General features: G+C 40.7%; 54 protein-coding genes and 1 other RNA gene (2 of these 55 cut by a window edge). 45 read left to right on the top strand and 10 right to left on the bottom strand.

Going from position 1 to position 57,671, the window contains the following annotated elements:
• The 3 genes in view from BUA02_RS12330 to BUA02_RS12320 are tightly spaced (at most 39 nt apart) and all read left to right on the top strand, a layout consistent with a single transcriptional unit that may run on beyond the window.
• On the top strand, nucleotides 1-231 hold the 3' portion of the coding sequence (locus tag BUA02_RS12330; RefSeq protein ID WP_083572760.1) for an AIR synthase-related protein. The gene continues 744 nt to the left of window position 1, outside the view; 231 of the gene's 975 nt are visible here — the last part of the coding sequence; the start codon falls outside the window, past its left edge; the stop codon is at nucleotides 229-231.
• Nucleotides 232-270: 39 nt separating this feature from the next.
• Nucleotides 271-759 carry an Lrp/AsnC family transcriptional regulator gene (locus BUA02_RS12325; protein WP_072704604.1) on the top strand — a complete coding sequence of 163 codons (489 nt, stop codon included), beginning with the start codon at nucleotides 271-273 and terminating at the stop codon, nucleotides 757-759.
• Complete coding sequence (locus tag BUA02_RS12320; RefSeq protein ID WP_072704601.1) at nucleotides 756-1,913, top strand: pyridoxal phosphate-dependent aminotransferase; 1,158 nt, start codon at nucleotides 756-758, stop codon at nucleotides 1,911-1,913. The genes BUA02_RS12325 and BUA02_RS12320 overlap by 4 nt, the downstream gene beginning before the upstream one ends.
• Before the next feature lie 52 nt (nucleotides 1,914-1,965).
• Here BUA02_RS12320 and BUA02_RS12315 read toward each other — a convergent pair whose 3' ends face one another.
• Together BUA02_RS12315 and BUA02_RS12310 are read right to left on the bottom strand one after the other, a co-directional pair.
• Complete coding sequence (locus BUA02_RS12315) at nucleotides 1,966-2,910, bottom strand: 3'-5' exoribonuclease YhaM family protein (RefSeq protein WP_071177270.1); 945 nt, start codon at nucleotides 2,908-2,910, stop codon at nucleotides 1,966-1,968.
• Nucleotides 2,911-2,938: 28 nt separating this feature from the next.
• Nucleotides 2,939-4,291 carry a S1C family serine protease gene (locus BUA02_RS12310; RefSeq protein WP_072704598.1) on the bottom strand — a complete coding sequence of 451 codons (1,353 nt, stop codon included), beginning with the start codon at nucleotides 4,289-4,291 and terminating at the stop codon, nucleotides 2,939-2,941.
• A 171-nt stretch (nucleotides 4,292-4,462) separates the two neighbouring features.
• Between BUA02_RS12310 and BUA02_RS12305 the strand changes: the two genes are divergently transcribed.
• The 10 genes from BUA02_RS12305 (at nucleotide 4,463) to BUA02_RS12260 (ending at nucleotide 15,374) form a co-directional block, all read left to right on the top strand.
• On the top strand, nucleotides 4,463-6,862 hold the full coding sequence (locus BUA02_RS12305; RefSeq protein WP_072704595.1) for an endonuclease MutS2: 2,400 nt from the start codon (nucleotides 4,463-4,465) through the stop codon (nucleotides 6,860-6,862).
• A gap of 16 nt (nucleotides 6,863-6,878) precedes the next feature.
• Nucleotides 6,879-7,580, top strand: coding sequence for a response regulator transcription factor (locus tag BUA02_RS12300; protein ID WP_072704592.1), 702 nt, complete (start codon nucleotides 6,879-6,881; stop codon nucleotides 7,578-7,580).
• Nucleotides 7,581-9,017 carry a HAMP domain-containing sensor histidine kinase gene (locus tag BUA02_RS12295; protein WP_072704589.1) on the top strand — a complete coding sequence of 479 codons (1,437 nt, stop codon included), beginning with the start codon at nucleotides 7,581-7,583 and terminating at the stop codon, nucleotides 9,015-9,017.
• Between the two features lie 26 nt (nucleotides 9,018-9,043).
• Entirely contained in the window at nucleotides 9,044-9,538 is a 495-nt protein-coding gene (trmL, locus tag BUA02_RS12290; RefSeq protein WP_072704586.1) for a tRNA (uridine(34)/cytosine(34)/5-carboxymethylaminomethyluridine(34)-2'-O)-methyltransferase TrmL, read from the top strand.
• 15 nt (nucleotides 9,539-9,553) lie between these two features.
• The gene (gene rlmD, locus BUA02_RS12285; protein ID WP_072704583.1) at nucleotides 9,554-11,005 is read left to right on the top strand and encodes a 23S rRNA (uracil(1939)-C(5))-methyltransferase RlmD; all 1,452 of its coding nucleotides are present in this window, start codon (nucleotides 9,554-9,556) and stop codon (nucleotides 11,003-11,005) included.
• Between the two features lie 235 nt (nucleotides 11,006-11,240).
• The gene (locus BUA02_RS12280) at nucleotides 11,241-12,317 is read left to right on the top strand and encodes an acyltransferase family protein (RefSeq protein WP_072704637.1); all 1,077 of its coding nucleotides are present in this window, start codon (nucleotides 11,241-11,243) and stop codon (nucleotides 12,315-12,317) included.
• Nucleotides 12,314-12,748: a helix-turn-helix domain-containing protein gene (locus tag BUA02_RS12275; protein ID WP_022774247.1), complete on the top strand. Its 435-nt coding sequence runs from the start codon at nucleotides 12,314-12,316 to the stop codon at nucleotides 12,746-12,748. Before BUA02_RS12280 ends, BUA02_RS12275 begins: the two co-directional genes overlap by 4 nt.
• A 35-nt stretch (nucleotides 12,749-12,783) precedes the next feature.
• The gene (locus BUA02_RS12270) at nucleotides 12,784-14,022 is read left to right on the top strand and encodes a condensation domain-containing protein (protein ID WP_143147428.1); all 1,239 of its coding nucleotides are present in this window, start codon (nucleotides 12,784-12,786) and stop codon (nucleotides 14,020-14,022) included.
• Between the two features lie 47 nt (nucleotides 14,023-14,069).
• Entirely contained in the window at nucleotides 14,070-14,792 is a 723-nt protein-coding gene (locus BUA02_RS12265; RefSeq protein WP_072704578.1) for a DNA alkylation repair protein, read from the top strand.
• A 33-nt stretch (nucleotides 14,793-14,825) separates the two neighbouring features.
• A complete protein-coding gene (locus BUA02_RS12260) occupies nucleotides 14,826-15,374 on the top strand; it encodes a hypothetical protein (RefSeq protein ID WP_072704575.1) in 549 nt (182 codons plus the stop codon).
• 35 nt (nucleotides 15,375-15,409) lie between these two features.
• On the opposite strand, the gene BUA02_RS12255 is transcribed toward BUA02_RS12260, so the two are convergent.
• A complete protein-coding gene (locus BUA02_RS12255) occupies nucleotides 15,410-17,512 on the bottom strand; it encodes a glycoside hydrolase domain-containing protein (protein WP_072704572.1) in 2,103 nt (700 codons plus the stop codon).
• 140 nt (nucleotides 17,513-17,652) lie between these two features.
• Here BUA02_RS12255 and BUA02_RS12250 point away from each other — a divergent pair, with 140 nt between their 5' ends.
• Both BUA02_RS12250 and BUA02_RS12245 read left to right on the top strand, forming a co-directional pair.
• Entirely contained in the window at nucleotides 17,653-19,497 is a 1,845-nt protein-coding gene (locus tag BUA02_RS12250) for an ImmA/IrrE family metallo-endopeptidase (protein WP_072704569.1), read from the top strand.
• 60 nt (nucleotides 19,498-19,557) lie between these two features.
• On the top strand, nucleotides 19,558-20,019 hold the full coding sequence (locus BUA02_RS12245) for a hypothetical protein (protein WP_072704566.1): 462 nt from the start codon (nucleotides 19,558-19,560) through the stop codon (nucleotides 20,017-20,019).
• A 58-nt stretch (nucleotides 20,020-20,077) separates the two neighbouring features.
• On the opposite strand, the gene BUA02_RS12240 is transcribed toward BUA02_RS12245, so the two are convergent.
• From BUA02_RS12240 to BUA02_RS12225, 4 genes are all read right to left on the bottom strand, one after another.
• The gene (locus BUA02_RS12240; protein WP_072704563.1) at nucleotides 20,078-20,605 is read right to left on the bottom strand and encodes a hypothetical protein; all 528 of its coding nucleotides are present in this window, start codon (nucleotides 20,603-20,605) and stop codon (nucleotides 20,078-20,080) included.
• Nucleotides 20,606-20,691: 86 nt separating this feature from the next.
• Nucleotides 20,692-21,162: a phage holin family protein gene (locus BUA02_RS12235; RefSeq protein ID WP_072704560.1), complete on the bottom strand. Its 471-nt coding sequence runs from the start codon at nucleotides 21,160-21,162 to the stop codon at nucleotides 20,692-20,694.
• Nucleotide 21,163: 1 nt separating this feature from the next.
• Nucleotides 21,164-21,703: an RNA polymerase sigma factor gene (locus BUA02_RS12230; RefSeq protein ID WP_072704557.1), complete on the bottom strand. Its 540-nt coding sequence runs from the start codon at nucleotides 21,701-21,703 to the stop codon at nucleotides 21,164-21,166.
• 300 nt (nucleotides 21,704-22,003) lie between these two features.
• Nucleotides 22,004-23,092 (bottom strand): PTS sugar transporter subunit IIC, encoded by a 1,089-nt coding sequence (locus BUA02_RS12225; protein WP_071177255.1) that lies wholly within the window; start codon nucleotides 23,090-23,092, stop codon nucleotides 22,004-22,006.
• A 123-nt stretch (nucleotides 23,093-23,215) separates the two neighbouring features.
• Here BUA02_RS12225 and BUA02_RS12220 point away from each other — a divergent pair, with 123 nt between their 5' ends.
• From BUA02_RS12220 to BUA02_RS12125, 20 genes are all read left to right on the top strand, one after another.
• A complete protein-coding gene (locus BUA02_RS12220; RefSeq protein WP_072704554.1) occupies nucleotides 23,216-23,674 on the top strand; it encodes a restriction endonuclease in 459 nt (152 codons plus the stop codon).
• Nucleotides 23,671-24,510: a DNA-3-methyladenine glycosylase family protein gene (locus BUA02_RS12215; RefSeq protein ID WP_072704551.1), complete on the top strand. Its 840-nt coding sequence runs from the start codon at nucleotides 23,671-23,673 to the stop codon at nucleotides 24,508-24,510. The genes BUA02_RS12220 and BUA02_RS12215 overlap by 4 nt, the downstream gene beginning before the upstream one ends.
• Before the next feature lie 147 nt (nucleotides 24,511-24,657).
• Nucleotides 24,658-25,734, top strand: coding sequence for a GntR family transcriptional regulator (locus tag BUA02_RS12210; RefSeq protein WP_083572757.1), 1,077 nt, complete (start codon nucleotides 24,658-24,660; stop codon nucleotides 25,732-25,734).
• A 23-nt stretch (nucleotides 25,735-25,757) separates the two neighbouring features.
• Entirely contained in the window at nucleotides 25,758-27,350 is a 1,593-nt protein-coding gene (locus BUA02_RS12205; RefSeq protein ID WP_330393342.1) for a xylulokinase, read from the top strand.
• 49 nt (nucleotides 27,351-27,399) lie between these two features.
• The gene (locus BUA02_RS12200) at nucleotides 27,400-28,095 is read left to right on the top strand and encodes an L-ribulose-5-phosphate 4-epimerase (RefSeq protein ID WP_072704542.1); all 696 of its coding nucleotides are present in this window, start codon (nucleotides 27,400-27,402) and stop codon (nucleotides 28,093-28,095) included.
• Between the two features lie 137 nt (nucleotides 28,096-28,232).
• Complete coding sequence (locus tag BUA02_RS12195; protein WP_072704539.1) at nucleotides 28,233-29,063, top strand: transketolase; 831 nt, start codon at nucleotides 28,233-28,235, stop codon at nucleotides 29,061-29,063.
• Nucleotides 29,064-29,083: 20 nt separating this feature from the next.
• The gene (locus tag BUA02_RS12190; RefSeq protein ID WP_071177248.1) at nucleotides 29,084-30,025 is read left to right on the top strand and encodes a transketolase family protein; all 942 of its coding nucleotides are present in this window, start codon (nucleotides 29,084-29,086) and stop codon (nucleotides 30,023-30,025) included.
• Nucleotides 30,025-30,681 (top strand): ribulose-phosphate 3-epimerase, encoded by a 657-nt coding sequence (rpe, locus tag BUA02_RS12185; RefSeq protein WP_072704536.1) that lies wholly within the window; start codon nucleotides 30,025-30,027, stop codon nucleotides 30,679-30,681. The genes BUA02_RS12190 and rpe overlap by 1 nt, the downstream gene beginning before the upstream one ends.
• Before the next feature lie 194 nt (nucleotides 30,682-30,875).
• A complete protein-coding gene (locus BUA02_RS12180) occupies nucleotides 30,876-31,985 on the top strand; it encodes a phosphate/phosphite/phosphonate ABC transporter substrate-binding protein (RefSeq protein WP_071177246.1) in 1,110 nt (369 codons plus the stop codon).
• Nucleotides 31,986-32,134: 149 nt separating this feature from the next.
• Nucleotides 32,135-32,908: a phosphonate ABC transporter ATP-binding protein gene (gene phnC / locus BUA02_RS12175; RefSeq protein WP_071177245.1), complete on the top strand. Its 774-nt coding sequence runs from the start codon at nucleotides 32,135-32,137 to the stop codon at nucleotides 32,906-32,908.
• A 5-nt stretch (nucleotides 32,909-32,913) separates the two neighbouring features.
• Entirely contained in the window at nucleotides 32,914-33,735 is an 822-nt protein-coding gene (phnE, locus tag BUA02_RS12170; RefSeq protein WP_072704533.1) for a phosphonate ABC transporter, permease protein PhnE, read from the top strand.
• A gap of 14 nt (nucleotides 33,736-33,749) precedes the next feature.
• Complete coding sequence (phnE, locus tag BUA02_RS12165; protein ID WP_072704530.1) at nucleotides 33,750-34,562, top strand: phosphonate ABC transporter, permease protein PhnE; 813 nt, start codon at nucleotides 33,750-33,752, stop codon at nucleotides 34,560-34,562.
• Between the two features lie 4 nt (nucleotides 34,563-34,566).
• A complete protein-coding gene (locus BUA02_RS12160) occupies nucleotides 34,567-36,099 on the top strand; it encodes a bifunctional metallophosphatase/5'-nucleotidase (protein ID WP_072704527.1) in 1,533 nt (510 codons plus the stop codon).
• 49 nt (nucleotides 36,100-36,148) lie between these two features.
• Nucleotides 36,149-37,024, top strand: a complete 876-nt coding sequence (locus BUA02_RS12155) for a methionyl aminopeptidase (RefSeq protein ID WP_072704524.1) — start codon at nucleotides 36,149-36,151, stop codon at nucleotides 37,022-37,024.
• Nucleotides 37,025-37,050: 26 nt separating this feature from the next.
• Nucleotides 37,051-39,087, top strand: a complete 2,037-nt coding sequence (metG, locus tag BUA02_RS12150) for a methionine--tRNA ligase (RefSeq protein ID WP_072704521.1) — start codon at nucleotides 37,051-37,053, stop codon at nucleotides 39,085-39,087.
• A gap of 87 nt (nucleotides 39,088-39,174) precedes the next feature.
• Nucleotides 39,175-40,128 carry an alpha/beta fold hydrolase gene (locus tag BUA02_RS12145; RefSeq protein WP_072704518.1) on the top strand — a complete coding sequence of 318 codons (954 nt, stop codon included), beginning with the start codon at nucleotides 39,175-39,177 and terminating at the stop codon, nucleotides 40,126-40,128.
• On the top strand, nucleotides 40,109-40,609 hold the full coding sequence (locus tag BUA02_RS12140; protein WP_242946509.1) for a GNAT family N-acetyltransferase: 501 nt from the start codon (nucleotides 40,109-40,111) through the stop codon (nucleotides 40,607-40,609). The genes BUA02_RS12145 and BUA02_RS12140 overlap by 20 nt, the downstream gene beginning before the upstream one ends.
• Nucleotides 40,610-40,633: 24 nt before the next feature.
• Entirely contained in the window at nucleotides 40,634-41,425 is a 792-nt protein-coding gene (locus BUA02_RS12135) for a YesL family protein (protein ID WP_072704515.1), read from the top strand.
• A 198-nt stretch (nucleotides 41,426-41,623) separates the two neighbouring features.
• Nucleotides 41,624-42,733, top strand: coding sequence for an ABC transporter ATP-binding protein (locus tag BUA02_RS12130; RefSeq protein ID WP_071177237.1), 1,110 nt, complete (start codon nucleotides 41,624-41,626; stop codon nucleotides 42,731-42,733).
• An 86-nt stretch (nucleotides 42,734-42,819) separates the two neighbouring features.
• Entirely contained in the window at nucleotides 42,820-43,911 is a 1,092-nt protein-coding gene (locus BUA02_RS12125; protein ID WP_071177236.1) for a PucR family transcriptional regulator, read from the top strand.
• 41 nt (nucleotides 43,912-43,952) lie between these two features.
• On the opposite strand, the gene ffs is transcribed toward BUA02_RS12125, so the two are convergent.
• Nucleotides 43,953-44,052: signal recognition particle sRNA small type (gene ffs / locus BUA02_RS12120), an RNA gene on the bottom strand.
• 91 nt (nucleotides 44,053-44,143) lie between these two features.
• Nucleotides 44,144-44,554, bottom strand: a complete 411-nt coding sequence (locus BUA02_RS12115; RefSeq protein WP_072704512.1) for an RrF2 family transcriptional regulator — start codon at nucleotides 44,552-44,554, stop codon at nucleotides 44,144-44,146.
• Nucleotides 44,555-44,647: 93 nt separating this feature from the next.
• On the opposite strand from BUA02_RS12115, the gene tadA reads away from it, so the two are divergent.
• The 7 genes from tadA to BUA02_RS12080 all read left to right on the top strand — a co-directional run bounded on the left by tadA (nucleotide 44,648) and on the right by BUA02_RS12080 (nucleotide 54,389).
• Nucleotides 44,648-45,169: a tRNA adenosine(34) deaminase TadA gene (tadA, locus tag BUA02_RS12110; RefSeq protein WP_071177234.1), complete on the top strand. Its 522-nt coding sequence runs from the start codon at nucleotides 44,648-44,650 to the stop codon at nucleotides 45,167-45,169.
• A gap of 2 nt (nucleotides 45,170-45,171) precedes the next feature.
• Nucleotides 45,172-46,686, top strand: a complete 1,515-nt coding sequence (locus BUA02_RS12105; protein ID WP_072704509.1) for an extracellular solute-binding protein — start codon at nucleotides 45,172-45,174, stop codon at nucleotides 46,684-46,686.
• Between the two features lie 84 nt (nucleotides 46,687-46,770).
• Complete coding sequence (locus BUA02_RS12100) at nucleotides 46,771-49,062, top strand: hydratase (RefSeq protein ID WP_072704506.1); 2,292 nt, start codon at nucleotides 46,771-46,773, stop codon at nucleotides 49,060-49,062.
• A gap of 40 nt (nucleotides 49,063-49,102) precedes the next feature.
• A complete protein-coding gene (locus tag BUA02_RS12095) occupies nucleotides 49,103-50,677 on the top strand; it encodes a glycoside hydrolase family 9 protein (RefSeq protein ID WP_072704503.1) in 1,575 nt (524 codons plus the stop codon).
• Between the two features lie 77 nt (nucleotides 50,678-50,754).
• Nucleotides 50,755-51,549, top strand: a complete 795-nt coding sequence (locus BUA02_RS12090; protein ID WP_071177230.1) for an alpha/beta fold hydrolase — start codon at nucleotides 50,755-50,757, stop codon at nucleotides 51,547-51,549.
• 12 nt (nucleotides 51,550-51,561) lie between these two features.
• Entirely contained in the window at nucleotides 51,562-53,142 is a 1,581-nt protein-coding gene (locus BUA02_RS12085; RefSeq protein ID WP_072704500.1) for a Mur ligase family protein, read from the top strand.
• A 38-nt stretch (nucleotides 53,143-53,180) separates the two neighbouring features.
• The gene (locus tag BUA02_RS12080; protein ID WP_072704497.1) at nucleotides 53,181-54,389 is read left to right on the top strand and encodes a D-alanine--D-alanine ligase family protein; all 1,209 of its coding nucleotides are present in this window, start codon (nucleotides 53,181-53,183) and stop codon (nucleotides 54,387-54,389) included.
• Between the two features lie 47 nt (nucleotides 54,390-54,436).
• On the opposite strand, the gene BUA02_RS12075 is transcribed toward BUA02_RS12080, so the two are convergent.
• Complete coding sequence (locus BUA02_RS12075; protein WP_071177227.1) at nucleotides 54,437-55,180, bottom strand: lysophospholipid acyltransferase family protein; 744 nt, start codon at nucleotides 55,178-55,180, stop codon at nucleotides 54,437-54,439.
• A 156-nt stretch (nucleotides 55,181-55,336) separates the two neighbouring features.
• Here BUA02_RS12075 and BUA02_RS12070 point away from each other — a divergent pair, with 156 nt between their 5' ends.
• The 3 genes in view from BUA02_RS12070 to BUA02_RS12060 are tightly spaced (at most 19 nt apart) and all read left to right on the top strand, a layout consistent with a single transcriptional unit that may run on beyond the window.
• Complete coding sequence (locus BUA02_RS12070) at nucleotides 55,337-56,626, top strand: dihydroorotase (RefSeq protein WP_072704494.1); 1,290 nt, start codon at nucleotides 55,337-55,339, stop codon at nucleotides 56,624-56,626.
• Nucleotides 56,627-56,645: 19 nt separating this feature from the next.
• Nucleotides 56,646-57,446, top strand: coding sequence for a dihydroorotate dehydrogenase electron transfer subunit (locus BUA02_RS12065; RefSeq protein WP_072704491.1), 801 nt, complete (start codon nucleotides 56,646-56,648; stop codon nucleotides 57,444-57,446).
• A gap of 15 nt (nucleotides 57,447-57,461) precedes the next feature.
• Nucleotides 57,462-57,671, top strand: partial view of a dihydroorotate dehydrogenase gene (locus BUA02_RS12060; protein WP_072704488.1) — the beginning only. It continues 696 nt past the right edge of the window; only the first 210 of its 906 coding nucleotides appear in the window; the start codon lies at nucleotides 57,462-57,464; its stop codon lies beyond the right edge, outside the window.

The following is a 57,671-nucleotide window of genomic DNA, read 5'->3' as shown; positions in this document are numbered from 1 at the left end:
GAAGTATGTGAGTTCTTTGAGATAAACCCATACGTCCTGACTTCAGGAGGAGCACTTTTATTTGCGACTGAGGACGGCGAGGCACTTGTAAGAGATTTAGAAGAGGCTGGAATTCCAGCAGCCATTGTTGGCTATCTTGAAAAGGGCAAAGACAAGATCATTACAAATCTTGATGAGGCCAGATTTTTGGAGATGCCACAGGCAGATGAGATACATAAGGTGCTTGGCTAATAGTTTTATCACAACATATTTAAAGGAGCGGTTATACACATGAGTACAAGAGAAGAAATTTTAAAGACAATTGAGAAAAACAGCCGTATCGATGTACATGAACTTAGCGTACTCCTTGGTGCGGAAGAGATAGAAGTAGCGAACGAGCTTAAAGCACTTGAAGAAGAAGGTGTGATCTGCGGATATCACACAATGATAGACTGGTCCAAGACTTCAATCGAGAAGGTAAATGCCCTCATCGAAGTTAAGGTTACTCCAACAAGAGGACTTGGATTTGACAGCATTGCTGAGAGAATCTACAAATATCCAGAGGTTACCAGCGTATATCTTATGAGCGGCGGATTTGACCTTATGGTAATCCTTGAAGGTAAGTCACTTCAGGAAGTTGCCGGATTTGTAAACAATAAACTTGCGACACTTGATACTGTTCTTAGTACAGCCACACATTTTATCCTTAAGAAATATAAGGACCACGGAACAATTCTTACTAAGAAGTATGAAGACACAAGGGAGATAATAACACCATGAGAAATCCAATAGGAAAGAAAGTAGTTGATATAAAGCCTTCTGGAATTCGAAAGTTTTTTGATATCGTTCAGGAAACCGAGGGTGCAATTTCACTTGGTGTAGGTGAGCCTGACTTTGATACACCTTGGCACATCAGAGACGAGGGTATCTATTCACTTGAGAAGGGCAGAACCTTCTATACTTCCAATTCCGGATTAAAAGAGCTGAGACAGGAAATTTCAAATTACATTAAGAGAACTCAGAACGTAGAATATGATCCATTAAAAGAGATATTCGTAACAGTAGGTGGATCTGAAGCTATTGACCTTGCACTTAGAGCAATGGTTGATGCAGGGGACGAAGTATTGATCCCTCAGCCAAGTTATGTATCCTATGAGCCATGTGCAATATTGGCAGATGCTGTCCCGGTTACAATTGAGCTTAAGGAAGAGAATCAGTTCAGACTTACAGCTGAAGAGGTTCTTGAGAAAGTAACGGATAAGACTAAGATATTAGTTCTTCCGTTCCCAAATAACCCAACTGGCGCTGTAATGACAAAAGAGGATCTGGAGGCAATTGCCAAAGTTGTCATTGAGAAAGATCTATTTGTAATATCTGATGAAATATATGGAGAGCTTACATATAGCGGCGAGCACGTATCAATCGTTTCTATTCCAGGAATGAAAGAAAGAACTATTCTGATCAACGGTTTCTCCAAGGCCTATGCCATGACAGGTTGGAGACTTGGTTATGCTTGTGGACCTGAGATCATCATGAAGCAGATGATCAAGATCCATCAATTTGCTATCATGTGTGCTCCTACAACTAGCCAGTATGCGGCAGTAGAAGCTCTTAGAAATGGTGATGATGATGTTAAGATGATGCGTGAGCAGTACAATCAACGCAGAAGATATCTCTTAAATGAATTCGAAAGAATAGGTCTTACCTGTTTTGAACCATTTGGAGCATTTTACGTATTTCCTTCAATCAAGAAGTTTGGAATGAGTAGTGATGAGTTCTGTACAAGACTTTTAAAGGAAGAAAAGCTTGCGGTAGTACCTGGTACAGCATTTGGAGACTGTGGTGAGGGATACATCAGAATATCCTACGCGTATTCACTTGATAATCTGAAGGCTGCTATGGAGAGACTTGAGAGGTTTATATCTAAGCTATAATGACACTAAAAAAGGAATGTCGTTTTCGACATTCCTTTTTGAATTCAAATAATTAATCCATACGTGAATCGTAGATATTACTCTCAAAGAACTTATTATATCCCTGCCAGCCTGGAGCTGTGATGTTTGCAAGAAGCTCTGTGAAGGTCTCCATCTTGGCGTCTGTGTTGTCTGCAAGGTTGAGAGCAACAGCTTCGATGATAGATGGCTTCTTTGGTGAACCATATTCATATTCGCCATGGTGAGCCAGAATACAGTGCTGGAGCTCCTGTTTGAGAATCTCTGGGAAACCGTCGATCTGGCGGGCTTTTTCACCTACCATTTCAGCACCCATAACAATGTGGCCAAGGAACTGACCTTCATCTGTGTAGTCATTTACTGGGAAGAGGCTAAGCTCTTTGGTCTTACCGATATCGTGGCAGATAGCTGCTGTAAGGAGAAGGTCTCTCTTAAGAACTGGGTAAGACTTGCAATAGTAATCACAGAGCTTAGTTACGCTAAGAGTGTGCTCTAAAAGTCCTCCGATAAAGCCGTGGTGTACAGTCTTGGCTGCGCTTGACTTACGGAATACATCAATAAATTTTTCATCGTGGATGAAGAACTCTTCAAGGAGCTTTTTGAGATATGGGTTCTCGATGGAACCAATTATTCCAAGGAGTTCTTTGTACATGTCATCGATGTTCTTGCTTGAAACAGGAAGGTAAAGGGATGGATCATACTCTCCTTCGTGACATTTTCTAGCGCGCTTAACGTTAACCTGGATCATGCCGTTGAAGCTTGTAACTTCACCAAAAACATCAATGTAATCTGTATCATCAAACTCGTCGATACCATCACTGTTAGGTTCCCAAACCTTTGCATCAACTGTGCCTGTCTTGTCCTGAAGAGTAACAGAGTAGTACTCTTTACCATTCTTGGTAGTGGCGCTGAGCTTGTGCTTGCACATGTAGATGTCAGCAATGCGATCGCCAGGTTTTAAATCTTTAATGAACTTCATTTAAAAAATCCTCGTTTCTAATACTTCTTTACTTGTCTGTTGTGGAGGCTGAGAGAGTAACTTCAATCTCAATATCGATGTACTCGTTTGGAGCCTGTCTCATAACAGTAATTGTAATTATATCATTAGGTTCGCAACCTGCAAGCTTGCTAACCAAATGTTCATAGGTATCAATAGGAGATCCGCCAAAAGATGTGATGATATCTCCGCTCTGTATGCCAGCGCGCATAGCTGGTGAACTCATTTCTGTCTGAGTCACATAAGCGCCGGCTGGAATTCCAAGGCTTTCCTGAATGTCACTAGGAACTGTGGCACCGTGGATACCAAGGAATGCTCTGTCTTTTTGATTTGAAAGATCTTCGATAAGGCCTTTTAATTCAGTAATACCGATAGCACTGATCTGGTTGGACATGTCTGTTTGATTGTGTGACATATCAATGATTCCAATAACCTGTCCGTGAAGATTTATAAGTATTCCTGTAGCAGATGAGCTTCCGTAGATGTCTGTTGTAAGGAGTTTGTAGTTTGTATCTACAAGGTTTATGGAGCTCTTTTCAGAAGTGATGATGCCGTAGGAAACTGAGTCCTGAACGCCTACAGGGCTACCAAGTGCAATAACAGGAGAGCCTGTAAGGTTACCACCTGCTGAGCTTCCAAGATCAGCTGGCCCAATAGTATTTCGTGTGTCCTGGGAAAGAGCAGCTCTTTTGACACAGATGACACCGAGCTTGGTGATGCTATCCATAAGACAGAGGTCAGCATTGGCAGTTGCTCCGTTGCAGAAAGTTACGCGGATTGTCTCTGCACCTGAAACGGCAGTTGATGGAACAAGGATAAAGAGATTTGTTCCATTGTCAGCTACGATGAGGCCTGATGTAGAACCGCTTGATTCATAGGAATCGCTAAACCAGTTAGTGTCATTTGAAAGAGCTGTGACACTTACAAGGCTAGGCTTAACGGCATCTGTTACGGACTTAAGTGACCTTACCATCTTGTTATAATCTGATGAATCAAAGGAATAAGAAGCGATAGCCTGATCGATCTGATCCTTCTGACTTTCTTCAAAGCTCTGAGCTTCGCTTGCAGCAATCTGATCATCATCAGCAAACATCTCTTCAGGAGTTAGCTCATCGCTGGCTGATTCCTGTGGAAGTGTGACTGGATCAGGCTCTTTTTCTGGATAGAGCTTGTCACTAAAAAGTGGCTGCAATAAAAGGAAAGTAAGGCAGGCAACAAAACCAAATAGTACTGCCAAAGTGACAGTAATGATGGTGCGCCTTAAGAGCTTTTTCCTGTTAATTGGTCTTTGCTTTATCTTCTCACTAATAAAATCCGTATTAGCTAAATTTTCGTTTTTGTTTTCTTCTTGATTAGTTGGCATAGAATACCCCATCCCCATAAAACTACTTGATACATTTCAATATTATACCATAGTTCCCTAAATGACCCTATCTTTTAAATGGTAACTACGCATAAGAAGTAGCAAAGAAACTCTTATGATGGTAAACTGTAATTTGGATGATTATGTAACTTTAGACACAGGAAAATAATTATGAATCAGAAAGCTTTACACGTACTTGAATACGACAAGATTATTGAAAAACTTACAGAACATGCGACTTCAGAGCCTGGTAAGAAACTCTGCAGAGAGCTTGTTCCTTCATCTGATATAAAAGAGATCAGAAAGAATCAGGAAAAAACAAAGGATGCTATTTCAAGGATCTTTAAAAAGGGTAGCACAAACTTTGGTGACAATAAGGATTTTCAGGGAATATTAAAGGCACTCAAGATTGGAAGTGCGCTGGATATGGCAGCTCTTTTGAAGCTTGCAGCATTTCTTGATAACGTCAACAGAGTTAAGACTTACGGCAGACCTCAAAGGGATGATGAGGAGAGAGATTCTTTATCTGAATCTTTTGAGATGCTTGAGCCACTTACCTTTGTATCAGCTGAGATCAGAAGATGTATCATCTCAGAGGATGAGATGAGCTCTGATGCAAGCCCAGCCCTCAAACATATCAGACGCGGAATGATGCTGACCAATGACAGGATCCACGAGCAGCTAGGCAAGATCATCAACGGATCAATGAGAACTTACCTTCAGGATACTGTAGTAACCATGCGTGGTGACAGATATTGTATCCCTGTAAGAGCTGAGTATAAATCTCAGATAAATGGTATTGTTCATGACCAGTCATCATCAGGATCTACGCTTTTCATTGAGCCTCAGGCAATTGTTGAGCTCAACAATAAGTTAAGAGAAATGATCTTACAGGAAACAGCAGAGATCGAAAAGATCCTTGCTGAGCTCAGCCTTAAGGTTGCAGAGCACGTAGACTCTATCAAGTACAACGCAGATATCATGACTGACCTTGACTTTGTATTTGCCAAGGCATCATATGCCCTTGAGATAAATGCCATCACACCAGTATTTAACGAGCAGCATGCTTTTGATATCAAGAAGGGAAGACATCCTCTTATTGATAAAGACAAGGTTGTTCCTATCGATGTATACGCAGGTCGCGACTTTGACATGCTGATCATCACAGGACCTAACACAGGTGGTAAGACAGTTACACTTAAGACAGTAGGTCTTTTGACCCTGATGGGACAGGCTGGTCTTGCAATCCCTGCAGGTGACAGGTCAGAACTTTCAGTGTTCACAGAAGTTTATGCAGATATTGGAGATGAGCAGAGTATTGAGCAGTCTCTTTCTACTTTCTCATCACATATGACTAATTGCGTCAGCATCCTTGAGAAGGCTGATGAGAATTCACTTTGCCTTTTCGATGAGCTTGGCGCAGGAACTGATCCTACAGAGGGCGCAGCTCTTGCTATATCTATCCTTAACGACCTCCATGAGAGAAAGATAAGGACAATGGCTACAACTCACTACAGCGAGCTTAAGGTATATGCCCTCAACACACCTGGCATCAAGAATGCCAGCTGCGAGTTTGACGTTGAATCGCTTAAGCCGACCTATAAGCTCCTTATTGGAATCCCTGGAAAGAGTAATGCTTTTGCAATCTCTTCCAAGCTTGGGCTTCCAGACAGGATCATTGAAGCTGCCAAGGAGCAAATCGGTACTGAGGACAAAAAGTTTGAGGATCTTCTTGCAGACCTTGAGAAGAGCCGTAAGACAATTGAGAGCGAGAGTCTTGAGATTGCTCAGTACAAAAAGGAAGTTGAAGAGCTTAAGACTCAGCTTGAGGAAAAGACCTACAAGCTTGATAAACAAAGGGATGAGATCATCAGAAAGGCCAATGAAGAGGCGAGAGATATCCTTCAGGAAGCTAAGGATGTTGCTGATGAGACTATCAGAACCTTTAGAAAAGCGGGACCTGATGCTACAATGCAGGATCTGGAGAGAGCAAGGACCAGCGTTGGACAGAAGATCTCTGACAAGAATAAATCTATTTCCAAGAAGGTTGAAAAGCCAAAGGAGACACATCCAATTCTTAAAGAGTCTCAGCTTAAACTTGGAGAAACAGTCAAGATCGTGTCTATGGGGCTTAAGGGAACTATCAGTTCCAAGCCAGACAAGGATGGTTATCTCTTTGTACAGTGCGGTATCATGAGGACCAAGGCCAATATTAGAGATCTTGTGCTGGTGCAGGATGAAGATGGCAAGGCTGCCATGAAGAAGTTCTATGGTAGAAACACCAGTAGTAGCGGCGGCAAGATGGATCTTTCAAGGTCAGCTAATATCAGGACTGAGATCAATCTTATTGGCAAGAATTCAGATGATGCGCTTGCAGCACTTGATAAATACCTTGATGATGCCTATATGTCACACCTTAACAATGTAAGAGTTGTACATGGTAAGGGCGCAGGCATACTCAGACAGGCAGTTCATCAGTATCTTAAGGGTGTTCCTTATGTTAAATCCTTCAAGCTTGGAGAATTTGGTGAAGGCGATGCAGGCGTGACAATAGTAACGTTTATAAAATAATATTTTGGGGGAAATTATGGCAACTAAGCAGAAGATCTTAATTGTAGATGATGACAACAATATCGCAGAGCTCATATCTCTTTATCTGGTAAAAGAGTGCTTTGAGACCAAGATCTGCAACGATGGTGAGACTGCCATCAATACTTTCGATACATTTAAGCCAAATCTTGTACTCCTTGATCTGATGCTTCCTGGCATTGATGGATATCAGGTCTGCAGAGAGTTAAGAACAAGATCACAGGTACCTATCATCATGCTCTCAGCTAAGGGAGAAGTGTTTGATAAGGTTCTTGGCCTTGAGATGGGTGCTGATGACTACATGGAGAAGCCTTTTGATTCAAAAGAGCTGGTGGCTAGAGTAAAGGCAGTTCTTAGAAGATATAAGCCTCAGGCTCAGGAAGCACCTGAATCTAACGATAAGGTTGTAAGATATCCAGATCTTGAGATCAACATGACAAACTACTCTGTTACATACATGGGTGAGAGAGTTGATATGCCACCAAAGGAACTGGAGCTTTTGTATTTCCTTGCGGCATCACCAAACCATGTTTTCACAAGAGAGCAGCTCCTTGATCAGATCTGGGGCTACGAATACATTGGAGATACTAGAACAGTCGACGTTCATATCAAGAGACTTCGTGAGAAGTTAAATGACCATGCAAGTTGGAGACTGGCTACAATCTGGGGAATCGGATACAAATTCGAGGTAATGGAGTAAATGAAGAGAACTCTCTATCTGAAGTTTCTCTTGGCGTACCTTTTGTTTGCCGTCTTTGGCTTTATAGTGGTTGCGACTTTCGTATATAGCATGACCTATGAGCGCATACGAAGAGACAAGACAGACAGCATGTATCAGGTTGCCACGCAGATTGCCAACACCTATGCGGCAGATCTGTACAACAGTGAAACTTCACTTGAAACAGTACACACTCAAATGGTTACATTGTCCAAGTATATGGATAATGAGCCCATATGGATAATAAACCCATCAGGAAGACTTGTTCTTGATTCATCAAGAAATCTTGGGCCTGGGGATGAGATAGTTATCAAAGGCTTTGATCCTTCAGTTCTTGGAGGTTCATATTACACGACCGGCAATTTCTGGGACTCTTTTGACTCAGATGTGGTAAGTGTATTTGCACCTATAACGGCCAATTACAAGGTTCAAGCTTATGTAGTTATTCACGAACCTGTTTCTGATATTCAGGAGCAGGCCAATGAATTCCTTAACATATCCTACCTGATGCTGATAGTTCTTTTCCTACTGTCTCTTATCATCCTGATCTTCTTCACAGAGCTGGTATATATACCACTTCGCAAGATCACCAAGGCTACAGAGCAGTATGCAGCCGGCAATATGTCCTATGAGTTCTCTGTGGAGTCAGAAGATGAGATGGGATACCTTGCGGCGTCTCTGGCATATATGGCAGGCGAAATTGCAAGGCAGGAGGACGATCAAAAGAAGTTCATTGCCAATGTATCTCACGACTTCAGGTCGCCCCTTACATCTATCCGCGGCTATCTTGTGGCAATGCAGGATGGAACAATTCCTCAGGAGATGCATGAGAGGTATCTTGGAATTGTCATTAATGAGACCGACAGACTTACCAAGCTCACCAACGAGCTTTTGACGCTTAACAACCTCAACACTAAGGGAATGCTCCTTGATAAATCTGATTTTGATATTAATCAGGTCATCAGGAAAGTTGCAGAGTCTTTTGAGGGCACCTGCAGGAACAAGAAGATTGCAATCGAGCTGGTCCTTACTGATGACAAGATGCTGGTAAATGCTGACGTAGACAAGATTCAGCAGGTTCTTTATAACCTTGTTGATAATGCTATCAAGTTCAGCCATCACGATTCTTCAATCAAGATCGAGACTACAGAGAAGCACAGCAAGGTGTTTGTGTCTGTTAAGGACAGCGGAATCGGAATTCCCAAAGAAGACCAGAAGCTTATCTTTGACAGATTCTACAAGTCGGATCTTTCAAGAGGTAAGGACAAGAAGGGTACAGGCCTTGGCCTTTCAATTGTAAAAGAGATCATAAAGGCCCACGAAGAGAACATCAACGTTATCAGCACAGCAGGTGTTGGTACCGAGTTTATCTTTTCTCTTCCAAAGTCAGCAGTTATGGATGCTGATGATGAGGAATAATAGTAATAAAGGAAGTTAGTTTAAGAATGCATATAGTTTTACATCAGCCTGAGATTCCACAGAATACTGGAAATATCGGAAGAACCTGTGTGGCAACAGGAACAAGTTTACATCTTATCGAGCCTTTGGGATTCAGACTCAATGAAAAAGAAATAAAGAGAGCCGGAATGGATTACTGGGAAAAGCTCGATGTCACAAGATATATAGACTACGAGGATTTCAAGGAAAATCACCCAGGAGCCAAGATCTGGTACGCTACAACCAAGGCAAAGCGTTCATATACAGATGTTAGCTTTGGAATGGATGACTACATCATGTTTGGCAAGGAGAGTGCAGGAATTCCAGAGGAAATTCTGGTGGACAATGAAGAAAGTTGTATCAGGATTCCTATGGGACATGATATCAGGTCTTTAAACCTTTCTAATTCAGTTGCCATAGTTCTCTACGAAGCCCTTAGACAGAATGAATTCAAGGGACTTGAGACAGAGGGTGAGCTCCACAGACTTCATTGGAAAGAGTAATGCAGGTAGGAATAAATGGGAATTAAGAAAAAAGAAGATGTCAGGTACAGCAAAGATGAGCTTCTGACAGTAACCATCACAGATATAGGAAATGACGGAGAGGGCATAGGCAAGATTGACGGCTATACCCTCTTTATTAAGGATGCGGTAATTGGAGATACAGTAAGTGCCAAGATCATGAAGGCCAAGAAAAACTATGCTTACGCCCATCTTGAAAAGGTTATTGAACCTTCGAAGTTTAGACAGGAAGCAAAGTGTCCTATAGCAAGACAGTGCGGCGGATGCCAGCTTCAGAACATGACCTATGAGAGACAGCTTCAGTTCAAGCAGAATAAAGTAAGGAACAATATCGTAAGACTTGGGGGCTTTGATGGAGATTTCATCGATAGCATAACTGAGCCTATTATCGGCATGGATGAGCCATGGAGATATAGGAACAAAGCCCAGTACCCGATCGGAACTGACAAAAGTGGCAAACTTGTTGCCGGATACTATGCAGGCAGAACCCACAGTATCATATCTGTGGATGATTGCTATATTGGTATAAAAGAAAATAAGGCTATCCTTGATATTATATTAAAGCACATGGAAGAAAATGGGATCAAGGCTTATGATGAAGCTTCTGGAAAAGGTCTTGTAAGGCACGTACTCATTAGAAAAGGTTTTACCAGCGGTCAGATTATGGTATGCCTAGTTATCAACTACAGAGATGGTAAAAAAGATAAAAATGTGGATTACATTCCAAATCAGAAAAAAATTGTGGATTCTCTCAGTAAAATTCCGGGCATGACAAGTATCTCTGTCAGCATCAATACCGAGAAGACAAATGTCATCATGGGCTACGAGATTCATACAATCTGGGGAAGAGACACAATATCAGACACTCTTTGCGGCCTTGATTTTGAGATATCACCTCTTTCCTTTTATCAAGTCAACCCTGTTCAGGCCCAGAAGCTCTATGAACAGGCAATCACTTATGCTGGTCTGTCAGGAAAAGAGACTGTTTGGGACCTCTACTGTGGAATTGGAACCATCACCTTATCAATGGCCAAGACAGCAGGCCATGTCTTTGGTGTAGAGATAATTCCTGATGCTATAGAAGATGCAAAGAGAAATGCCAAGAGAAACGGACTTTCAAATGCAGATTTCTTCTGCGGTAAGGCAGAAGAGGTGCTTCCTGAGTTTTATAAAAATGGTGGCTACGATGGAGTATCAAGTAATGAAGCACTTCACCCAGATGTCATCGTAGTTGATCCTCCTAGAAAGGGCTGCGATGAGAAGTGCCTTGAAACAATGCTCAAGATGCAGCCAGACAGGATCGTATATGTAAGCTGCGACTCCGCAACTCTAGCGCGAGACTTAAGGATACTAGCTGACGGCGGCTATGAGCTTAAGGCTGTCAGAGCCTGCGATATGTTTAGTTGGAGCGGGCATGTTGAGACCGTTGTTCTTCTCACAAAGTGCTAAAGCGCTTTGTGAGAAGATTACAACGGTCCATGCGATAGATGTCCAAGAATCGGAGCCGAAGGCGAACGATGATTGGAAACATCGAACCGCTGAAACAGTCGTTCTTCTGTCCCAACAACGCAACCAAATTTAACAAAAAATAGCAAAACATGTAAGCTTCGCTTGGTAGACAGGTGGAGCTTACTTTTTTATGATTGAGAAAAATGTTAAAATATTTGGCAAAGGTGGTAGAAATATGAGAAAGACATACTTAGATAATATTCGCTGGATAACAGTAGTGCTGGTTGTCATTTATCATGTAATCTACATATTCAACGGTGTAACACAACATGGCATCATCGGACCTTTCAGTAAACATCAGCCCCAGGATACATATCAGTACATTGTATATCCTTGGTTCATGTTACTTCTGTTTGTGGTATCCGGCATGTCAGCCCGTTATGAACTAATTAAACGAACAGAAAAGGAATTTATCAGCGTAAGGACGAGAAAGTATCTTGTACCATCAACAATCGGCCTTCTGGTTTTCGGCTGGATTCTTGGCTATTACAACATGCTGATGTCTGGTGCATTTAATTCCATGAACAACGTACCGGGGCCAATCCTTTTCCTGATAATGGCAGTCAGCGGCTCAGGCCCTCTGTGGTACATTCAGATGCTTTGGATCTTCAGCCTGATACTGGTACTGATCAGAAGGATTGAAAAAGACAGATTCTATAATATCTGTGGTAAAGCAAATCTTTTGACACTTATACTTCTTGTTATACCCGTATATGGAGCGGCGCAGATACTTAACACGCCGATAATTGTGGTATACAGATTCGGTATCTACGGACTGGGCTTTATGATCGGCTACTTTGTATTGTCCCATGAGGTCGTGATGGATCGACTTGGCAAAAACTGGCTGTTATTAAGCATCCTTGCCATCGCATCCTGCATAGCCTTTGTTATTTTATATAAAGGTCAGCCTTATCCGGAGCACGTAGTTCTGGACACAATCATGTGCAATGTATACGCATGGTTTGGAACTCTCGGTATACTTGCCTTCATGAAAAAATGGGGAAATTTCTCGAATGCTTTCTCAAAGTGGATGTGCCGAAAATCATGGGGCCTCTACGTATTCCATTATCTGATGATAGCGGTCAGCGGATGGTATCTGCATACATTATGTCCGTTCCTTGCTCCTGTCATCGTATATCTGTTGGTTGCAATAGCAGCATTCGCAGGCTCCTACATTCTGTATGAAATCATGAGCCGCATACCTTTCATAAGGTGGTGTGTTCTGGGAATAAAAAAGGAGAAGAAAGAATGAGTTTTGCAGACAATCTTATGGAATTAAGAAAGCTTAATAACCTGTCACAGGAGGAAATTGCAGAGAAGATAGGCGTATCCAGACAGACGCTTTCAAAATATGAGACCGGAGAGTCGCTGCCGGACATAAAGAGATGTAAGATGCTGGCTGACCTCTTTGGCGTATCCATGGACGACCTTATCTCATATGAAAAGAATGATTCGGACAACCTGGGATATGCTATACCGCCGAAAGGAAAACATATCTTTGGAATGGTCAAAGTGGGAGATAAGGGTCAGATTGTCATTCCTGCCAAAGCAAGAAAGATCTTTGATATTAAAACAGGCGACAATCTGATTGTCCTCGGAGATGAATTCCAGGGGATAGCTCTTATTAAGGAGACGGGCCTTCTCGGTCTTATCAACAGTGCGAAAGAAAGTATAACTGACTAAAAGAATGTTCAAGGAAATTACCTGGAAACAGTTTTTTGCCAGATTATAAGGAGAAAGAGAGATTTATGCCAGGTAGGAAATACTTATATACGGAAAGGGCGCACTATATGTCCCCGAACATGCACTTCGGTATCATGGCGGAAATCGGATCGGAGTTCGATGCGGATGGTATCATCGAGAGCATTGGTGTTCTTAGATCGGCTCATCCGCTTATGAGAAGTCTGATAGCCGAGGAAGAGGGAAGCTCAATGATATATTATGAGGAGCATCCTGAACTTGAGATTCCGATAACGATAAAAGAGGCAGACGATAACTGGCAGACTGATTATGAGGCGGTATCTTCAGATGGATGGAATGTTCAGAAGGAAGCGCTGCTCAAGGTCTATGCTTATCCATCCGAGAGCGGAACGAGAGTTCTTTTTATAACGCATCATCTTCTTTGCGACGGGAGAGGGCTTCTACAGTTGGTGCAGGAGTTTGCAGATCATTATACTAGCGGTGCCAGGCCACACCTGGTTGATGAGAAGCTGATGGAAAGCCTTGATGATCTTCCAAATGGCAGCGACCTTAGGTTCATCAGCAGGGCGCTGATCAGAGATGCCAATAAGAAGTGGCGTAAAGAAGGGCATAGGGTCAGCTACGACGAGTATCTTGAGTTTGAACGTGATCATGATCGCAAACAGGATATAAAGCGTGAGATAAAGAGAGTTGACGGAGAAGAGCTTGATACGCTCCTGGGTTTGTGCAGAGAAAACGGGGTATCGCTCAATGACTATCTTGTTGCTAAGATGATGATCGATGAGAAAACAAATAAGGTGGTCATAGCTTCTGACATAAGGAATAAGATTAAAAACTATAAGGAAGGCTCGCTTGGAAACTATGCTACAGCATTCAGTGTGGTGGTTAAGAAGAAAACCTCTGAGATCATGGAACTCGCCAGGGCTGTAGATCATGAAGTCAGGAGCATAATAAGTAAGCCGGATAGGGAGATGCTCGTTCTCTCGTGTTATTTCAATATGGATCCAGAACTCCTCGATGCCATAGCTATATCGACTCTTGGAAGTTTTGAAAGCAAGGCCGGCAGATTTGTTGGCAGCAAGATGTTCGGCTATGAAAAGCGCGATGGACATTGTATCACGAACCTTGGAAGAGCAGAGAGCACCACTATAAGAGAGGGTGTATTCATTCCGCCGGCATCTCCCGTAAACAGGAAGGCGTGGGGCGTTCTGACGATAAACAATAAGATGAGGATTTGTTCAATACAGTCAAAGTAAATCAATGGAATTGAGGATTCTGGCAAAGGCAATTTGTGACCCAAATAATGAGTAATGTAGAAAACAGACCATTGGAGGTGAAAAATATGACTACGGAAATTCAATCCAAACTATTCGAATTACAAGACAAGAAATATAGGGATTTTCAAAGCGGTCTCATTCCTGGTGTTGATGGATTTGAGGCTATAGGTGTGCGTACTCCGGAACTTAGGAAGTATGCAAAAGAGCTTGTGAAAAGAGAAGGTATTGAAGAGTTCTTGAATGACCTTCCTCACAAGTACTTTGATGAGAATCAGCTTCAAGCCTTTATTATTTCAGAGATTAAAGATTTTGATAAGTGTATAGAAGAGCTCGAAAAGTTCCTCCCCTATGTAAATAATTGGGCAACCTGTGACCAGATGTCTCCAAAAGTTTTCAAGAAGCATAAGAATGAGCTCCTAAAGTACATAGAAAAGTGGATAAAGTCAAAAGAAACTTATACCATAAGATTCGCCATAGGAATGCTGATGCAGCATTTTCTTGATGAAGACTTTGATCCTAAGTATCTTAAAGCTGTATCAAAAATAAAGTCAGACGAATACTACATAAACATGATGATTGCCTGGTACTTTGCAACAGCCCTAGCTAAGCAGTATGAGGCTACCATACCTTATATCCAGGAAAAAAAACTTGATAAGTGGGTTCATAACAAGACAATACAGAAGGCAATAGAAAGTTATAGAATAACAGCAGAACAAAAAGAGTATTTGAGAACACAGAAAGTGAAGTAAATCATAGGTATTATAAATACGGTGGAGAGCTATATGAAGAAAACGATTTTAATTTGTATAGTAACGATTTTTCTAGTGCTAATTGTATCGTGTGAAAAGAATGATGGCTATATGGCTGGCACAGAGGCTATTTCAAGAGGTGAAGATCTTTTATCAGAGGAGAGTGAATTAGTGGAACCCCCCAGTAATTATGAAAGCTCGAATGCTTCAGATGGTGATTTGGTTTTTTTTGAAGAATCAAAGTATGATGAAGTGTGGAGTACTGATTCAAAAACTGAAGAACAAATATTTGAAGGCGGTGGAATGGTTTTATATTTAGCCTATGATGGTGATTGTGTTTCAGGGCAATTGTATAACATACAAGGTATAACTCAGAGAGTTGCAGACATATCTTTTTCGAAAGAGCAAATGATTGATGAAAAAATAAGTTTTGAATTTGATGACGGATTTGGCAGTGGAGATATGGACATACAATTTGAGGGGGATTCTATTTTGGTTAAGGTGAAAAAATATATCTATGCTCAAGACAATAATTCAGGATGGGGGACTGATTCTGAGTATGTGTTGCTAAAAAGTGAGTAGTAAAGTATTATGCTCTCTACTACTCACTTAGATAATTATTCGTTATACGCGTTAGCTTTTTCGTATACACTATTACGACGGGATATATATTTTCCAAGAGCTTTATCTGCAAGTGCAAGATTGTGTAATTCATCTAAAGTAACGCTTTCCCAATTTATTCCTTGATCTTCAAAACGAGAAATGGCTTTTGGAGACTGATTATAACAGTCAGCAAAATATATGAGAACTTTATTTGATCGTATTTTTTTATCTGTTCCGAGATTAATGTATTTGGTAACATCTTCGATGATTAGCACATCCTGAGTTTCTTTAGAAATATCGGAAACAAGAATTCTCTTTAAAGAGCTTATTTCTTCAGAAGAAAGATCGGAAGCATACAAGTTGTTGAACGAATTTATGTCTCCACTGTCAAGACCAGTTATAATCATTGAAGATGGTACATTAGAAAAAGTAGCATCGAAAAATGACTTGTCTTTGTCTCGAATTCTTGATAATAGAGTATATGCTCTGGAAGCTCTCCATTGAAGCAGACCTATCGAGAGGATACCGTTTTCGTCGATGCCATCATAGTTTCCTTCGTTTTCTCTGATAGTATTTGCAGTATAGATAATGAGCTTTTCTTTTCTTTTTTCATCTTCTGTTTCAGATGAAGGGAAATTAATAAGCACGCCTGTAGATGCGGGGGAAATATTACATCTATCAATACCTATTCCGCCCTGTGTAACTTCTACTACTTGCTCATACGCCCAGTTCTTAGGCATTGGCTGTCCAATGTTGCAAGTGAATCCGCTTGACATGTCAGCAACAAAACTAGATGAAGTCAAACCGTGGCTGGCAAGAATGTTACAAACAGCTCTTGGACCATAAACACCGATTTTATAAGTGCCGTCTAACACTGCCTTGATATTTCTAAAATAAGGGACAATGTATTTTTCAATATCAGCCGTTTTAACATCATAATCGACAGCGAAATAAATGGTTGTTCCATAAGGGAAAAATAGGTCATGAGCTGCTTTTAAAGCTTCTTTTGCATCACTATGTCCCTGAGAACTGTTTGTAAAGTATCCAACATTGTTTCCACGGGTCTGATAGATTGGGAATACTTTTAATCCCGCATTGGAAATGGCCTTTAGCTCTTCTAGAGTCATTTTCTTATCTAAAGTCCCGTTAACAGTATTGGTTAAGTATCTTCCAACATCTGTATACCCGTTAGATTTAAAGAAATTCGCCTGAGCCTCTGTTAGACGAGTTGCTGTATCAAATGCTTTTACATCTCTGCCAGTATCTCCTTTGCTTGATAATAGAGAAGCCCAGGAGCCTTTTTCGACAACATTTTCTCTTTTGATACACATGAAATCCTGAAAGTTTCTTATGCTTTCTAATAGATCATTTGAAAGTGTGCTGGTGAATTCACCAGTATAAAAGCCATTAATGGTCAGTGCCCAGCTAAGTAGTAACACATTTTCTGAATTTGTCGTTCCGTTTGTCAACGTTGGAGCTGCTTTTTTGCAGTCGTTACCCCAGGCACCATCAATGTTAGTAATGCCCCAAACTTTCTGACAGCACTTGATCAACATCTTGTGAGATTTTCTTTCCCATAGTCCATTTGGAGCAATGAGTCCGAAGTCAGTACAATATTTGCGGTTCATAGCTTTCTGTACTCTGTGCTGGTGATATGCCAGGGTTCCTTCTTCACCTTGGAAAAAGTATGCGTCGGTGTTCATAATACCCTGTAACTTTATTCCAGTAATAGATCCGGTTTCAGGAATTCCAGCATCTCTTTCAAACTTTTTTACTGCAGAGTCTACTGATTTTCCAAAAATACCATCTAATGGACCAGCAGAATAGCCTTTACACCAAAAAGAACCCTGAATGATTTTGACAATGTTTTTGTATGGGAATCCTTTCTCAATGTACAAAGGAAGTGCGTTAAGTGTTGATTTTCCAAAATCGCCATCTACGGTAAGTTTGCTTCCAAAGTTTTCATTTAGCTCAATCTGGAGAGCCTGAACAAGTCTTTTAAATGTTCCCTGACCTGTTATACCGTCGATTTCATTGTCATTAAATTTTGTAAAACCTTTTTTGGATTTGTAAGTTTTGTTTAACCACTCTTGAGTCTGTTTTACCATTTCATCCATATTTTTTTTCTCCTGTGTTTGTTTATTTTTGCAGCTGCTATTAGATAAAAAGAAAAAATAAGTGGAAGTGTAAACTTTGTTTATAAAAAGGATTTGTAGTATTATTTTTGATATGACAGCTTTGGGGGGAGACAATAGAGATGCGATCTTTTCGAGAATTTCTAAAAAATAAGCATTATGAGTTAATTTGTGAATCAATCACGGAGTATATATATGAAAACAAGCGTGATTTGAATCTTTCTTTGCGCTATTTATCAAATGTTGATAAAGTTCTTGCAGATTATTTCAATATTAAATTTGTTTTATCTACTAACAATCAGGGCTTAAAAATAGATTTTGATGTAATTGTAGAAGTTGAGCTGGAAATCTACGATTATAGTAAAAAGCATGAAAGAATCGAGAATACAACGCAATGGTTTACATGCCATTGTGAGGGGTCATTAGAAGATAAACTTGAAAAAATAAAGATTTTATATGTTGAAGAATATTGTGGTGTAAGGCATGGGGCTGATAGTCTTTCAGATGATTTTATACCTTGTATAAAGCAGAAAGATTTGGATTCGATAGCAGCTTGCTTTTTGAAGAAGTATTATCCAAAAGCGTTATTAGAGCCATTGAAGATAGACACATTCGAATTAGCTCGTTCAATGGGCCTTACAGTTGTTACGAAGAATATAACAAATGATGGTAGTATTTTTGGTCAATTGTATTTTGAAGACTGTAATGCATTTTTTTATGACGACGATGGCGCTTTAATTCAGGACAAAATAGCTAAAAACACAATTGTTTTAGATCCTAGTATTTTCTATCTTAGAGATGTTGGGTCTGTTAATCATACGATAGTACATGAATGTGTTCATAAAGAGTATCATTACAAAAAATACTTGTTTGAAAGCATATATAATGAAAACTATTCAAATATAGATTGTAGTATTGATGGCAATACTAAAAGAACCACAAAAGAATCTTATATGGAGTGGCAAGCAAACGCATTGGCAGCTCATATTTTAATGCCTGAAAACATGTTCAAAATGCAGGCTTCTAAATTTTTGAGAGAAGTAAGAGGAGCTAGTGGTTTTTTTGATCTTATAGATGTGCTTCCAATGGTGATAGATAAGCTTGCTGATTATTTTGGCGTTTCAAGAATGTCGGCGAAAATAAGACTCGTGGAAGTTGGATACGAAGAAGCAATAGGAATATATGATTATATGGATGGCAAATATCTTCGTCCATATTCATTTAGTAAAGGCGCACTAAAACAGAAACAGACATTTTCCATAAATCTTGCAGATGCAGCACTTTTGGTTTTTACAGACAGCAATATCAGAAATATGGTGGAGCAAGGATTCTACATTTATGCAGAATCACATTTTGTAATTAACTCTTCAAAGTATATTATTCATGGTAATGAAGGACCTATGCTTACAGAGTATGCTTTAAGCCACATGGACGAGTGTTGTTTAATATTCAATCTTGTAATTGACGGCGCTGATGACAAATGGCATGCATCATTTTATTTGAATAGAAGTGATCAGTCACCGATACGTTTTAGGGTGGAATATAATAATGGGTTACAAAACTCATATGATACGGCCAAGAAAAATGAGGTGTTGGCGCAAGATATATCAGATCAAAGTGAGATTTTAAGAAAGCTTCCTGAAGACTTTTCGGACTCTCTAAAAATACTAATGAAATGGCGGAACTTAAGTCAAAAAGAAATAGCTGATAAAGCACGCATCAATGAAAAAACTATTAGTAGAGCGTTGCATGGTGAAAATATAAGTCTTGAAAATGTGATACTAATTTGTTTAGCGTTGCAAACATTTTATTCTATCAGTGAAAAGTTGATAAGATTGTCGGGAAATGCGCTACGTATGGGAAATCATGATCATCAATTTTATAATTTTGTTTTATTACATTATTATGCGGATTCGTTGGATTATATAAATGACTTTCTCATTTCTAATAATGTTAAGCCTTTATAGTTTAGATACAATACATCAAATGTTATTATTTCAATATGTATTATTAGGAGAAAAGAAAATATGAGAAAAAACATACTGTTAGCTATTATTGCGGCTACAATAATTATGGAAGGGTGTTCGGTGGGTGAGACAGTCTCACCTGAAGAGAAGATGCCTAGTGTTGAAATTGAGGAAATGACAGAAAGTTCAACAGAAGATTCGAGCGAGGATTGTTCTATTGATTCTCCCTTATGCGGTTGCTACGGAGAGTATAAGAATGATCATTATCTTATAATTTCTGATGGAATGGAGGAAGGCTCTTTTGACATTGAGATACATATAGATGATTCAAAAGAATTGAAAGGATATGCGACTATTTATGAATATCCTGATAGTAAAGAAGTTTTGTTATTTACAAGTGAAGATGGAACTGTGAAGGGGACAATAGACGGCTTTGAAACAGATGTTACATTTTATGTATCAGAGACAGATGGCGCTGTTGTAGGGCAGGAAGAAGCCTATTCATTTGAAGGTAAAAACTAAAGAATAAAAAAGTAATGCGTGCACCATTGCTGTGGTGCACGCATTTTGGTTGAGTTAATTATAGAAGTGCTCTGTTGCTAGGCATTGAACCAACAGTTAGGAAATCAATACAAAATTCCTTTACTACATCTTTTCCGCCTGGTTTTCTGTATCCTGCACAGAAAATTCTTGAAGGATAATCTGCGCCAGTAGTACATGAAGACTTGATCTTGATAATAGTTCCCTTTGGGAGCGGAGTAGACTGTTTATGGGTTCCTACATACCAATTCATGTTTTTTGATAGAGTGTGACTATATAATCCTGCTCCATCAGGTAGATTCTTTTCTAATGTTTTTCCATTACTTTTTCTTTCGCAGTATGGAGTATAGTCAGGATTTACACTTCCAAATCCCCCTCTGCTTATTCCACCTGATGAATTGCGGAATACAATAAACGATACATTTCCTTCGGATGCGTGCATGCCAAAACACTCGTTGGGATATATTGTGCCAATCTGCTTGTTTGTGATGTCAATTTCATTTTTTGTAAGCTGATAAACAGGCACTTTTCTGTCTGATGTATTTACAAAAGCTCTACCGTTGTACATATTTTTTCCTCTTTTCTTATTTGTTTTGTTGTAGCAGCTACACTATATAGAAAGAATGAGAAGTTGTTTTTGTAAACTAGAAAGAGTTATTTTTTCTTATCATCCAAGTTCTGTCTTAAATCAGAGAGAATGTTTAATAGAAATTTAGGTACCGGAACCCCCAATCTAGCAGTGTTTTCGGTTATCGACAGAAGTTCGTTAAGAATAAACCATACGAGGACAACTAACGCTATAGTAGTAGAAGATTTGACTTCTATACCCAGTTCACCAGAGAATGTACGGAGTATATAATCCATACATAAGGCAACTATATTAGTTAACAAATAACCTATCTTTTTAATGATTCCATTAAGACCTTTTTTGCTACTCCAACCATAGTTTGGGTCATTAGGATTATCAATTGCTTCCTTATAGGAAGCCAGCATCCCTGATATATAATCAATAACCATTAACAGTACCAAAAGAACATATGCGGAATAGTAATTGAGAAAAAAGTCTGCAAGCCAAGTGCTTGTAAGTACTGCTCCAGTGTACTCTATTATTTTTTTTATTTTCATGTTATACCTCCCAAAATATACTCATGTCTTTTCTAAAGTTTCTTCTGATACGATTTGCGTATTGTCTGCTAACGTGATAATTCTTTGCGATTTCGGAATCAGACATATCGTTGAAAATCATCTTTAGGCACATGTCTTTTACAACTGTAGGATAATTGCTAAGCACAAAAATGATATCTTGTTTTAAGTTGGCATATGCATACTTAAGATGTTCCTCGGATTGTTCGTTTTCCATAATGGAATCATCAAGCAAAAAAGAGGTTTCATTTTCATTTTTGCTTTTTCTATAGAGCTCCAGAAATTTGCACTTAAGTGCATTGAAAAAGTATCTTGTGCATTCTCCTTCGTTGTCATATTTTTCAATTTTCTGAGAAGCTTCCCATAGTGCCAAAAGCATTTCTTGTTTGACATCTTCAGCCTCATTTTTATAAAGAAGTCGTGTGTATTTCTTTATCAGAGGAGAAAACTTTTCTGCAAGGAGTAGAAATCCTTGTCCATCTTTGGATTTACAACTTGTGATAATAGAAGCGTAACTATTCATTTTTTAATCTCCTGTAACTGTTTTTTGTTTCAGGAGATAAGCGCTTATCTCTGTTTGTTTATAATGTATCTTGATTTGGGCTTGTTGAGGTGGACACTTGCTGTCTCTGGATTTTTGCTGGATAATTACGAGATGAAGAGGTGCTTTTTGAAATAAAAAAAGAAAAAGCAGACAGTTTATGTCTGCTTCTTCTATACAATGTGATTGTGAGCATAATTAAATTAGTTTTTCTTCGCAAGTATTGTGTACCATTCTATATCTTCGAATGGCAGCATTGGAGCATAAGATGGGAACTCCTCCTTAAAGTGCCATATCTCCTTCTTTAACCCAGCCAAGCTTCTTGACACCTGCGTTTATCACAAGTGAGAAGATTGCTGGAAGAATGATGCAAACCATAAGAAGTCCGATCCAGTCAAAGGCTGTGATAGCACTCTTAGTACCATCAAGTACTCCGTTTACCCATCCTGTGTAAACACCGATAGGGCCTACAAGTCCGCAAGTACCCATACCTGATGAAACAGGAGCTCCGTTCATCTCAAGCTTAAAGAGACATGTTGCAATAGGTCCAGTGATTGCAGAAGCAAGTGTTGGTGCGATCCAGATGCGTGGATTCTTGATAATGTTACCCATCTGGAGCATTGATGTTCCAAGGCCCTGTGATACTAGGCCGCCCCATTTGTTTTCCTTAAATGAGATAACTGCAAAGCCAACCATCTGAGCACAGCAACCTGCTACAGCCGCTCCGCCAGCAAGTCCTACTAATCCAAAGGCTGCGCAGATGGCTGCAGAAGAGATTGGAAGTGTGAGGGCTACGCCCACAAGAACTGAAACAGCAATTCCCATGAAGAATGGCTGAAGTTCTGTTGCCTTCATAATGACATCTCCTAGCCACATTGCAAGCTGTCCAAGTGGAGGCGCGATCAGCCAAGAGAAGAATATTCCAGTTGCGATAGTAACGAGTGGAGTAACTAAGATATCTATCTTTGTCTCTTTTGACACAGCCTTACCAAATTCAGCTGCAAGAATAGCGACAAAGAGAACTGCCAGAGGACCGCCTGCTCCGCCAAGGGCGTTAGCAGCAAATCCAACAGTGATCATTGAAAAAAGTACAAGTGGTGGGCACTTAAGTGCAAAACCAATAGCTGTAGCCATGGCAGGTCCGCTCATTGCAGATGCAAGTCCGCCGACGGTGTATTCTTTACCGGCGATAGTTGCTACTGTGCTTAATAAAAATGGTATGTTGAACTGTTTACCGACTGTGTCGATGATAGTTCCAATGAGCAGTGAGCAGAAAAGTCCCTGAGCCATTGCTCCAAGCGCATCAATACCGTAGCGCTTAAGTGAGATTTCGATGTCTTTTCGTTTTAAGAATTCCTTTACCTTTTCCATACTTTCTCCCTGTAAATACATGTATTTTTACTACACATCTTCACGATTATACTATATCCTATAATAGATAACTATAGTAATATTAAGGGCTGAGAGCACTTTTGCAAGGATAAAGGTACAAAAATGAAAGAACAACTGATAATAGTTTCAATAATTGTGGCAGCCATACTGCTATCGACGATCATATTTCTTTTGATAAAAAGGCGTAGACTTCGCCCTCTTCCAATGGATGAGATGGAGGGGCACGACTTTGAATACTATTGCGCAGACCTTCTAAGAGACAATGGCTTTCTGGAGGTTGAGGTTACGAAAGGTAGTGGCGACTTTGGGGCAGACATTCTGGCGGAGAAGGATGGCATTACCTACGCATTTCAGTGCAAATGCTATGATAAGCCCATAGGAGTCAAGGCGGTTCAGGAGATATATGCCGGAAGAGATTACTATGGCAGAATGGTGGGTGTTGTCATGACCAACCAGTATTTTACCCAGCCTGCGGTAGAACTTGCTCAGAAGCTTAACATTATGCTATGGGACAGAGGCTATGTAGACGGAATGGATATCCAAAAAGGAAGAACAAAATGAAGATTACGATAAATGATGATTTTGATCTAAAAAAAATTGCAGAAAGTGGCCAGTGTTTCAGGTTCAATGAGTGTGAAACAGAACCTGGAACCTTTAGCGTGGCAGCACTTGATAAGCATGTATTTGTAAAAGAGCTTGGAAATTGCGAGTACGAATTTAGCTGTAACCAAAAAGAATTTGATGATTTTTGGAAGAACTATTTTGACCTTGAGCTAAGCTATGCTGACATCAGAGGACGCGTTAGTAAAAAGAAGGACATCTATTTATATAATGCATCTGAGTATGGCAAGGGCATCAGGATTCTTAGACAGGACCCATGGGAGATGCTTATTTCTTTTATCATCTCTCAGAGAAAAAATATTCCTGCTATCAAAGCTTCTATTGAGAAGCTCTGCGCCATGGCTGGAGACCTCATAGTAGAAGATGAAAGAGTGGGAAAGATATATTCTTTTCCTACACCGGAGAAATTAGCGGCTCTTTCTCTTGATAAGCTTGGTAGCTGTAGTCTAGGCTACAGAGATAAGTATGTGAAAAAGGCGGCAGAAGATGTGGCAAGTGGTCTAGTGGATCTCTCTTCTTGGGATAAGCTATCTGATGAGGAGCTTATGGAAGAACTTTTAAAGCTTTTTGGTGTTGGAGTTAAAGTTGCTAACTGCGAGATCTTGTTTGGATATCACAGGCTTGATGCTTTTCCAAAAGATGTATGGATCAACAGAGTGCTTGAAATCAAGTATCCAAAGGGCTTTGATTTTGAAGGATACGCGCCATACAACGGCGTGATGCAGCAGTATCTCTTTTTCTATTCCAGAAATGATGGACTTGGAAAAGACAAATAAGGAAATTTGTACATATACAACTTTACAAATTTGTATATATTACTGATTGATTTTAAAAACTCGTGAATTTATGATGATTATGCTTGGATTAGTAAATTGCTGACAAAAGTGCAAAAATGATACAAGTTTTAGGGGAGAATACAACTTTTGGCTAAGTACGAAAGCGTAATCGAATGGATAAATTCAAATATAGATAATGGAACTCTTAAGCCTGGATCTAAGATTCCGTCTGAGAATGAGCTGTGCGAGATGTTTGATCTTAGCAGGCAGACCATCAGACATGCTATTGAAGTCATGGCTGGAGATGGCCTTTTGGAGAGCCGCAGGGGAAGCGGAACTTACGTGGCTGATCAGAGAGCAGATGACAGTCTTAGGTCAGTTGTGGCAGTAGTTACAACTTACGTTGATGATTACATCTTTCCTAGCACCATAAGGGGCATAGAGAGTACCCTTAGTGAAAAAGGTTATTCAATTCAGATCTCTTTTACCAACAACACGGTCAACAAGGAGAGACAGATACTCCTTGATGTATTAGATAGAAAAGATATAGCCGGTATCATCATGGAGCCGGTAAAGAGTGCACTTCCAAATCCAAACATGGACTTGTACAAAAGGATAGTTGATCGGGGGATAAAGGTTCTTTTCATAAACAGCTTCTATCCGGAGCTGGATCTTCCACACGTTTCTATAAATGATGAAGAGTGTGCCTATAAGGCGGTCAAGGCGCTGATAAATGCCGGGCACAAAGATATAGGATGTATCTTGAAGCTAGATGATGGACAGGGGCGCGAGAGATACAGAGGGTATCTTAGGGCTATGACGGAGTTTGGGCTTCCTTTCACCTATGACCACGTGAACTTCATCGACACGATCGATATCAAGGACGGAGCAAGAGCTCTTTCCAGGGTAAAAGAAAGACTTAAGGGCTGTTCAGCTGTCTTTTGCTACAACGATCAGGTGGCTGGCATGCTGATGCAGATACTGTCGGAGGATGGCTTGAAACTTCCTGATGACATGTCGGTAATTGGCATGGATGATTCAGATATAGCGAGAATGGGCGTTGACGGAGTTATGATCTCGTCAATACCTCATCCCAAGCACAGGCTTGGTGAAAAAGCTGCTCAGAATATGATAAGACTCATACATGAGCAGAAAGTGACGTTTAATGCAACTTACGAATTTTCTGAGGATGTGATACTTAGGGATTCGATAAAAGAAAAATAAAAAGAGAGGAAATGGAGATTATTATGGGAGAAGTTAAAGGGCTTATAGCTGAGGGAAAGACATTTTTAGGAATCGAATTTGGTTCAACAAGAATCAAGGCAGTTCTTACAGACGAAAAGTACAATCCAATCGCTTCTGGTTCTCATGGTTGGGAGAACAGACTTGAGGATGGTATCTGGACTTACACACTTGATGATATCTGGGGCGGACTTCAGGACTGCTACGCTAAGCTTACAGAGGATGTAAAGGCTAAGTATGGCGTTGAACTTGAGACAGTTGGAGCTATGGGATTCTCTGCTATGATGCATGGATACATGGCTTTTGATAAGGAAGGTACACTTCTTGCTCCATTTAGAACATGGAGAAATACAATAACTGAGGAAGCTTCTGAGAAGCTCACTGATCTCTTTGGATATCATATTCCTCAGAGATGGAGCATTGCTCATTTGTATCAGGCAATCCTTAATAAGGAAGAGCATGTTTCTAAGGTTGATTTCTTTACAACACTTGCTGGTTACATTCACTGGCAGCTTACTGGAGAGAAGGTTCTGGGCGTAGGCGATGCTTCAGGAATGTTCCCTATTGATTCAAAGACTTGTGATTACAACCAGAAGATGGTTCAGCAGTTTGACGAGCTTATTGCTGACAAGAACCTTGCTTGGAAGCTTGAGGACATCCTTCCTAAGTCACTTCCAGCTGGTGAAAGAGCTGGCGAACTTACTGCAGAAGGTGCCAAGAAGCTTGATCCTAGCGGAAAGTTAAAGGCCGGTATTCCAGTATGTCCTCCAGAAGGTGATGCTGGCACAGGTATGGTTGCTACTAACTCAGTAGGCGTTAGAACAGGTAATATCTCAGCTGGTACATCAGTATTCTCAATGGTAGTTCTTGAGCACAGCCTTTCAAAGGCTTATCCAGAGCTTGACCTTGTTACAACACCATCTGGCGAAGAGGTTGCAATGGTTCACTGCAACAACTGTACATCAGACCTTAATGCGTGGGTTGGTCTCTTTAGAGAGTTTGCTGGTGCCATCGGCAAGGATGTTGATGATGACACACTCTATGGAACTCTTTACAGAAAGGCAATGGAAGGCGACGCAGATTGCGGCGGACTTCTTGCATATAACTATTTCTCAGGTGAGAGCATTACTGGTTTCAACGAAGGAAGACCTCTTTTCGTAAGAAGACCAGATGCTAAGTTCAATCTTGCTAACTTTATGAGAACACATCTTTACACAGCGCTTGGAGCACTTAAGGTTGGTAACGATATCCTTATGAAGGAAGAAAATGTTAAGGCTGACTTCTTCTTTGGTCAGGGCGGATTCTTCAAGATCAGAGGCGTTGGTGACAGAGTTATGGCAGCAGCTCTTGATACACCAATTAAGCTCATGGAGACAGCTGGAGAGGGCGGCCCTTGGGGACAGGCTATCCTTGCTGGATACATGATGCAGAAGGCTGAGGGCGAGACTTTAGAGAAATATCTTTCTGACAAGGTATTTGCAAGCGGTAAGGTTGAGACTTGCGAGCCGGTAGCCGCAGATGTGGCAGGATTTAATGAGTTCATGAAGGATTACAACGCTGGTCTTGCAATTGAGAAGGCAGCAGTTGAGGCAATCTAAGTAATCGTTTTAAGTAATCACTTAGCGAGGTATTTTCGAGGAGGCAGAAATGTTAGAAGAATTAAAGAAAAAAGTTTATGAAGCGAATATCTTACTTCCAAAGTATGGTCTTGTTACTTTTACTTGGGGAAATGTAAGTGCCATTGATAGAGAGAGTGGACTTTTCGTGATCAAGCCAAGCGGTGTTGATTACGATACAATGACTCCGGATGATATGGTTGTTATGGACCTTAATGGTAACAAGGTAGAAGGAAAGCTCAATCCTTCATCAGATACTCCAACACACGTTGAGATCTACAAGGCGTTCAAGGAAGTCGGCGGCGTAGTTCACACTCATTCATCCTATGCAACAAGCTGGGCTCAGGCAGGAAGAAGCATTCCTTGCTATGGCACAACTCATGCAGATTATTTCTATGGCGAGATTCCATGTGTAAGATGTCTTACAAAAGAAGAGATAGAGTCAGCTTATGAAGAGAATACAGGCCACCTCATTGTCAACGAGTTTAACAGGATGGAAAAAGATCCTGTGGCTGTTCCAGCAGTTCTTTGCAAGAACCACGGTGTATTTACATGGGGTAAAGATGCACATGAAGCAGTACACAACGCCGTTGTCACAGAGGAAGTTGCCAAGATGGCATACAGATGCGAGGTCATTAATCCAGATGTTAAGCCAGCTCCTCAGGAGCTTCAGGACAAGCACTACTACCGCAAGCACGGTGCCAATGCATATTATGGTCAACGATGAGAATTTTAGCATCATTTAGGAAAAGTTCGGCAAAAAATACGATAGACTCATATTTTCAAGTGTGATACATTTTAAATGCATTTAGTAGAAATATGTATTTTAGAGGTATGATACAAAGTAAAGGAAGTGGAGGAATTATGACAAACAAAGAATTGCAGGTAATTGCAAACGAAGTCCGCAAGGGCATTGTTACAGCGGTTCATGCAGCAGGTGCAGGACACCCAGGTGGATCACTGTCAGCAGCAGATATTTTCACATATCTGTATTTTGAGGAGATGAACATCGATCCAAAGAAGCCACAGGATCCAGATCGTGACCGTTTTGTTCTTTCAAAGGGACACACAGCACCAGGTCTTTATTCAGCAATGGCTCAGCGCGGATATTTCCCAGTAGAGGAGCTTACAACACTCCGTAAGCTTGGTTCAAGACTTCAGGGACATCCTAGTATGCAGTATTTACCTGGTCTTGATATGAGTAGCGGATCTCTTGGACAGGGAATTTCTGTTGCTTGTGGTATGGCACTTTCTGCAAAGCTTGATAATAAAGAATACAGAACATATACACTTCTTGGTGATGGTGAGATCGAAGAAGGACAGGTTTGGGAGGCAGCTATGTTTGCTGGATTCCGCAAGCTTGATAATCTCGTAGTTATCGTAGATAACAACGGACTTCAGATTGACGGACCTATAGATCAGGTTTGCTCACCTTATCCTATTGATAAGAAATTCGAAGCATTTAACTTCCACGTTATCAATGTTGATGCTCACGATTTTGATGCTCTTAGAGCAGCATTCAAAGAAGCTAGGGAAACAAAGGGTCAGCCTACTGCTATTATCGCACACAGCCTTAAGGGTAAGGGCGTTTCCTTCATGGAAGGCCAGGTTTCATGGCATGGTGTAGCACCTAATGACGAAGAGTACGCTAAGGCAATGGATGATCTTAACAAGATCGGCGAGTCATTAGCTTGATAGAACAGAAGGAGGTTGAAATGAGCGAAGTAAAGAAGATAGCTACCAGAGATAGCTATGGTAAAGAACTTATAGAGCTTGCTAAGGTTAATGATAAAGTCGTTGTACTTGACGCTGACCTTGCAGCAGCAACAAGAACTGGTTGGTTCAAGAAAGAATTCCCAGATCGTCACATTGATTGTGGTATCGCTGAGTGTAACATGATGGGTATTGCAGCTGGACTTGCTACAACAGGTAAGATTCCTTTCGTAAGCACATTTGCTATGTTTGCTACAGGAAGAGCTTTCGAGCAGGTTCGTAACTCAATCGGTTATCCACACCTTAACGTTAAGATCGGCGGAACACATGCTGGTATTACAGTAGGTGAAGATGGTGCCAGCCATCAGTGTAACGAAGACCTTGCACTTATGCGCACAATTCCTGGAATGGTTGTTATGTGTCCAGCAGATGATATCGAGGCTAGAGCTTGCGTAAGAGCAGCAGCAGAGCATGAAGGCCCTGTTTACATCCGTTTTGGACGTGCAGCTTGCCCAGTTGTTAACGATAGACCTGATTACAAGTTTGAACTTGGAAAAGGTACTGTACTTCGTGAAGGAAAAGATGTTAGTATTATAGCTACAGGTATCGGTGTTGGTGCAGCACTTGAAGCAGCTGAGAAGCTTGCCGCTGACGGAATCGATGCTGAAGTAATCAACATCTGCACAATCAAGCCTATTGATAGAGAGCTCGTAGTTGCAACAGCCAAGAAGACTGGCAAGGTTGTAACTGTAGAAGAGCACTCAGTTATTGGTGGTCTTGGAAGCGCTGTATGTGACGTTCTTTCAGAAGAGTGTCCTACAGTAGTCAAGAAGATCGGTATGCAGGATAGATTCGGTGAGTCTGGATCTGCTGCAGCACTTGTTAAGAAGTACGGTCTTGATGGTGATGGTGTATATGCATCAGTAAAGGAATTTCTTAAATAATGATGAATATTTTAAGCCCTTCAATTTTATCAGCAGATTTTTCAAAGCTTGGTGAACAGATAAAAGAAGCTGATCAGGCTGGAGCCCAGTATATTCATATCGATGTTATGGATGGCATGTTTGTGCCATCCATTTCCTATGGTATGCCAGTTATCAAAAGTGTCAGAGGTGTGACTTCAAAGGTATTTGATGTTCATCTCATGATCATGGATCCTATCAGATATGTAAAAGACTTTGTGGATAGCGGTGCAGATATTATCACTTTCCATCTCGAGGCAGCTCAGGATCCTAAGGCTGTCATAGATGAGATCCACAAACATGGCAAAAAAGCGGGCATTTCTATAAAGCCTGGTACAGATGCATCAGCACTTGATGAGTATCTTGATATGGTGGATATGATCCTGGTGATGACTGTAGAACCTGGATTTGGCGGACAAAAACTCATTTCAGAGTGCGTTGATAAGGTTAGAGCTGTAAGGGGTATGCTGGAAGCGAAAAAACTTAAAACTGATATCGAAGTCGATGGCGGAATTTATGTTGAGAACGTTTCCCAGCTTTTGGAGGCAGGAGCCAATGTGATAGTATCTGGTTCCGGCGTATTTAAAGGGGATATTCAATATAACGTTAAGCGCTTCCTTGATATTCTTGGAAACTAAGTAGAAAAGTTCATAAAAACGGCATTTTCGTGCTGTGGAACTTTAACGCAATAAAGACAATTCGTTGTTGACAAACCTGTCACTATATCATAGAATTCTAGGCGTGTAATTTGCAGAAAGCTCATGTGTAATACACATGAGCTTTTATTGCGAAAAAATATTTAATAAGCCCATGACTATGGGTAGGAGGAATTATGAAGAAATTTTTTGCAATGATGGTAGCAAGTATTTCATGCGTAGCTATGCTTGCAGGCTGTGGAAACAGCGCATCTACAACAGAAACAACTACTGAGAGCGCACAGGAAAGCTCAGTAGCTTCAACAGAAACTGCAGAAAATACTGAGGTTGGAGCACCTGCAGAGCCAGTTACTATCGACAAGCTCACAATTGGATTCGTTCCATCACGTGATCCTGACGAGATTGTTACTGCAACAGAGCCACTTAAGGAGCTTCTTACAACAGAGCTTGCTGGCCTTGGCTATGATGTTAAGGAAGTAGACATCACTGTTGGAACAAGCTACGAAGCAGTTGGTGAAGGTCTTTCAGCCGGAACTATAGATATCGGTCTTATCCCTGGTGGTACATATGTACTTTACGAGGACGGATGCGATGTAATCCTTACAGCTACAAGAGATGGTCTTTCAATCGAGAGCCCAGAAGCTAAGGATTGGAACGACAACAAGCCTACAGAGCCTACAGAAGAGCAGGTAACATTCTACCGTGGTCTTATCATCGCTGGTCCTTCAGAGGCTGGTCAGGCTATCTCAGAGAAGGTTAACAATGGTGAGGAGCTTACATGGGAAGATCTTGATGGCCTTAACTGGAGCGTTATGAATTCTTCATCATCAGCTGGATATATCTATCCTTCACTTTGGCTTCAGGATAAGTTTGAGAAGCACATCACAGATCTTTCACACGCTGTACAGGCTGATTCATATGGTAACGCTTTTGCTAGACTTGCTTCTGGTCAGATCGACGTTCTTTGCTGCTATGCAGATGCAAGACGTGACAACGAAGAGAAGTGGACAACAGAGTTCGGTAGAACAGCTAGCATCTGGGATGAGACAAACGTTATCGGTGTTACAGATGGTATCTACAACGATACAATCAGCGTAAGCAAGACATCAGATGTTATGGATGATGCATTCAAGGCAGCTGTTACACAGGCATTTATCAATATCGGAAATTCAGACGCTGGTAAGGAAGTTATTTCAATCTACAACCACAACGGTTATGTAGAGGCTAAGGCTGAGGACTATGAGTCAGAAAGAAAGGCTCAGGAGCTCATTAAGTCAATGAATTAAAGTAATCACTTGGCGAGGTTATGTCGAGCCTGGTGTACTACCTTGTTCTGGCGAGCGTTAGCGAGAGCAGAACTACATTATGAATAACATGGGGGAGATATTTTATAATATCTTCCCTTATTTTTAGAATTAGAATCAGGAGAATAGTAATGATCAAGTTTGAAGACGTAGGAAAAAAATATCCTAATGGTTTTGAAGGCCTTAAGCATGTGAATTTAACAATCGAGCAAGGCGAATTTGTAGCAATTATTGGTTTGTCTGGTGCTGGTAAATCCACATTGATCCGTACCATCAACAGGATGCATGATGTAACAAGTGGTAAACTCACCGTGGATGGTGTTGATGTTATGAGCTTGTCTGGCAAGCAGCTTAGAAGATTCAGAAGAAAAATTGGTATGATCTTCCAGTCATTTAACTTGATCACTAGAACCACTGTAATAAAGAATGTTTTAACAGCATTTGTTCCAGATATGCCTTGGTTTAGATCAACATTCGGAATCTACACAAAGGAAGAGAAGCTCAAAGCATTAGAGTGCCTTGATAAAGTAGGTATTCTTGATAAGGCTTTCGTAAGAGCTGACCAGCTTTCAGGTGGACAGCAGCAGAGAGTAGCTCTTGCTAGAACACTTGCACAGAATCCACAGATCATCCTTGCTGATGAGCCTGTTGCAGCTCTTGACCCTGTAACAGCCAAGCAGGTAATGGATGACTTTAAGAGAATCAACGAGGATATGAACATTTCAGTCCTTATCAATATTCACCACGTAGACCTTGCTCTTAACTATGCTACAAGAGTGATCGGTATCCGCGAGGGTGAGATCGTATATGATGGCCCAGCTTCTGAGGCTACTCAGGAAGTACTTGATAGAATCTACAACGGAAGAGTAGACAAAGAAGGTAACGTCCAGAAAGAAGTGGGGTGATCACGTTGAGTATTTACGATAAGATTTTTAAGCCTAGAGTATATACGCTTCCTAATGGAAAGTCTGTAGCCAAAAAGGCTTCAAGAGCACCTATCTATGTGATCCTGATCCTTGCTATGTGCTGGCTTTCTGTTAAGATTACAGGCTTTGATATGAAAGTTTTGACAAAGCGTATCGGACAGTTCTTCGTAATCCTTGGAGAGATGTTCCCACCTAACGCTTCATACATGGGTTCAGTATGGAATCCTCTTTTTGACACAATTAAGATGTCACTTATTGGTTCAGTACTTGGCGCTTTGTTATCAGTGCCTTTTGCAATGCTTGCCAGCACAAATGTGTGTCCTAGCAAGATTGTTGTTTCAATCGTAAGAGTAATGTTCAGCTTGATCAGAACTCTTCCTACAATTGTTATTGCCCTTGTTGCAACTCTTATCTTTGGTCTTGGAACATTGGCAGGTACAGTTGCTATAGCAGTTTTCTCTTTTGGTTACATTGGAAAGCTTACTTATGAAGAAATTGAGACAGTAGATATGGGCGCTTTCGAAGCTATGGAAGCTATGGGAGCTACTAAGACAAGAGCCTTTATCTCTGCTATTATTCCTCAGGTACTTCCATTCTTCCTTTCAAACTGTCTCTTTAACTTTGAAGGAAATGTTCGTTATGCTGCGGTTCTTGGTTATGTAGGCGCAGGTGGAATTGGTCTTATTCTTAATGAAAAAATAAGCTGGCGTGAGTATCCAAACGTTGGAATGATCCTAGTAGCTCTTTTCGTTACTGTATTCATTATCGAGTCAGTCAGCCGCTATTTACGTAAGAAGTTAGTGTAAGAGTGGAGGAAGATATGAATCAGAGAATAGAAGAAGCTTATTCAAAAAGACCTAAGAACTGGGTCTACAACTTAACAATAGCAGTTATCGTAGCAATACTTATGATCTGGAGTGCTAGTGCTATTGAGACTAGCGGCTCAACAATCGACGGTGGAGAGATCGCACTTAATGTACTTTCTGGTATCTTCCACCCTGATCTTGAATTCTTGCTTGATTTTAAAACAACTGCAGGTGTTCCTTATCTGATGCTTGAAACAATGTGTATCGCTTTCCTTGGTACCATCGTTGGTGCGATCATTTCAATTCCACTGGCATTTATTTCAGCATCAAACCTTACTCCAAAGCCAATTGCTTTTGTTGGAAGAATGCTGATCATGGCAGTAAGAACCATCCCTGCATTTGTGTATGGTCTTATGTTCATAAGAGTAACAGGACCTGGAGCTTTCGCCGGTCTCCTTACAATGGGCGTTTGCTCTATCGGTATGATCAGTAAGATGTACATTGAGGCTATTGAAGACCTTGATACACACGTTATTGAATCTCTTGATGCTGCTGGATGTAACACATGGCAGAAGATCCGCTACGGAATCCTTCCACAGCTTATGCCAAACTTTGCATCTACTGCGATCTACAGATTTGATATCAACTTAAGAGATGCTACAATCCTTGGTATGGTTGGAGCCGGCGGTTTTGGTGCACCACTTATCTTTGCTATGAATTCCTACAGATGGAACGAAGCAGGTGCCCTCCTTACAGGACTTATCGTACTCATTCTTATCATCGAGTACATTTCAACTAGGATCAGAGTAAAACTTACAAGAGGTTAAATATATGCGCATTGTCTATACATCAGATACACATGGACATGTATTTCCTTTAAACTATGCAAAAAATTGCCCCGAGAATGCGGGGCTTTTTTGTATAGCTTCTCAAATTGAAAAAGATGGAAATACATTAGTGATCGACGGTGGTGATAGTCTTCAGGGCACACCGCTTATTTCATATTACATAGAACATAAAGATGAATTTGGATTTAATCCTGTTGCAGAAGGATTTAATGCGATGGGGCTTGATTATTATACCCTTGGTAATCACGATTTTAATTTTGGATATGATGTGATCCTTGATTATGTATCCAGTATGAAGGCACAGCTCGTTTGTGCAAATGTAGAGGATTTAAGAGGAGCTCTTGGCATCAGGAAAAACGTGATCCACACATTGGAAGATGGAACGAGAGTTGGAATCACAGGCGCCGTTACCGGATATGTTAATGTCTGGGAACAAAAAGACCATCTGACAGAGCTTAAGGTATCTGACCCTGTCAAAGCACTGGAAGAACAGCTCTCAGAACTGAAAGGAAAGTGTGATATCACAGTCTGCATCTATCACGGCGGCTTTGAAGAGAATCTTGCTACAGGCAAGAAGTTATCTGATACAACAGAAAACCAGGCCTGTGAGATAGCAAGAAAGCTTGATTTCGATATTCTTTTAACTGGCCATCAGCATATGTCTGTAGAGGGAGTGGAGATTTCAGGAAGCTACGGTGTTCAGCCACCAGACAAGGCTGGCGTATTCTGTGACCTTCAGGTTAAAAGAGCTAATGACAAGTGGGATATTACATCAAAGCTTGCCAAGGTTAAGGCTCCTGATGAGAGATATCAGAAGTTTAATAGCTCTTTTGCCAAGATGGAAGAGCTCACAGGCAGAGTAGAAAAGTGGCTTGATGAGCCGATCGGAAGTCTTGAAAAAGAAATTGAGCCAGAAGGAAAGCTGGAAGCAGCTCTTTATGGAAGCAAGGTTGCTTCTATATTTAATCAGGTTCAGCTTGATTACACAGGAGCGGATTTCTCATGTACAAGCCTTGCAAATGATCCACTTGGACTTAAGAAGGATATTTCGGTTCGAGACGTACTTGGAATCTACCAGTTTGCCAATACTGTAGAAGTAAAGAAGGTTACAAAGGAAGTTATCAAGAAGGCTTTAGAGAGATGCGCAGAGTATTTTGAGATTGATAAAGAGACAGGAAATATCTGCATTTCAAAAGTTTTTTTACAGCCAAAAGTTGAGCACTACAATTACGACTTCTATGCAGGACTTGAGTACGAGTTTGATATTACAAAGCCAGTTGGAGAAAGAGTTACAAAGCTCACTCTTCTTGGAGGCGGAGAGTTATCAGATGACAAGGACTATACTCTCGTAACCAGCAACTATAGAGCAACCGGTACTGGCGGATATGAATGCATTGGAAATTGCGAGACGGTTGGAAGCTATTCTGACGAGATGCCAGATCTTTTGATCAGGTATTTAAGAGAGCACAGCCCAGTCGGAGAGATAGTTAATAGCAAGTTGACAGTTAAGGACTGAAAAGGCATACTATATTTGTGAAAATATCGAAATTATGAGAAGGAATGCAATGTATAAGAGACTAGAACGCAATGACTTATGCTGGTGCGGCAGTGGAAAAAAATACAAAAGTTGCCATGCTGCTTTTGATGACAAGCTTATTCAGTTTGAGCATCAGGGTATGATAATTCCCAGCAGAGATCTTTTTAAAACTGAAAAAGACATAGAAGGAATCAAGAAGAGTGCGGTTATCAATATGGCAGTGCTTGATGAGATCGGTGAGAAGATCCACGCAGGTATGAGCACTCAGGAGATAGATGACATCGTTTACAACACTACTACCAAGATGGGCGGAATCCCTGCAGATCTTAATTATGAGGGATTTCCTAAGAGTGTTTGCACATCTATTAATGAAGAAGTCTGTCACGGTATTCCATCTGAGGATATTATTCTTCAGGATGGAGACATCATAAATGTAGATTGTTCTACTATTCTTGATGGCTATTTTTCTGATTCATCACGAATGTTCTGTATAGGTGATGTTTCTCCAGAAAAGAAGAGACTTGTTGATGTAACTAAAGAGTGCCTCGAAGAGGGGCTTAAGGCTGTTAAACCATGGACTCCTATTGGAGATATGGGCAATGCAGTTCATCAGCATGCGCTCAAGAATGGTTACACAGTTGTCAGAGAGATTGGTGGTCATGGATGTGGTAATGCCTTCCATGAGGAGCCATTTGTAAGCTTTGTAAGTAAGCCGGGAACAGGAATGCTTATGGTTCCAGGTATGATATTTACTATAGAGCCTATGGTCAATATGGGTACAAATGAGATCTTTATTGATGAAGAGAATGATTGGACAGTTTATACCGCAGACTTAAAGCCTTCAGCACAGTGGGAAGTTGAGCTTCTTGTAACTGAGACAGGCTATGAGCTTTTGTGTTGGTAAATAATTTTAAGAAGGGAATATAGATAATGCAGAACAAGGGAAAATATTACATTACTACTGCAATTGCATATACATCTGGTAAGCCACATATCGGAAACAGCTATGAGATCGTACTTGCAGATGCAATAGCAAGATATAAGAGAAAAGACGGATTTGATGTACATTTCCAGACTGGTTCAGATGAGCACGGACAGAAGATCGAGACACGTGCTATCGAAGCTGGCTGCAAATCACCAAAGGAATTCGTAGATCAGGTTTCAGATACTATCAAAGGTCTTTGGAACTTGATGGATACTTCATATGATAAGTTTATTCGTACTACAGATGAAGATCATGTTAAGCAGGTTCAGAAGATCTTCAAGAAGTTCTATGATCAGGGCGACATTTATAAGGGATCATACAAAGGCATGTATTGTACAGAGTGTGAGGCTTTCTATACAGAGTCTCAGCTTGTTGATGGCAAGTGCCCTGAGTGTGGCGGAGCAGTTCATCCAGCAGAAGAGGAAGCTTACTTCTTCAAGATGAGCAAATACGCTGACAGACTTATTGAGCATATCAATACACATCCTGATTTCATTCAGCCTGTATCCAGAAAGAACGAGATGATGAACAACTTCCTTCTTCCTGGCCTTCAGGATCTTTGTGTATCAAGAACATCATTCAAGTGGGGAATTCCAGTTGATTTTGATAACAAGCATGTAGTTTATGTATGGCTTGATGCTCTTACAAACTATATCACAGGTATTGGCTATGATGCAGATGGTAACAGCTCTGAGGAGTACAAGAAGTGGTGGCCAGCTGATCTTCACCTTATTGGCAAAGATATTATTCGTTTCCATACAATTTATTGGCCAATCTTCCTCTTTGCTCTTGGCGAGCCTCTTCCAAAGCAGGTATTTGGACATCCATGGCTTTTACAGGGCGGCGAGAAGATGAGTAAATCAAAGGGAAATGTTATCTATGCTGATGACCTTGTAAGTCTCTTTGGCGTTGATCCTGTCAGATATTTCGTTCTTCATGAGATGCCTTTCGAAAATGATGGTGTTATCACATGGGAACTTTTAGTTGAAAGATTTAACTCAGATCTTGCTAACACACTTGGTAACCTTGTAAATCGTACTATTGCTATGAGCAACAAGTACCTTGGTGGTGTTGTGGCAGATAAGGGTGTTACAGAAGATGTAGATGCAGATCTTAAGGCAGTTGTAACTGGCTGCTACGAGAAGGTAGAAGCCAAGATGGATGAGCTCAGAGTTGCTGATGCTCTTACAGAGATTTTCTCGCTCTTCAAGAGATGCAACAAATATATCGATGAGACAGAGCCTTGGGTACTTGGAAAGGATGAGAGCAAGAAAGACAGACTTTCAACAGTTCTTTATAACCTTGTAGAGGCAATCTCAATCGGTGCTTCACTTCTTGAGCCATTCATGCCAGAAACAGCACAGAAGATCAAAGAGCAGCTTTCTACTCCAGATAGAGATTTCGATACATTAGGTCAGTTTGGCCTTTGCCCAAATGGCACTAAGGTTTCAGAGAGCCCAGAGATGCTCTTTGCTAGAAAGGACCTCAAGGAAGTACTTGAGAAGTCTGCTGAGATAGTTAAAAAGCAGAAGGCAGAATTTGAAGAGTCTCAGAGAAAAGCTGCTGAGAATCTTGCAAAGGCAGGACTTGCACCAGCTCCAGTCAAGAAGGAAGAGTCAGGAGAAGAGAAGGCTCCTATCGACATTCCTGCAAAGGACGAGATCACATATGATCAGTTCGGGGCTATGCAGTTCCAGGTTGGTGAGATCATTAAGTGTGAGGCGGTTGAAAATTCTAAGAAGCTTCTTTGCTCACAGGTTAAGATAGGAAGCCAGGTAAAGCAGATCGTTTCAGGAATCAGAAAGTACTATTCACCTGAAGAGATGGTGGGCAAGAAGGTTATGGTACTTGTAAACCTTAAGCCAGCTAAGCTTGCAGGCGTAATGTCTGAGGGAATGCTTCTTTGTGCTGAGGATGCTGAGGGCAATCTTGCACTTATGACTCCTGAAAAAGATATGCCAGCAGGAGCAGAAATTTGTTAATTCTATGATGCTTCGGAAAGTGCACAGTTTATGTACGATTCGTGGTATTATTAATATAACAATATAATGTATGGGAGGGATTTCCGAATGGTACGCAAAGAGGAACTGACTTACAAATCACGTGACAGACAGACCATGCTTCATGCGATAAAATGGATTCCTGAAGGACAGCCGGTGGCAATCTTACAGATCATCCATGGTATGCAGGAGTATATTGATCGCTATGATGAATTCGCTCGTTTTATGGCAGAAAAGGGCATTCTTGTTATGGGTAATGATCATCTTGGTCATGGCGGCTCTGTAACTGAAGGAAAAGGTACCTATGGCTATTTCTGTAAGAATGATCCAGCGACGGTATTAGTTAGAGATGCTCACAGACTCAAGAAGATGACTCAGGAAGAGTATCCAGGTGTTCCTGTATTTATTCTTGGTCACAGTTTTGGCTCATTCGTTGCCAGAGAGTATATTACTCGCTATGGAACAGGTATTAATGGTGCAATCATTCAGGGTACAGCTTTTATGCCATTAGGCACAGTTAAATCATTAGGCAGATTTGTTTCTTTCATGCAGGTTATCATGGGAGAAAAGTACCGTTCAGAAATGATCAATAATATGGCATTCAAGGGATATCTCAAGAAAATCCCTAATGCCAGAACGAAGTTTGACTGGCTTTCACATAACGAAGAAAGCATAGACAGATATATTGCAGATCCTAGAGATAACTTTATCTTTACTCTCAATGGTTTCAAGACAATGGCAGAACTTTTAAAGAGAGTTGGAGATACAGACAAGATGGAAGATATTCCAAAGAATCTTCCGATCCTTATCACTGGTGGAAGTGAGGACCCTGTAGGCAACTATGGCGAAGCCCTTACTAAACTCCATGATATTTATAAGAATCAGCTAGGTATCACCAATGTTGAACTTAAGATCTACGATGGAATGCGCCATGAACTTCAGCAGGAGATCGGTAGAGAAAAAGTATATGAAGACCAGTACGCTTGGATAAAGAAGATATTGGATGGCAGAAATGCGAATTGATAAATCCAAAATAATGGTCAGATGTGCATACAGCTCAGACTGGGAGGGTGCCATTAAACTCGCATGGGATACCTTTGTGAGATATAATGCGCCTGATTACTCTCAGGAAGGCATTGAGAATTTTAGAAAATTCGTCAATGATGATATGCTCAGAAAGATGTTTTTGGCTGGACACTATCAACTGTTCGTGGCGGTCTTTGAGGGAAGGTATCTGGGGATGCTCTCTCTTAGAGAAAAGAAACATATTTCACTGTTATTTGTAGATGGCGACTGTCATGGAAATGGGATAGGCAAAGCGCTGATTAGATTTGTATCTAAATATGTACTCGAAGAGGAGGGCATTGACAAGATGACTGTCAATGCTTCTCCTTATGCTTTAGGGTTCTATCACAAGATGGGCTTCGTGGATTTACGAGAAGAAATGGAAGCAGACGGTATCATTTTTACTCCGATGGAACTGAGTCTGGTCAAAAAAAGTTAGAAGGAATAGGTATAGAAAAAAGAAATGGGAAAGTTATTTGATCTTGAGAGCCCACTTATGCGCGCACTTACAAGAGTTGCTGACGTAATGTGGCTCAATATTTTGACACTTATTTTTGCGATTCCTCTCATTATTGAGCAGGCTGTTTTTTTAGGACCAGTATTTGGTCCTGTAATGTTTGATGGCGCACAGCTTGATTACAACTACTTCCTTAGCGCTGTATTATGGGCATGGATCTTCGGTATCATTTGTTCTAGTATCTTAGGACCTGCTTGTACAGCAATGCACTTTGTACTTCTTAAGATTGTAAGAGATGAAGATAGCTACATTACTAAGACATATTTCAGATCATTTAAGGAGAACTTCAAGCAGGCTGTAGTTCTTCAGATCATCAAGTTTACAATTGGTGGAGTTTTAGTTCTCGACTTCTTTATCCTTAATAACTTAAACGGAATTTACAGATACATCATCATCGGTATCAGTGCTTTCCTGTATATGGTCTCACTATATGTGTTCCCTATTTTATCAAAGTTTGATAATACTAACAGAGCAACTCTTAAGAATTCTCTTTTAATGTCTATTCTTGCATTCCCTAAGACAATTCTTATGACACTTATTACTGGATTACCACTTCTTATTTTCTACTTCTTTGATGTGAAGTCTATTCCAGTGCTTGTCCTTATGGGCATTGCTGGACCAAGCTTCTTGAATGCTCTTTTATACAACGGAACATTTAAGCGCTTCGAACCTAAAGAAGATGAACTCACAGAAGAGGAAGAGCTGGACAAGGCAATCAGAAAGCTCGACGAGGAGTAATACAATAGTCAAGTTGCATATAGAATTGCAATTTTCTTCGTCAATATTCCGGATTTGTGGATAAAATGCCAATCTACTGAGCAGAATTGCTAATGAAAAATAAAATATTTGTGAAAATAGTGAATAGTAAATAAACAGCCCAGTATATATACTGATAACTAGCATTAAGCTATATGGAAATTAGGAGGAAAAATAGGTATGGCAAGTTTATCACTTGAGCATGTAACTAAAGTATATCCTAATGGTTTTGAGGCTGTTAAAGATTTCAACCTTGAGATTCAGGATAAAGAGTTTATTATTTTCGTAGGACCTTCAGGATGTGGTAAGTCTACAACACTTCGTATGATCGCTGGTCTTGAAGATATTTCTTCAGGAACACTTAAGATCGGTGACAGAGTTGTTAACGATGTAGAGCCTAAGGACAGAGATATTGCGATGGTATTCCAGAACTACGCTCTGTACCCACACATGACAGTATATGATAACATGGCTTTCGGACTTAAGCTTAGAAAAGTTCCAAAGGCTGAAATTGATAAGATGGTTAGAGAAGCTGCTAAGATCCTTGACCTTGAGAAGCTCCTTGATCGTAAGCCAAAGGCTCTTTCAGGTGGACAGAGACAGCGTGTTGCTATGGGACGTGCTATCGTTCGTAACCCTAAGGTATTCCTTATGGACGAACCTCTTTCAAACCTTGATGCTAAGCTCCGTGTACAGATGAGAACAGAGATCGCTAAGCTTCACCAGAGACTTGGCACAACAATCATCTACGTTACACATGACCAGACAGAGGCTATGACTCTTGGTACAAGAATCGTAGTTATGAAGGATGGTGTTGTTCAGCAGGTTGATACACCTCAGAACCTCTATGATAAGCCAGGCAACCTCTTCGTTGCTGGATTCATGGGATCACCTCAGATGAACTTCCTTGATGCAGAAGTTGAAGTACAGGGTGACAAGGCTAGCCTTAAGATTGCTGGTCAGTCAATCGAACTTCCACCTGCAAAGGCTAAGAAGGTTATCGAGGGTGGCTACGCTGGAAAGACCGTTACATTCGGTATCCGTCCAGAGGATGTTGATGATTCAGAGATGGTTGTTAGCACATCTAAGGCTGTATTTGAGTCAACAATCAACGTTTACGAGCTTCTTGGTGCAGAAGTTTATCTGTACTTTGATCTTGATAAGTTCCCTATCACAGCTAGAGTTGACTCTCGTACAACAGCTAGACCTGGCGATAAGGTTAAGTTTGCATTCGATGTTGAGAAGATTCACATCTTCGACAAAGAGACAGAGAAGACAATCACAAACTAATAAGAATTTCAGGAGCCACGCATATGCGTGGCTCTTTTTTTGATTGGTATGATATACTATAGGTAATACTAAGGAGGATCACACAGATGATTTCAGGACAGACAATAAAAGGAAGTATTGAAGAATTAGGAGCTATAACCAAAGTAGACCTGTGTGTAATGGATCTAAATGGTGAAGTAATAGCTACTACTACTGATAGGGATTTATTGGATATTTCTATTATTATCAGTTTTGCTAATTCTCCAGTTGACTCACAGGTTATTGGGGATGTTCATTTGTTCAAGATCCTTGATGAAGGAGAACCGTTATACGTGCTACTTGCCAAGGGTGATAGTGAGCATGCATATATGGTTGGTAAGATTGGAGTAAGTCAACTTCAGAATCTTATTGTGGCGTATAAAGAGAGATATGACAGAAATAATTTCTTCCAGAATCTCCTTCTTGATAATATGCTTCTTATCGATGTTTACAACAGGGCTAGAAAGCTCAAGATAGAGACAAGCGTTCCAAGAGTCATTATCCTTGTTGAGATCAAGCATTCACAGGATAATACAGCGCAGGAGCTTTTAAGTGGTATGTTTGCACCTCATTCAGGGGATTATGTAACAGCTGTAGATGAGAATAGCGTAATACTTATCAAGACTCTTTCTAAGGGCCAGTCCTATGAAGAAGTGGCTCAGATTGCTACAACTATTGTAGATATGATGAATACAGAGGCAATGCTTAGTGTACGAGTATCCTACGGAACCATCGTAGAGGAGATAAAAGATCTTAGTAAGTCCTACAAGGAAGCTAAGATGGCACTCGAAGTTGGAAAGATCTTTTACGCTGAGAAAAGAGTTAATGCATATAATACACTCGGAATTGGAAGACTTATCTATCAGCTTCCAGAGAGCCTTTGCAAGATATTTATTGACGAGATATTTGGAGGCAAGGAAGTTCCAGATGATCTTGACGAAGAGACTTTAAATACAATTGCTAAGTTCTTTGAGAATAATCTTAATGTATCTGAGACTTCAAGACAGCTCTTTGTACATAGAAATACTCTTGTATATAGAATTGAAAAGCTGGAGAAGAGCTCTGGACTTGATGTTAGAAAATTCGATGATGCACTTACATTTAAGATCGCGCTCATGGTAATAAATTACATGAAATATCTTGATAACAAGAATAATTAAAAAGGCAGTTCTGGGAAGGATACATGCACGTTGACTTCCCGTAAAGACAGGCAACCTTACAACACATGAAAGGTTCTACTTAGTGCTGCTTCGTTCCCGACCTGACACGGTTCGTAGATTTCCATTGCATAAGACCCATCCTTACAATAGAAGGACTGCTACATGCACCCTTCGCAAAACTGCCAAAGGGTCATAAAGACTCTTACAAATATACTTGGTTTTTGAAGGATTGTCAATTTTGATCTATAAGATCCTGTAAAGTGTAGCTGTTAATGTAGTTGTTGACTACTTCGTCAAGGCCTTTCCAGAATGGAAGAGTGGTGCATGAATTAGACAAAGGACAACCGATTCCGGTATCACCGGCTACGCATTCGACAGGATTGAGATTACCTTCGATTGCTCTTAACATTTCGCCAATATTACAATCTTTTGGATCCATTGCAAGTCTGTATCCGCCGTTATTTCCACGCATGCTGATAAGATAACCAGATTTGCTGAGGCTTGAGACAATCTGTTCAAGATATTTGATAGTAATATCCTGACGAGTTGAAATGTCTTTTAACGATATATAATCTCCATTATCATGAAGGGCGACGTCCATCAAAACTCTAAGAGCATATCTTCCCTTAGTTGATATTTTCATAAAATGACCTCATTACACATAATTTGATATAATACTATAATAAAGCATTAATTCGTTCAAATATAATAACAAAAAGTAAAAAGAAATACTACTATGAAATTAGAAGCAAGATCAAGGATTCAAGATCAGGATCAAAAGGATATCAAATACATGAAAGCAGCTATAGCACAGGCTAGGAAAGCCTATAAGCTTGGAGAAGTTCCTATTGGCTGCGTCATCGTATATGAAGATAAGATAATCGGAAGAGGCTACAACAGGCGTAATACAGACAAAACTCCTCTGGCTCACGCAGAGATCACAGCTATCAAGAAGGCTGGGAAGTTTATGCAGGACTGGAGACTTGAGGGGTGCAAATTATATGTTACCTTGGAGCCTTGTCAGATGTGTGCAGGAGCAATAGTACAGGCTAGAATACCAGAAGTCATAATGGCAGCAGAGAACCCAAAGGCTGGTTGTGCGGGTTCTGTTATGGATATACTCAATAATCCTGATTTCAATCATCAGGTAAGTGTCAAGAAAGGTGTTTTGCAGGAAGAATGCAGTAAGATGCTTAAGGAGTTCTTTTTGGAGCTAAGAAACAGAAATAAGCTTTTAAAAGAGAAGAAGGGAAGTTAATAGTGAAAAAACGAGTATTTGCAGTTCTTTTGATTTGTGCACTTGTCATGACTTGCTTCGCATGTGACAACCGGGCTGATGAGTACTCAATAAACAGTGTAGTAACTATTACATATCTTACGATAGGTGATAAGCCTTCTAATGGTCAGTCTGAAAAAGTAATTGAGAAGCTGAATACCATTTTGAGGAAGAAGGCTAATGCCCAGCTGGATGTATATTATGTTGGCTGGGATGATTATCTTGCAAATTATGATAAGGTTCTAAGCTCAGGAGAAGTGAACCTTGATCTGGTGGCAACATCAAGCGACTGGCTAGACGCCTGGCCGAATGCTATTGGTGGCAATTTCATGCCGCTTACTGAGGATATGCTCAGTAAATATTGCCCTCTTACATATAACTGCGTATCCAAGGAGCAGTGGCAAAAGTGCAGTTATCAGGGCAAGATCTATTTTATTCCCGAAAATGAATTTACGCAGTGGGTTAATCACGGCTTTATCTACAGAAAAGATATTGCAGATAAAGCAGGTTTAAATGGAGTGTCCTCATGGAAAGATCTGGATGCTTATTTTAGATATGTAAAAGAAGAATATCCTAATATGGTTCCATGGGATGCAAACGGCACAAGTACCATAGGTACTCTTGGTTATTTGATGTCAGTAAGGAAGTTTGTACCTATCTATGAACTTGGAACCTATGGGATCTGGGGAGCATATCAGGAAGATCCACGAAAAATAGTTTCTCCTTATTTTGAAGGTGATGAATTTGTTGAATATGCAAAGCTTATGAAAGAGTGGAAAGAGCTTGGTGTTTGGCGTGATAAGCTCAGCGATGCAGAAGATAATGACGAAGAATTCTATTCTGGAATGAGCGCAGTAATACAGCATCATACTCAGAATTATTACACTATCATAAAACCTAGAATGGAAGTTATGCTTCCTGACGCAGATGTTGATTTTTACTGGTTTGGAAAAGAGTCTGGGAATGTAGTCAAAAATAGCATACTTCATGGTGCAATGGCAATCTATGCAGGATCTAAAAATCCGGAAAAAGCGCTTATGGTCTATGACCTCCTTAGAAATGACAGGGAGTGTTATGATCTGATCCATTATGGAATAGAAGGCGAACAGTACGAAAAAAACAGTGAAGGAATGCTTGAAAGACCAAGTGGATATAATGCAGACAGAGATAGTATCCTGCTTAATTTCTGGTGGGGCAGAAGAGATGAATACGAGATAAAGGATGCTACATATTCCTGGGAAGATTATTATAAACTAATGGATGAATATGAAAAATATGCAATAGACTATCCTTGGGATAGTGTACCATTTGCGTCTTCGGACATACTAGATGAGATAAGGCCTATTATCGAAGTATGCAACAAATATGTGCCCAAGATTGCCTATGGGCAGTATGATGTCACACCTGAAGAAGAGGTTGCCGAGTTCAGAACGGCATTAAAAAACGCTGGAATAGAGACGGTGACACGAAAGCTTCAGATCATTTGCAATTCACATTAAAAAAGATCATACAAACTATGAGCTAATTATGGTAGAATATCGCTTGTAGTATTGTATACATGTATAAAGGCAGGAGGAGTGGCAATGGTTACAACCCTAAACAATGGATGTTATCTCGTAAACGGCGAGACTCTTATAGCTGATGATGCCGAGGCATCAAGCAAGCTTCAGGCTCATGGCGTTTCAGATATTTCAAAAGACAAGGCAAAAGAGAATACTATCGCTTATGGAATCTTAAAAGCTCATAATACTTCCGGTAACATGGAAAAGCTTTGTGTTAAATTTGATAAGCTTACATCCCATGATATTACTTATGTAGGTATTATTCAGACAGCAAGAGCTTCAGGACTTACAAAGTTTCCGATTCCATATGTTCTTACCAATTGCCATAACTCATTATGTGCAGTTGGTGGTACTATCAATGAAGATGACCACGTATTTGGTCTTACAGCTGCGCAGAAGTACGGCGGAATCTATGTCCCACCTCATCAGGCAGTAATCCATCAGTTCGCAAGAGAGATGCTTGCATCAAGTGGCAGCATGATCCTTGGATCTGATTCTCATACAAGATACGGCGCACTTGGTACTATGGCTATTGGTGAAGGCGGACCAGAGCTTGTTAAACAGCTTCTTGGACAGACCTACGATGTTGATATGCCAGGTGTAGTAGCTATCTACCTTGAAGGCACACCAAAGAAGGGTGTTGGTCCTCAGGACGTTGCCCTTGCAATTATCGGCAAAGTGTTCGGTGATGGCTTTGTTAAGAATAAGGTGATGGAATTTGTTGGACCTGGCGTAAAGAACTTAAGCGCTGACTTTAGAATTGGCGTAGATGTCATGACAACAGAGACCACATGTCTTTCATCTATCTGGCAGACAGATGAGACTATCAAGGAATTCTATGATATTCACGGAAGAGTATCTGAGTATAAAGAACTAAAGCCAGGAAATGTAGCATATTATGATTCAGTAGTTAAGGTGGATCTTGATTCTATCAATCCTATGATCGCTATGCCTTTCCACCCAAGTAACGTCTACGAGATCGATGAAGTAAACAGAAATGCAGCTGATATTCTTGCAGATGTAGAAAAGAGAGCAAAAGTAAGCTTTGGCGACAAGGTTGAGTTCTCACTTCAGGACAAGATCAAAGATGGCAAGCTTCTTGTAGAGCAGGGTATCATAGCAGGATGTGCCGGCGGTGGATTTGAGAACATCTGCGCAGCAGCAGATATCCTTAAGGGTAAATATATTGGAAATGACAAGTTCACACTTAGCGTATATCCAGCTTCTACTCCGATCTACATGGAAGTTGTCAAGAATGGAGCGGCAGCTGCAATCCTTGAATCAGGTGCGATATTAAAGACTGCATTCTGTGGACCATGCTTTGGAGCAGGTGATACACCAGCAAATAATGCATTCAGTATCAGACATTCAACAAGAAACTTCCCTAACAGAGAAGGTTCTAAGGTTCAGAACGGACAGGTTGCGTCTGTTGCACTTATGGATGCACGTTCAATTGCTGCTACAGCGGCTAATAAGGGAATACTTACACCAGCAACAGAATTTGATGGTGATTTTGAGAAGTATAAGTATCATTTCGATAGCAATATCTATAAGAACAGAGTATTTGACTCACATGGAAAGGCAGACCCAAGCGTAGAACTCGTGCTTGGACCAAACATCAAGGATTGGCCTAGTATGGTTGCGCTTCCAGAAAACCTTCTCCTCAAGGTTGTTTCTGAGATCCATGATCCGGTTACAACAACAGATGAACTTATTCCTTCAGGTGAGACATCATCCTACAGATCAAATCCTCTTGGACTTGCTGAGTTTACTCTTTCCAGAAAGGACCCTGAATACGTTGGTCTTGCCAAGGAGGTTTACGCACAGGAACTTAAGAGACGTGAGGATACGCCACTTGATGGCATGAGCGCTGAGATCTCAGATGTGGTAAAAGAAATCTCAAAGACATATCAGGATGTATCCAGCAAGAACACTGGTATCGGATCTACGATCTTTGCGGTCAAGCCAGGTGATGGATCGGCCAGAGAACAGGCGGCATCTTGTCAGAAGGTTCTTGGCGGATGGGCTAACATCGCAGTTGAATATGCTACAAAGAGATATCGTTCAAATCTTATCAACTGGGGAATGCTTCCATTTATCATTGATTCAGAGGATCTTCCGTTTAAGAATAAGGATTATATCTTCTTCCCTGGAATCAGAAGTGCTGTAGCCAATAAAGATGATAGCATCAAGGCTGTAGCTGTATCAGGAGGCAAGATGACTGAGTTTACACTTAAGCTTGGAAACCTCACAGATGATGAGAGACAGATAATCCTTGATGGTTGTCTTATCAATTATAACCGCGTAAAATAATAATGTAGTTATTTAGGGGATAGTAGGATAAGATTACACTATGTTTTTTGGTAAAAGAGGGGCAAAAAGAATATTTGCAGCATGTATGGCTGTGCTGTTTACGGGAAGCGTCGCAGGTTGCGGCGCTTCTTCTAGTGAGAATGGAATAGAGATTCCTGGTATCACCGGAAATGGACAGAGCCAGACTATAAATGTGGACTATGAAGTTCCACAGCAGGTTCCTAATATCCTGGTCGATCAGGTGGGATTTAAGCCGGATTCAGAAAAAGAGCTTTTGATAAGGGCAAAAGAACTGCCAACTGAATTTCAGATACGAAATCTTGAGACGGGCGAAGTGGTATACGAAGGAAAGCTGGTTAAGCCAACTTTCGACGAAAAGACAGGTGAGTATACTGCTATCGGATATTTTACTGAGCTAAAAGAAGAAGGAAATTACTATGCTTCAGCAGATATAGTTGGAGAGTCCTATGCTTTTTCAATTTCTGAGACTGTTTATACAGATCTTTTTAATGATGCCTGCAAGAAGTTTTATTATAACCGCTGCGGAATCGCGCTTTCAGAGAACTTGGCTGGAGAGAATGCCCATAGCGCTTGCCATACAATAGCGGCCCATCTTCAGGATGAACCAAGCGTTGAGATAGATGTCACAGGTGGATGGCATATGGATGAACAGGCTGACAGAGATACTGTTGTTGGCTGTAAGATTGCAGAAAACTTCCTTTTGGCTTATGAGTTAAACAAAGAGGCATTTACTGATGAAACTGGAATTCCGGAAAGTGGAAATGGAATTCCGGATATTCTGGATGAAGTCAGATACGAGGTAGAATGGCTCCTTAAGATGCAGGATCCAAAGTCTGGCGGTGAGTACGGAGCAGCCCTTACAGATAATACAAAGGGGGGAGATCTTTTCTCATATCCTGTAGTAGTAACCCCTGTGTCCATGGACTCTACTATAAGTTTCGCAGCAACTTTGGCCAGATTCAGCTTCTTTTATCAGGAATATGATCCAGACTTTGCAAGAGAGTGCCTGAGGGCAGCAGATAAAGCCTGGAACTGCTATGTTAATAACCAAAAGGTGCTGGAAAGTAGCGGAGCCTTCAATGCAGCAGCCCAGCTCTATAGAGCAACCGGCAACAGCTCTTATGATCAGATCCTTCAGGCGTTTTTTGAGAAAAGAGATTTTTTAGAGCTGTTTAACACAGACGAGAATATCTTCCTTGGTTCTGTCACATATCTTTCTACAAATCAGAAAGTGGACATGGACCTTTGTGGAAAGCTCATGAAATATCTAATGCAAAGATCTGAAGATATTGCCCTTAAGGCCACTCAGTCAAAATATCTTGTGGCGGATTATGACAGTGAAAATATTTATGCCAGCATTCTGTTCAACATGAGGTGCCTGACTATCACAGATTACATCATCTATAATCATGAGTACACGACTATCGTTGAGAATCACGCACATTATCTCATGGGAATGAATCCTGATGTGACCAATTATGTGACGGAGTACACAGAGAGAACTTATGTTGATGGGCAGAAGCCTGGAATCCTCAATAATCCAAGCTATGATTCCTTGTTTGTCTTTATGCTGAGCATATTGGTAAAAGAGTAAGAGCGCATTTTTTACATATAGGCTGACACAATATATGATTTGCATGTGCCTTTTACGAGTGATAATATGAATTGACTATGAATACAAATATTGATGGATTAAATATTAACTACATAGATGAAGGAAGTGGTCCGCTTCTCGTGATGCTTCATGGCTGGGGCTCCAACATAGATCTTTTTGCTGGAGTTATTTCTTTTGCCAAAAAGAGCTATCACGTGGTAGCAATGGATATGCCTGGCTTTGGAAAAAGTGATGAGCCGGCAGAACCTATGAATGTTGATGCGTATGTGGACTTTGTTCAGAAGTTCCTTAAAAAGCTCTATCCAGAAGATAAGGAAGTAATATTCCTTGGTCATTCCATGGGCGGAAGGATCATAATAAAGCTTGCATCAGGCATCAATGAAGGTAGGATCAAGGCTGACTTCACAATACCCAAGATCATTCTTACAGACTCAGCGGGTATCATTCCAGTTAAAACTGAGGCTCAAAAGAAGAGAACCAAGAGATATCATTTCTACAAGAATTTCATTGAAAAGAGCGGAATCCTTAAGATAGATCCAGATGCTCTTAACAAGCTTCAAAAGAAATTTGGAAGTGCCGATTATGCAGCAGCTTCACCAGTTATGAGAAAGAGCCTTGTAATGGCGGTCAATGAGGACTGCGTTCCTTACATGCCTTCTGTTACTCAGCCAGTTCTTCTGATATGGGGTGACAAGGATACAGCAACTCCTTTATCTGATGGTCAGCAGATGGAGAAACTTATGCCAGAGGCTGGACTTGCAGTAATTAACGGAGTAGGTCACTATTCATTTTTGGAGAATCCTTATTTATATAACAGAATCTTGGGAAGCTTCCTCAAGATAGCAGATTAATGGAGAATTGAGATGATATACGCAGTAATTATTTTGTATTTGATAGCAGTAGTATTGGGCCTTAGGTACTATGCTCATATGCTTCAGCTTTCAAGCTATCAGTTTCAGGGGTATTTCAGATTCCTAAGATCACAGCAGACTAAGTATGGACCTCACATCGGAGTAATGGTCACCCTTGCGATAATGAAGCTTATTTCTGGACTTGAGATACCAGCTAGCATTCTGACAATAGTCTTTTTGCTGGGAATAGTTGCAATGTACATTCCAAAGAAAGCAAAAAAGAAATTTGTTGTTACCAAGAGGATTCAGAGACTGTTCATTACAGATGCTGTAATTGTTTTAATTTTGGCAGTGATCAGTTTACTTATAACAAATAAGCTTGCAGTTTACTTTATCTGGGCTGTATACATGGGATTCTTCCCTCTTATGACAGCTCTTGCTAATCTTATAAATAAGCCTATCGAGAATAGGATCAATCAGTACTTCATCGATGATGCCAAGAGAATGCTAAAAGAGCACACAGGACTCAGAATCGTTGGTATTACAGGAAGCTACGGTAAGACCAGCGTTAAGTATTACCTCACAACTCTTTTATCAGAGGGATTTAGCGTTCTAATGACGCCAGAGAGTTACAACACTCCAATGGGAATCGTAAGGACCATTAGAGAACATCTTAAGCCAACACATGAGATATTCGTATGTGAGATGGGAGCAAGACACCTCCATGATATCAAGGAGATCACAGATATTGTTCATCCTGATGATGGAATCGTGACATCCATCGGATATCAGCACCTTGAGACATTCCATTCTCTTGATAACATCATCAGCACCAAGTACGAGCTCTTAGATGCAGTTGATGAAAAAGAAAAAGAGCAGGGAAAGGAAGCTGGCAAACATCTTAAGTTTGTAAATGGCGACAATGAGATCATTCGTAGCCACATGAAATATAGTGATGCCATTACCTATGGTACATCTGAGGGCAATGACTACAGAGCTACAGATATCAGGGTAACTAGCGCAGGTACAACATTTACAGTTACTGCTCCAAGTGGAGACAGCGCAGAATACACAACCAAGCTTGTAGGACAGCATAACGTTGAGAACATCGTAGGAGCTATTGCTGCGGCCAACAGCCTTGGCATTCCTATGAATAAGCTAAAGATCGCAGTCAGAAGGCTTCAGCCTGTGCCACACAGACTTGAACTTGTTAAGCACGGCACGGTATCAATTCTTGATGATGCATATAACTCAAATCCTAATGGAGCAAAGGTTGCTCTTGAGACACTTTCTCTTTTTGAGGATAAGGTCAAGATCCTTGTTACACCAGGTATGGTTGAGCTTGGAGAAAAAGAGGATGAGTACAATGCAGAGTTCGGCAGACAGGCAGCAGCTGTTTGTGACTATATCATTCTTGTTGGTGAAAAGAACAGCGCTTCTATTAAGCGCGGCGTATTAGAGGCTGGATTTGATCCAGAGAGAGTATTTGTAAAGAGTACTCTTAATGAGGCAACAGCTCTTATGTATGAGATAGATGCAGGAAGAGAAAAGGTTATTCTCCTTGAGAATGATCTTCCTGATAATTATAAATAATTCTTTTAATGAATCAGTTTTTGGAAAGAAGGCATATTATGAAACTTAAAGTTGCAGTTTTATTTGGTGGAAAGAGTACAGAGCATGAGATCTCAATTATCTCTGCTATTCAGGCTATTGGATATATCGATAGAGACAAGTACGACATTATTCCTGTTTATATGACCAAGAACAACGATTTCTATGTTGGCGAGTACGTTGACAAGATCGAGGAGTACACACATATTCCAGAGCTTATCAAAAAGAGCACTCAGGTTGTATGGATCAAGGAAGGCGATAAGGTTTCTCTTGTGAGATACCCAATGAAGAAGTTTGGAAATAACGTTATCTCAACTGTTGATGTTGCATTCCCTATCGTTCATGGAACAAATGTAGAAGATGGTACACTTCAGGGATATCTGGCTACTATGGGACTTCCAGTAGTTGGTTGTGATGTTCTTTCTTCAGCTGTTGGAATGAACAAGTACGTTATGAAGACAGTTCTCAAGGACAATGGTATTCCAGTTCTTGACTGCAAGTGCTATACATGGAAAGACTATGAGGATGTAGATTCATTAGTTTCTAAGATCGAAGCTGCATTTTCATATCCTGTTATTATCAAGCCTCTTAACCTTGGTTCAAGTATCGGTATCAAGAAGGCTTCTGACAGAGATGGATTATTAGAGGCCCTTGATCTTGGATTTGAGTTTTCCAAAAAAATCCTTGTTGAGCCAGCTATTACAGCACTCAAAGAGATCAATTGCTCAGTTCTTGGTGATTACGAGAGTGCAGAAGCATCTGAGTGTGAAGAGCCTATAAATTCTGATGATATTCTTAGTTTTGAGGATAAGTACATTGGCGGCGCTAAGGGCTCAGCTAAGGGCGGTGCCAAGACTGGCGGATCAAAGGGAATGGCTTCTCTTAAGAGAAAGATTCCTGCAGATATTACAGCAGAGATGCGTGATGAGATCAGAAAGATGGCAGTAGATGCATTTATCTGCCTTGGATGTTCTGGTGTTTCCAGAATCGACTTTATGATCGATATGGATACAAATAAGGTATACCTTAACGAGATCAATACTATTCCTGGTTCATTATCATTTTATTTATGGGAGCCTGTTGGAGTTAAATATGACGTCCTTTTAGACAGAATGATCCAGCTTGCACTTAAGGCAGACAGAGAATCTCACAAGGTAGTATATTCATTTGAGACAAATGTACTTGAAGGAGTACATCTTGGCGGCGGAAGTAAGGGCGCAAAGGGATAATAATAAGGCCATCGCTACAGTAGCGATGGCCCTTTTTGTGTGCTTAATTAGTTTTCTGAATAGAGTTTTTCGTTCTTGAGGTATGTTTCAAGCATGATGTTCTTGACGTAGTTGTCGATGTTTTTCTGATCCTCTTTGGATAACTCACTTGGAATGATAGGCTTGCAATACTCAACGGTTACCTTGGCACTCTTAATAAATGGTTTGTGCTTTTCAAGGATATCTTCTGAGTGGTTGATAACTACTGGAACGATAGGACATCCGGACTTCTGAGCAATCTTGAAACTTCCTTTGTGGAACTCGCCCATAGGTTCATCTGTCTTGATCCTGGTTCCTTCTGGGTAGATGAAGATTGAAATTCCATTCTTTACTTTATCGATGGCTGTGAGAACCATTTCAAGGCCCTTGCGGATATCCTTTCTATCAAGGAAAAGACAATCCATGAAGATCATCCAGATATTCAAAAGAGGAACCTTAAGGACTTCTTTTTTAGAAATAAATCCTGTAGGATTTGGAACTCTTGGATAGCAGATAACGATATCAAAGATACTTCTGTGGTTACCGACATAGAGAACCGCCTGATCTTTTGGAACATTCTCTTCGCCGATGACAGTTCTTTTGACACCGCTAATAAAGTTAACTACGTTAAACGCCCAGCTTACGATGGCAAGAGAAGCCTTTTTGAGGAACATAGGATTGAACTTACCAATGATAAAAAGAACAAGCTGGATAGGTAAGCTTACTATTAAGAAAATAGCTACAAATAAAACAGCTAAGATTGTACGGATCATGAATAATGCCTCTTTTCATTAAGTTTCTTTACTACGTGTCTATTTTCTCATGAGTTAAAGAAAAATGGAATAGAGTTTTCTCTTTTAAGGGATTATATAGTATTATATAGCTAATGCAAATTTGAAACGCATACGCAGAGCATGTTGGAGGGATATATGCTGATCATCAAAAATGGTTACATGGTAGATCCTGCTTCTGGAACTGAAGAAATCAGGGATATCGTCATAGATGGAGACAAGATACTTAAGATCTGCAAAGAAGGAAGTGACTTTGTTGCGGAGCTTTTGAAGGATTCTTCTAACAAGTTGATTGATGCTACTGGCAAAACTGTAGCACCTGGGCTTGTGGATGGCCACGTGCATTTTAGAGATCCAGGTTTTACCTACAAGGAAGACATTGAATCTGGCTCAAAGGCTGCTGCTAGGGGCGGATTTACCAGTGTTATTATGATGGGTAACACAGAGCCTCACATGGACAACGTGGAGACTATCAGAGATGTCCTTGCAAGGGGCGCTAAGACTGGTCTTAGAGTATATACCTGCGCCAATGTTACAAGAGATATGCTGGGAAAAGAGCTGTGCGCCATGAAGGAACTTATTGATGCTGGGGCAGTTCTTTTCACAGATGATGGAAAACCTATAACTGACGCAGATCTTATGGAGAGAGCCTGCGTAGAGGCAGCAAAACTTGGAAAAGTCATAAGCCTTCATGAAGAAAATCCAGAATTTATAACAGATAACGGAATCAACGCCGGAGAAGTTGCTGAGAAACTTGGACTTAAGGGCTCACCTAGACAGGCAGAGATCTCTATGGTTGAAAGAGACATAGATATAGCAGAGAAAACCGGGGCACACATCGTTGTTCAGCATATCAGTGCCGCTGAATCAGTTGACCTTATCAGAAATGCTAGGAAGAGAGGCGTGAAGGTTAGCGCAGAAGCTACACCTCATCACTTTACTCTTACTGAAAAAGCGGTTCTTAAATATGGTTCCCTTGCCAAGATGAATCCGCCACTTAGACTTGAAAGCGACAGAAAGGCCATCATTGAGGGACTTAAGGACGGAAGCATCGGAATAATTGCTACTGACCATGCTCCACATGCAAGAGAAGAAAAGCAAAAAGAACTAAGGATTGCTCCAAGTGGCATAACAGGTCTTGAGACATCACTTGCTCTTGGAATTAGGGAGCTTGTAAACACAGGATATATGACGCTTATGGAACTAATTAAGCGCATGACCATAGGACCAGCAAGGGTTTATGGAATAGATGCAGGGTATATTACAGAAGGCGGCATGGCTGACCTTGTTATATTTGATCCAAAGGCTGAATGGAACTTTGTTCAGAGTAATTCCAAGTCTTCTAACACGCCATTTTTGGGTGAGAGACTACCAGGCAAGATCTACGATACTATCTGCAAAGGTCAGATAGTATATGAAGATAGATAAACAATAAGGAGATTATCTCATGGCTGAGAAAATGAAAAAAGCGGCAAAAGTTTTGAGCCAGAAAAAGCTTTCAGAGGGCATTTTTGATCTGTGGCTTGAAACCGAAATTGCCCAAAATGTAAGACCAGGACAGTTTGTAGGAGTTTATCCGGAAAATAGATCAACTCTTTTACCAAGACCTATCAGTATCTGCGAGGTGGATAAGGCTAGATCAGCAATAAGGCTTGTGTACAGAGTCGTAGGAAGTGGCACGGCTGAGTTTTCTAAGGCTTCAGAAGGGGATGATCTCATGATCCTTGGACCTCTCGGTAACGGGTTCCCAATAGATAAGGCAGCAGGCAAAAGAGCTGTTGTAATAGGCGGCGGTATCGGTGTTCCCCCACTTCTTGAAACTGCAAAGAGAATGTCTGAGCGTAGTGACGCAGAGGCACCTTCTAAAATAAGCGCAGTAATGGGATATAGAAACAGTGATACATTCCTTAGTGATGAGTTTTCCAGGTATGCGGAAATGCACATTGCATCAGAAGATGGAAGCGTTGGAACAAAGGGCAATGTCATTGATGCTATGAAGAATGACAACGTTGAGTGCGATGTTATCTTTGCTTGTGGTCCAATGCCAATGCTCAAAGGAATCAAGGCTTATGCAGAGTCTATCGGGGCAAAAGCATATCTTTCTCTTGAAGAGAGGATGGCCTGCGGCGTAGGAGCATGTCTTGGTTGTGTCTGCAAGACAAAGGAAGTTGATGAACATTCTCATGTTCACAATGCAAGGATCTGTACAGACGGACCAGTTTTTGATGCCGATACTTTGGACTTATGATTGAGGAGAAATGAGATGAATACAGCAGTTGAGATAGCAGGTGTTAAATTCAAAAATCCAGTTATGACAGCATCAGGAACCTTTGGCTCTGGTATGGAATATGTGGATTTTGTCGATCTAAATAAGCTTGGAGCAGTGGTAACTAAGGGTGTTGCCAATGTGCCATGGCCAGGAAACCCGGTACCACGAGTAGCTGAAGTGTATGGAGGCATGTTAAATGCCATA

Source organism: Butyrivibrio hungatei DSM 14810 (genome assembly GCF_900143205.1).
Classification (GTDB): Bacteria; Bacillota; Clostridia; order Lachnospirales; family Lachnospiraceae; genus Butyrivibrio; species Butyrivibrio hungatei.
The sequence above is the reverse complement of the archived record's forward strand: the minus strand, read 5'-3'. Positions and strand labels throughout refer to the sequence as shown.

What these genes read in the sequence shown, in the direction of transcription:
- BUA02_RS12215 (WP_072704551.1), top strand. Translation starts at nt 23,671, where the DNA reads ATGAAGATTACGATAAATGATGATTTTGATCTAAAAAAAATTGCAGAA.
- rpe (WP_072704536.1), top strand. Translation starts at nt 30,025, where the DNA reads ATGATGAATATTTTAAGCCCTTCAATTTTATCAGCAGATTTTTCAAAG.
- BUA02_RS12260 (WP_072704575.1), top strand. Translation starts at nt 14,826, where the DNA reads ATGAAGAAAACGATTTTAATTTGTATAGTAACGATTTTTCTAGTGCTA.
- BUA02_RS12140 (WP_242946509.1), top strand. Translation starts at nt 40,109, where the DNA reads ATGGCAGAAATGCGAATTGATAAATCCAAAATAATGGTCAGATGTGCA.
- BUA02_RS12295 (WP_072704589.1), top strand. Translation starts at nt 7,581, where the DNA reads ATGAAGAGAACTCTCTATCTGAAGTTTCTCTTGGCGTACCTTTTGTTT.
- BUA02_RS12145 (WP_072704518.1), top strand. Translation starts at nt 39,175, where the DNA reads ATGGTACGCAAAGAGGAACTGACTTACAAATCACGTGACAGACAGACC.
- BUA02_RS12195 (WP_072704539.1), top strand. Translation starts at nt 28,233, where the DNA reads ATGACAAACAAAGAATTGCAGGTAATTGCAAACGAAGTCCGCAAGGGC.
- phnC (WP_071177245.1), top strand. Translation starts at nt 32,135, where the DNA reads ATGATCAAGTTTGAAGACGTAGGAAAAAAATATCCTAATGGTTTTGAA.
- BUA02_RS12100 (WP_072704506.1), top strand. Translation starts at nt 46,771, where the DNA reads ATGGTTACAACCCTAAACAATGGATGTTATCTCGTAAACGGCGAGACT.
- metG (WP_072704521.1), top strand. Translation starts at nt 37,051, where the DNA reads ATGCAGAACAAGGGAAAATATTACATTACTACTGCAATTGCATATACA.
- BUA02_RS12085 (WP_072704500.1), top strand. Translation starts at nt 51,562, where the DNA reads ATGATATACGCAGTAATTATTTTGTATTTGATAGCAGTAGTATTGGGC.
- BUA02_RS12305 (WP_072704595.1), top strand. Translation starts at nt 4,463, where the DNA reads ATGAATCAGAAAGCTTTACACGTACTTGAATACGACAAGATTATTGAA.
- BUA02_RS12310 (WP_072704598.1), bottom strand. Translation starts at nt 4,291, where the DNA reads ATGCCAACTAATCAAGAAGAAAACAAAAACGAAAATTTAGCTAATACG.
- BUA02_RS12235 (WP_072704560.1), bottom strand. Translation starts at nt 21,162, where the DNA reads ATGAAAATAAAAAAAATAATAGAGTACACTGGAGCAGTACTTACAAGC.
- BUA02_RS12135 (WP_072704515.1), top strand. Translation starts at nt 40,634, where the DNA reads ATGGGAAAGTTATTTGATCTTGAGAGCCCACTTATGCGCGCACTTACA.
- BUA02_RS12095 (WP_072704503.1), top strand. Translation starts at nt 49,103, where the DNA reads ATGTTTTTTGGTAAAAGAGGGGCAAAAAGAATATTTGCAGCATGTATG.
- BUA02_RS12115 (WP_072704512.1), bottom strand. Translation starts at nt 44,554, where the DNA reads ATGAAAATATCAACTAAGGGAAGATATGCTCTTAGAGTTTTGATGGAC.
- BUA02_RS12320 (WP_072704601.1), top strand. Translation starts at nt 756, where the DNA reads ATGAGAAATCCAATAGGAAAGAAAGTAGTTGATATAAAGCCTTCTGGA.
- BUA02_RS12125 (WP_071177236.1), top strand. Translation starts at nt 42,820, where the DNA reads ATGATTTCAGGACAGACAATAAAAGGAAGTATTGAAGAATTAGGAGCT.
- BUA02_RS12220 (WP_072704554.1), top strand. Translation starts at nt 23,216, where the DNA reads ATGAAAGAACAACTGATAATAGTTTCAATAATTGTGGCAGCCATACTG.
- BUA02_RS12200 (WP_072704542.1), top strand. Translation starts at nt 27,400, where the DNA reads ATGTTAGAAGAATTAAAGAAAAAAGTTTATGAAGCGAATATCTTACTT.
- BUA02_RS12230 (WP_072704557.1), bottom strand. Translation starts at nt 21,703, where the DNA reads ATGAATAGTTACGCTTCTATTATCACAAGTTGTAAATCCAAAGATGGA.
- BUA02_RS12280 (WP_072704637.1), top strand. Translation starts at nt 11,241, where the DNA reads ATGAGAAAGACATACTTAGATAATATTCGCTGGATAACAGTAGTGCTG.
- BUA02_RS12090 (WP_071177230.1), top strand. Translation starts at nt 50,755, where the DNA reads ATGAATACAAATATTGATGGATTAAATATTAACTACATAGATGAAGGA.
- BUA02_RS12315 (WP_071177270.1), bottom strand. Translation starts at nt 2,910, where the DNA reads ATGAAGTTCATTAAAGATTTAAAACCTGGCGATCGCATTGCTGACATC.
- BUA02_RS12275 (WP_022774247.1), top strand. Translation starts at nt 12,314, where the DNA reads ATGAGTTTTGCAGACAATCTTATGGAATTAAGAAAGCTTAATAACCTG.
- phnE (WP_072704530.1), top strand. Translation starts at nt 33,750, where the DNA reads ATGAATCAGAGAATAGAAGAAGCTTATTCAAAAAGACCTAAGAACTGG.
- tadA (WP_071177234.1), top strand. Translation starts at nt 44,648, where the DNA reads ATGAAATTAGAAGCAAGATCAAGGATTCAAGATCAGGATCAAAAGGAT.
- BUA02_RS12255 (WP_072704572.1), bottom strand. Translation starts at nt 17,512, where the DNA reads ATGGATGAAATGGTAAAACAGACTCAAGAGTGGTTAAACAAAACTTAC.
- BUA02_RS12160 (WP_072704527.1), top strand. Translation starts at nt 34,567, where the DNA reads ATGCGCATTGTCTATACATCAGATACACATGGACATGTATTTCCTTTA.
- BUA02_RS12265 (WP_072704578.1), top strand. Translation starts at nt 14,070, where the DNA reads ATGAGTAATGTAGAAAACAGACCATTGGAGGTGAAAAATATGACTACG.
- rlmD (WP_072704583.1), top strand. Translation starts at nt 9,554, where the DNA reads ATGGGAATTAAGAAAAAAGAAGATGTCAGGTACAGCAAAGATGAGCTT.
- BUA02_RS12190 (WP_071177248.1), top strand. Translation starts at nt 29,084, where the DNA reads ATGAGCGAAGTAAAGAAGATAGCTACCAGAGATAGCTATGGTAAAGAA.
- BUA02_RS12240 (WP_072704563.1), bottom strand. Translation starts at nt 20,605, where the DNA reads ATGTACAACGGTAGAGCTTTTGTAAATACATCAGACAGAAAAGTGCCT.
- BUA02_RS12130 (WP_071177237.1), top strand. Translation starts at nt 41,624, where the DNA reads ATGGCAAGTTTATCACTTGAGCATGTAACTAAAGTATATCCTAATGGT.
- BUA02_RS12245 (WP_072704566.1), top strand. Translation starts at nt 19,558, where the DNA reads ATGAGAAAAAACATACTGTTAGCTATTATTGCGGCTACAATAATTATG.
- BUA02_RS12250 (WP_072704569.1), top strand. Translation starts at nt 17,653, where the DNA reads ATGCGATCTTTTCGAGAATTTCTAAAAAATAAGCATTATGAGTTAATT.
- BUA02_RS12155 (WP_072704524.1), top strand. Translation starts at nt 36,149, where the DNA reads ATGTATAAGAGACTAGAACGCAATGACTTATGCTGGTGCGGCAGTGGA.
- BUA02_RS12225 (WP_071177255.1), bottom strand. Translation starts at nt 23,092, where the DNA reads ATGGAAAAGGTAAAGGAATTCTTAAAACGAAAAGACATCGAAATCTCA.
- BUA02_RS12070 (WP_072704494.1), top strand. Translation starts at nt 55,337, where the DNA reads ATGCTGATCATCAAAAATGGTTACATGGTAGATCCTGCTTCTGGAACT.
- trmL (WP_072704586.1), top strand. Translation starts at nt 9,044, where the DNA reads ATGCATATAGTTTTACATCAGCCTGAGATTCCACAGAATACTGGAAAT.
- BUA02_RS12075 (WP_071177227.1), bottom strand. Translation starts at nt 55,180, where the DNA reads ATGATCCGTACAATCTTAGCTGTTTTATTTGTAGCTATTTTCTTAATA.
- BUA02_RS12205 (WP_330393342.1), top strand. Translation starts at nt 25,758, where the DNA reads ATGGGAGAAGTTAAAGGGCTTATAGCTGAGGGAAAGACATTTTTAGGA.
- BUA02_RS12065 (WP_072704491.1), top strand. Translation starts at nt 56,646, where the DNA reads ATGGCTGAGAAAATGAAAAAAGCGGCAAAAGTTTTGAGCCAGAAAAAG.
- BUA02_RS12300 (WP_072704592.1), top strand. Translation starts at nt 6,879, where the DNA reads ATGGCAACTAAGCAGAAGATCTTAATTGTAGATGATGACAACAATATC.
- BUA02_RS12080 (WP_072704497.1), top strand. Translation starts at nt 53,181, where the DNA reads ATGAAACTTAAAGTTGCAGTTTTATTTGGTGGAAAGAGTACAGAGCAT.
- BUA02_RS12325 (WP_072704604.1), top strand. Translation starts at nt 271, where the DNA reads ATGAGTACAAGAGAAGAAATTTTAAAGACAATTGAGAAAAACAGCCGT.
- BUA02_RS12180 (WP_071177246.1), top strand. Translation starts at nt 30,876, where the DNA reads ATGAAGAAATTTTTTGCAATGATGGTAGCAAGTATTTCATGCGTAGCT.